Genomic DNA, 56645 nt, shown 5'->3' on the forward strand with positions numbered 1-56645 from the left:
CGGGCGGGGGGGGGGGGGGGGGGGGGGGGGGGGGGGGGGGGGGGGGGGGGGGGGGGGCGCGCCCCGGGGGGGGGGGGCCCCCCGGGGGGGGGGGGGGGGCCCCCCCCCCGGCCGGGAGCCGCGCCGGAGCGGACTACTTCTCGGTGACTCCCGCCGAGTCGAACGTGGCCACCTCGTGCATCGCGCGGGCCGCGCTCTGCACCAGCGGGAGGGCGAGCAGCGCGCCCGTACCCTCGCCGAGGCGCAGGTCCAGGTCGACCAGGGGGCGCAGGCCCAGCTTGTTGAGCGCGGCCACGTGGCCCGGCTCGGCGCTGCGGTGCCCGGCGATGCAGGCGGCGAGGGACTCGGGGGCGACGGCCCGCGCGACGAGCGCCGCCGCACCGGTGGACACGCCGTCGAGGATGACCGGGGTACGGAGCGAGGCCCCGCCCAGGATCAGGCCGACGAGGGCCGCGTGCTCCAGGCCGCCGACCGCCGCGAGGACGCCGATCGGGTCCTCCGGGTCCGGCTTGTGCAGGTCGAGGGCGCGCCGGACGACGTCCACCTTGCGGGCGTGCGTGTCGTCGTTGATGCCGGTGCCCCGGCCGGTGACCTCGGCCGGGTCCACACCGGTGTAGACCGAGATGAGGGCGGCGGACGCGGTGGTGTTCGCGATGCCCATCTCACCGGTCAGGAGTGCCTTGTTGCCCGCGGCGACCAGGTCGCGGGCGGTCTCGATGCCGACCTCGATCGCGGCGAGCACCTCCTCGCGGGTCATGGCCGTGCCGATGGTGAAGTCGGCGGTGCCCGGCCGGACCTTGCGGGGCAGGAGGCCCGGGGTGGCGGGCAGTTCGGAGGCGACGCCCACGTCGATGACACAGACCTCGGCGCCCACCTGGTGGGCGAAGGCGTTGCAGACCGCTCCCCCGCCGAGGAAGTTGGCGACCATCTGGCCGGTGACCTCCTGCGGCCAGGGGGTCACGCCCTGGGCGTGCACCCCGTGGTCACCGGCGAAGATCGCGACGGCGGCGGGCTCCGGGATCGGCGGGGGGCAGACCCGGGAGAGCCCGGAGAGCTGGGCGGAGATGATCTCCAGCATCCCGAGCGCACCGGCCGGCTTGGTCATCCGCTTCTGGCGCTCCCAGGCCTCGCCGAGCGCCTTGGCGTCCAGCGGGCGGATGTCGGCGACGGTCTCCTGGAGCAGGTCGTGCGGCTCCTCGCCGGGCAGGGCCCGGCGGCCGTACGTCTCCTCGTGGACGACCCAGGCCAGCGGGCGGCGCTTGGACCAGCCCGCCTGCATCAGTTCGGGCTCCTCCGGGAACTCGTCGACGTAGCCGACGCAGAGGTACGCGACCACTTCGAGGTGCTCGGGGAGACCGAGGGCGCGGACCATCTCGCGCTCGTCGAAGAAGCTGACCCAGCCGACGCCGAGGCCCTCGGCGCGGGCGGCGAGCCAGAGGTTCTCGACGGCGAGCGCCGAGGAGTACGGGGCCATCTGCGGCTGGGTGTAGCGGCCGAGGGTGTGACGGCCGCCCCGCGTGGGGTCGGCGGTCACCACGATGTTGACCGGGGTGTCGAGGATGGCCTCGATCTTCAGTTCCTTGAACTGCTTCGCCCGCGCCTTGGGCAGCGACTCGGCGTAGGCCTCGCGCTGGCGGACGGCCAGTTCGTGCATCGTCTGCCGGGTCTCGGCGGAGCGGATGACGACGAAGTCCCAGGGCTGGGAGTGGCCGACGCTGGGGGCCGTGTGGGCGGCTTCCAGGACCCGGAGGAGGACCTCGTGCGGGATCGGGTCGGAGCGGAAGCCGTTGCGGATGTCACGGCGCTCGCGCATGACCCGGAGCACCGCCTCGCGCTCGGCGTCGTCGTAGCCGGGGGCGGGGGTGGACTCGGCCACGGGACCGGTCACGACCTCCGTGACGGCGTCCGGGGCGGCCTCGGGGCTCACGGGAGCCTCGGCGGCCTCGGGGATCTCCGTGGGCTCGGGGATCTCCGCAGTCTCGACAGTCTCCGCGGTCTCCGCGACGACGGCCTCGGGTGCCTCGGGAGACTCCGGGGTCTCGGCGGCCTCTTCGGCCTCGGGAGCCGCTTCCGTCACAGAAAGTGCTTCGGCCTCGGCGGCCTCACCGGTCGCGGGAATCTCTTCGGACTCGGAGGGCTCGGGGTTCGCCGCGCCCTCGGGCGCTTCGACGGCATCCGGGGTCTCCGGAGCCTCCGCGGTCTCCTGGACCTCCGCGGTCCCGGCGCTTCCCGTGTCCTCGGTGGGTACGGCGGTGGCCTCGGCGACCGGTACGGGCTCCGTCACGGGCTGCGGCAGGACGTCGGCGGGGGCCGTCTCCTCCCGTACGGGCGGGAGGTCCTCGGCGACGGCTTCCACCGGGGTCCCGGCGGGGACCGGCTCGGAGACCACGAGGGCTTCCGTCGGCTCGGCCGCCGGACTCGGCGACTCCACCGGGCCCTCGGGAGCGGGCGCGGCCACCGCCTCGGCCGCGGGCGTCCCGGCCGTCGCCGCCTCGGGCACGGGCTCCGGCTCCGGCGCGGTCTCCGGGGTCTGCTCCTGCTCCGCCGCTACGGCCTCCGGGACCTCGGCGACGGGCTCGCCCTCGCGCGGGGCGGGGACGAGGACCTCAGGGATGAGGGCCTCGGCGGCCTCGACCGGGGTGGCCGCCACGGGCTCGGCGGGCGCCTCCTGACCGGCGGCGGCCGGAGCCTCGGGGGCGGGGAGGGTCTCGGCGACGGGCTCGACGGCGCCCTCGGCGACCGGGGCCACAGCGGCCTCGGCGACGGGCTCCGGAGCCGGGGTCTCACCGGCGGCGGGCGCCGGGTGCGGGGCGAGGTGCGGGGCGGTCGGGACCGTGCCCTCGACCTGGACGAACCCCGGGGCCGGAACGACCGTTTCTGCTTCCACGGGGAACGGGCCGGCCACCGGCACCTGCGGCTGCGCGGTCCACGGCTCGGCGCCCTGCGGCGCGAGCTGCTGGTCCTGCGGGACGTCGAGGTACTCGGGGCCGGTGGTCGGCGGGCCCGGGGTGCGCACCGGCACCGGGGCGGGGCCGGTGGCCACCACCGGTTCGGGCGCGGCGGCCGGGACGGGCTGCGGGGCGGGCGCGGCAGCCGGGCCCCGGTCGGCGAGGGAGAGCACGACGCCACCGGACTCGGGGACGGGCGGGCCCATGTGGAGCGGACGGCGGGCGGCGGCCGGGGCGGGCGGGGGCACGTGGACGCCGCCGAGGTCGACGGAGCCGGTGTCGTGGCCCGCGGTCTCGTGGGCGCCGGTGTCGAGGATGCCCGGCTCGTAGCCGTGGTCGGTGACGGTCTGCTCCCGGGCGACGGGCACGCCGTGCGCGGGGGTGCCCGCGAACTGCTGGGCCGGGACGCCGTGCGCGGGAGTGCCGAACCGCTCGGCCGGGGTGCCGTGCGCGGGGGTGCCCACGGCAGGGGCGACCGGCACGCCCTGGGGCGGGGTCTGCTGCTGAGGGGCGGTGAGCACGTCGCCGAGGGCGACGGCGTCCAGCGGGGCCGTCAGCGGGTCGATGGGCGGGGCCTGCGCCTCCGGGTGCGGCAGGCCCTGGTGGGGAGCCGTCTGGTTCGGGAGCGACAGCGGGGGCGGCACGGCGACGGGGGGCGCGGGCACGACGCCGGGCGGGTGCTCGCTCCAGGCGCCCTGGGCGCCCGGCATCAGCAGTACGTCGTCGTCCTCTGCGGGGTGCTCGGAGGGGTCCAGGAAGGCGTACGCGCCCGGTGCGGGGATGCCCGGCTGCTCGACCATGCCTGCGTTCTCCGGCAGTCCCTCGCCCGGGACCTGGCCGGTGTCCGTCATGCGTACCCCTCGCCCATCGCTTGTGTTCCTTCAGACCCGCGCCCGTCGACAAGAACGAGCACGCGTGCCGCGCGGCACGAAAGGACGCGCGGACACCCATACATTGTCGCGGCCCCCGGCCCCGGAGGCAGGGAGATTCGCCACGGTGCGCTGTGGACTGCGCCACGTCGCACGGTCCCCCCGGGTGGCGTACCACGTCACTGGCGTGAACCAGCCATCCATTCAGGACATTGACGAACGAATCACCGAACGTCCGGACGCGGTACAACAATCCGCCAGCCTACCCCGCCGCACGGAGCTCCCTCGTCAGGGGGAGCGCTCGATCCTGCGTCCGGACAGCAGGAACACGACACAACGCTCCCGTTCCGACCAGTCGCCGGGATCGAGTCCGACGGTCTGGAGGAGGAGGCTCTCGACCGCGTAGCCGCCGTCGGAGAGGGCGGCGCCGATCGCCTCGGCCTCGTCCCGGGTGGAGGCGTGGGCGACGATGCGCTCCGGCCGCCGGTCCGTACAGGCGCTGACGACGGGGACCCCGCCCGCCGCGATCCGTACGACATCGGGTTCGGGCAGGTTCTCCAGGACGTGCGGGGCGCGGCCCGGGACGGTCTGGAGGGGTACGCCGTGGCCACGGGCGGCCCGTTCGGTGCGGGCGCAGGCGGCCGGGTCGGCGTCCACGGCGATGACGGCGGCGCCGAAGCGGGCCGCCTCGACGGCGAAGGCGCCGCCCGCGCAGCCGATGTCCCAGACGAGGTCCCCGGGGCGGGGGCCGAGCCGGGCGAGCTGGGCGGCGCGCAGGGAGGGGTCCTCGCCGGTGCCGGGCCGGGGCGCGCCGGGCTCGGCGGGACCGTACTCCCCCGCGGGCAGGCCCCAGCCCCGTACCGGGCGGGCGGCGGGGTCCTGGCCGGACAGCCAGGGGGCGGCGGGGGTGGTGCCGGTGGCTCCGCCGCCGATGACGAGGACGACGTTGGGGTCGCGCCAGGCGTGGTCGGCGGCCTTGTCGGAGGTGAGGACGGACACGCGTTCCTGCGCGGTGCCGAGTTGTTCGCAGACGACGAAGGTGCGGTGGACGCCGTCGAGGAGGAGGGCGAGTTCGGCGGGTCCCGCGCCGGGCGAGGTGAGGACGGCGACCTTGGGGTGGGCGCGGCAGACGTTGACCGCGCGGCGCAGGGTGCGCTGGTGGGCGACGACGGTCCGGGCGTCCTCCCAGGGCATTCCGGCGCGGGCGAAGGCGGCGGCCACGGCGGACACCGCCGGGACGACCTCGACCTCCAGGCCGTGCTCGGGGGCGCGCAGGGTGCGGACGACGCCGAAGAAACCGGGGTCCCCGTCGGCGAGGACGACGGCGGTGCCGCGGTGGCCCGCGATGCGGCGGGCGGCGAGGTCGACGCTGCCGAGGCGGACGCGTTCGGCGGCGGGCGGTACCTCGGGCAGCGCCAGGTGGTGCGCCGCGCCCGCTACGAGGGTGGCGGCCGACAGCGCGGACCTGGCCGCCGCGGTGAGGGGCGAACCGTCCCAGCCGATCACCGTGACGCGGTCGGCCATCGTCGTCTGTCTCCTGAGGTCGGTCTGAGGTCGTCGCAGGTCGGAAGCGTGCCGAGCGTACCCCGCGCCGGGCGCCGGGGCTCAGCTCCAGTCGGTGGAGGAGGAGTATCCGGCCTCGGCCATCTGGTCGGCGACCCCGTCGAGGTCCTCGGGGAGGAGACCCCAGACGATGAAGTCGGTGCGCAGTTCGGTCCAGCCGCCGTCCTCGGTGCGGGCCCGGGCTATACAGGCGTCGCGCAGGACGCCCTCGCTGATGCAGCCGATCTTCTGGGCGACCTGCTGGGAGGCGGTGTTGTCGGCCGCCGTGCGCAGTTCCAGGCGCTGGAACCCCTGGGCGCCGAAGAGCCACTGGGCGGTGGCGAGGGCGGCCTCGGAGGCGTATCCCTCACCGCGCGCCCAGGGGGCGACGATGTAGGAGAGTTCGGTGGAGCGGACCCGCCAGTCGGTCCCGGCCAGCCGGACGACGCCGACCAGGCGCTGGGTGAGGAACTCGGTGACGGCGAGGTCGATGCCCCGGCCGGAGGCCCGTTCGGCGGGCGCCTGCTCGGCGATCCAGGCGCGGGCGGTGGCCTCGGTGAAGGGCTGCGGCACCGGGATCCAGGCGACGACGAGCTCGTCGTTCATCATCTCGGTGAGGGCGGGGACGTCCGCCTCTTCGAGCGCGCGCAGCACCAGCCGGTCCGTGTTGATGGAGATGTCCGGAAAGGTGGTAGTCATGCGCAACTCCATGCCGAGGACCGTCCGAATCGAGCGTGAACGCACAGCATGCAGTATGCGGACGCCGCCGCGCATGGCCGGGTGGGGTGTCGGACGGGGGCACGGCGAAGGCCCCGCGCACCGGACGGGATGCGGGGGCCTTCGGCACAAGGGCGGTACGGGGGAACCGGTCTGACGGCCCCTCGGGTTCCGCTTCGCTGTTTCCTACTTGGCGGCACCGAAGGCCGGGATGACCGAGCCCTTGTAGGTGTCCTCGATGAACTTCTTCACCTCGGGCGAGTTGAGGAGCTCCGCGAGCTTCTGCACGCGCGCGTCCTTCTCGTTGCCCTCCTTGACGGCAAGGAAGTTGGCGTACGGGTTGCCCTCGGACTTCTCCAGGGCGAGGGAGTCCTTCGCGGGCTCCAGCTTGGCCTCGATGGCGTAGTTGCCGTTGATGACGGCGGCGTCGACCTCGTTCAGGGCGCGGGGCACGGTGGCGGCCTCCAGCTCCTTGAACTCCAGGCCCTTCTTGTCGGTGATGTCGGAGAGCTTGGCGTTGGTGCCGACGCCCGGCTTGACGGTGATCAGGCCGTTCTCGGCGAGCAGCTGGAGGGCGCGGCCGCCGTTGGTGGTGTCGTTGGGGACGGCGATGGTCTGGCCCGCCTTGATGTCCTTCAGCGACGTGAGCTTCTTGGAGTAGAGGCCCAGCGGCTCCAGGTGGACGTCGACCACCGGGACGATGTGGGTGCCGTTCTTCTTGTTGAAGTCGTCGAGGTACGGCTTGTGCTGGAAGAAGTTGGCGTCGACCTGGCCGGACTCGGTGGCGGTGTTCGGCAGGACGTAGTCCGTGAACTCCTTCACCTCCAGCTTCAGACCGGCCTTCTCGGCCAGGTTGTCCTTGACGAACTTCAGGATGTCGGCGTGCGGCGTCGGGGACGCGGCGACGACGAGCGGCTTGTCGGACCCGGCTCCCTTGGCGGACGCCGGGTCCGAGGAGGTGCCGCAGGCGGTGAGGCCGAGGGCGAGGGCGGCGGTGGTGGCGATGCCTGCGGTGAGCTTGATGTTCTTGCGCACGAAGAGTGCCTCTTTCCGGTGGAGCGGTGGAGCCTGGACAACAAGTCCGGGCCTGTTCTTCGAAGGAAGAAGTCTGAGGGGGCCGGGGGCCTCAGGCGGTACGGCCCCGGCGGGCGAGGAGCCGTACGACCCCGTCGCCGATGAGCTGGACGATGGTCACGATGACGACCAGGACGACCACGGTGACCAGCATGAACGTGGTGTCGAAGCGCTGGTAGCCGTAGGTGACGGCCTTGGAGCCGAGGCCCTCGCCGCCGACCGCGCCGGCCATCGCGGAGTAGCCGATGAGCACGATGACCGTGGTGGTGACGGCGGAGACCAGCGAGGGCAGGGACTGCGGGAGCAGCACCTTGCGGACGATGGTGGGGATGCCGCCGCCCATGGACTGGACGGCTTCGACGAGCCCGTGGTCGACCTCGCGGACGGCCGTCTCGACGAGCCGGGCGAAGAAGGGGATGGCGCCGATGGCGAGGGGCACGATCATCGCGGTCGGGCCGATGAAGGTGCCCACGACGAGGGTGGTGAAGGGGATCAGGGCGATCAGCAGGATGATGAAGGGGAGCGAACGCCCCACGTTCACGATCGCACCGACGACCTTGTTCACCGGCAGGTTCTGCAGCAGTCCGCCCTTGTCCGTGAGGACGAGGAGGATGCCGAGCGGGAGGCCGCCGAGGACGGTGACCACGGTGGCCCACAGGACCATGTAGAGCGTGTCGACGGTGCCCTGCTCCAGCAGGGGCTGCATCTCGGACCAGGTCACTTCGCACCTTCCTTCACCAGTACGTGCGCCGGGGCGGGCACGGTGGCCGGAGCGTCCGGCTCCTCGACGAGTTCGACCTGGAGGCCCTGCTCGCGCAGGAACCCGACCGGGACGACGTTGTCCTCGTACCGTCCGGGCAGTTCGATCCGCATCCGGCCGATCTGGCGGTCGCCGACGGTGTCCATCGCCGCCCCGAGGATCGAGATGTCGATGTTGTACGTGCGGGACAGCTGGGAGATGACCGGCTGGGTCGCGGCCTCGCCGTGGAAGGTGACGTCGACGACCGTGCGGTCGGCGCCGGTGTGGCCGCCGCTGACCGGGAAGAGTTCGGCCGCCAGCTGGGAGCCGGGGGTGGCGAGCAGTCCGCTCACGGTGCCGGACTCGACGACCCGTCCGTGCCGCATCAGCGCGGCGGAGTCGCAGATCGTCTTCACGACGTCCATCTCGTGCGTGATGAGCAGGACGGTGAGGCCGAGCTGCTGGTTGAGGTCGCGGACCAGCTGGAGGATGGAGCGGGTGGTCTCCGGGTCGAGGGCGCTGGTGGCCTCGTCGGAGAGCAGGACCTTGGGCCTGCCCGCGAGGGCGCGGGCGATGCCGACGCGCTGCTTCTGGCCGCCGGAGAGCTGGCCGGGGTAGGACCTGGCCTTGTCGGCGAGTCCCACCAGGTCGAGGAGTTCGAGGGCCCGCCGGGAGCGCTCGGCACCGGAGACGCCGAGGATCTCCAGGGGGAGCTCGATGTTGTCCTTCACCGTGCGGGAGGACAGCAGGTTGAAGTGCTGGAAGACCATGCCGATGCCGCTGCGCGCCCTGCGCAGGTCCTTGCCCGCGCGGCGGCCCCTCCCCGCGAGGGCGGTCAGGTCGACGCCGTCGACGGTCACCGTGCCGGAGGTGGGGCGCTCCAGGAGGTTGACGCAGCGGATGAGCGAGGACTTGCCGGCGCCGCTCTGGCCGATCACGCCGAAGACCTCGCCCTCACGGACGTGCAGGTCGACACCGTCCAGAGCGGTGACCTGGCGGCCGCGCGACTCGTAGACCTTGGTCAGGCCCGAAGTGGTGATCACAGGAATTTCCGTCACTGTCGAGTGCGCGACGCGGAGTCCGTCACGCACGGGGCATTCGTCAATTCGGACAGTCGGGCGCACGGAGGCCGCCCCGGCGTGGGCCGGGAGTCGGCGGGGTGCGCGGGACGGGCACGGTTCCACTGCCGGATGGCGGGCGGAACGGCACGGCCGTCGGTCTCGCTTCGGGGCGCGAAACTCAGGCGGGGGCCCTCAGAAGGAGCGCATTCGACACATACAACGAGCACCGGGCGTCGTGATCGCCTCGGTCGCAAGGGTGCGGCTGCTCGTCGTGGTCATAGCTGAAGTAAACCATGCGCAGGTGCGAACGAAAGAGGGGTGTCCGGATACCGGACAAGCGTGAGATGCCCGGCGGTCGGTACGGAACCCTCCGCTCCGCCCCGTTTTCCCCGTGTGGCCTGCGGGAACGGGGCTCCTGGACCACCCCCGCCCGGGGAGTACGGAGGAGGGGCGCGGACCCCGGCTGTGGCCAAGGCCACCTCGGCGCCCGTCCACGCCTCTCCCTGCCCGTCCGTCCCCGCGGGCCCCTCGGTTCCCCTCCGTCGTGCGCCGACGCGCCCCGCCGGGTGGTCCGCGACGCGGACGGAGCGGTGGGGGCCGAGCGCATCGGGCCTTTCGGACCGTAATACCCTCGGGCGCATGCTTGACGCCCTGACGGTCGCGGTCTCCGTGGCCGCGCTCGCCCTCGCCGCCTGGTGCGGCTTCGCCGCCCTCCGGGACCAGCCGACCAAGGACTGGCACTTCATCGGCATGGCCGTGGTGACCTTCCTCGTCGTGGTCCAGCTGATCGTCGGGATCGTGCAGCTGGCGCGCGGCGAGAAGGCGGAGGAGGGGGCGACGATCTTCGTCGCCTATCTGCTGGGGGCACTGTGCGCGGTGCCCATCGCCGGTTTCATGTCGCTCGCGGAGCGGAGCCGGTGGGGTTCGGCCACGGTGGCCGCCGGTGCGGTCGTCCTGGCCGTGCTCGAAGTGCGTCTCTACGACATCTGGACGGTGGGCTGACCATGACCGGGACGCGGGAGCGGGATCAGTACACGGCGGGTACGAGGAACCGGCTCGTCACGGGCCCCGGCATCCTCCTCGTATGGCTGTACGGCGTGATGTCGGTCGGCGCGGTCTCGCGCTCGATCTACCAGATCGCCACCGAGTTCGACCGTGCGCCGCTCGCGTACGGCCTGTCGGCGGTGGCCGCCGTGGTCTACGCCTTCATCACCTACACGCTGGTGCGCGGCGGGGAGAAGGCCCGCAGGGCGGCGCTGGTGTGCTGCGCCGCCGAGCTCGCGGGCGTGCTGGTGGTCGGGACGTGGACGCTGGTCGAGCCGTCCGCCTTCCCGGACGCCACGGTCTGGTCGGACTACGGCTACGGCTACCTCTTCATCCCGGTGCTGCTGCCGCTGACCGGCATGTGGTGGCTGCGGAGGTCGCGCGGCACGGAGTCCTGAGGCCCCGGCGGCCCGGCCCGGACACCTGGCCGGGCCGGACGCGGGAGTCCGGGGCTCGGGGTCAGGCCGCCGCCTTCTCCAGGGTCACCAGGGTCACCCGGGGGCCGACCTCGTGGACGCCGACCTGCGCGTATCCCCGGCTGCGGTAGAGACGCAGGTTGCCCTCGCTGCGGTGGCCGGTGAAGAGCCGGAAGCGCTTGGCGGACGGGGCGGGCAACTGTTCGACACCGCCCGCGAAGTGGCCCTCGATGGCGTCGAGGAGCCTGCCGCCGAGGCCGTGCCGCCGCATCCGGGGGTGGACGATGAGCTTGGCGATCCGTACCGTGCCGTCCTCGTCGAGGCGGGCCCGTACGGAGGCGACGACCTCGTCGCCGAGCCGGGCCACGAGCCCGTGCCCCTCGTCGAGTTCGGCGCTCAGGGCGTCGAGCGACTGGGTGAGCGGCTCGATGGACCAGTCCCCGTACAGCTCCGCCTCGCTCTGGTAGCAGAGGTACTGCAGCTTCAGGATGTGCTCCGCGTCCCGCGCGGCCGCAGCTGAGATGGTCACGCTCAGGCCCATGTGTGCACGCCTCCCGCTCTGGTCGATCATCGGTTTACCGCACACTTCCCCGTCGAGCGGGAGCGGGAACCTCTGCCGCCAGCATTCTGCGCAGGCATCCCAGGCATCGGGAACGCATCGGTCCCAGACTGCCCTGTGAGATACCCAACTCTCCTGCGATTTCCCGGTAGGTGTGGTCCTCCGGGTCGAGCATCGCGGTCAGCACCCGGGGACAGCGGCCGGGCGTCCGGGTGACGGCGGCGCGCAGGGTGCGGCGGCCCTCGGCGGCCATCAGGGAGTGCTCGGGAGAGCCGTGGGGTGCGGCGCCGTCGGCCCGGTGGACGGGCTCCTCGCGGTACGGGGTCTCGCGGTGACTGGTCCTGCGGGCGCGGCGGGCCTCCGCCCGGACGGCCCTGCGGAGCCATTCGGCGGGGCGCTCGGGGGCGGCGCCGGTCTCCTGGAGCCGCTCCAGGAGACGGAGCCAGACGGCCTGTTCGAGGTCGCCCGGATCGACCCCCGCGGCGGGTGCCTCGGCGTCCGACTCTGCGGCGAGCAGGGGCGCGAGGGCGGCGAGGAGGCCGGGGGCGTCGGCGGGGACCGGTCCGGGTCCGGGTGCGGCTTCGGGTGCGGCTTCGGGTGCGGATTCCGCTTCCGCTTCCGCTTCCGCCTCACGAGTCGGAGCGGGAGCGGTGGTCTGGGGGGTGGTCATGAGGGGCACGATGCCGGGGCACGCGCGCGTGGTTGCGGTCCGTGGCGCAAACCACCCGGGCGGGGGGTGTGCGGGCCGGTCCGTCCGCCCGTGCACCCCCCTCCGCTCCCCCGGGCGGCTCCCGGGGCGGACGGGCCGCCGGGCTCAGCGCCGGGTGGTGAGGTCCGCCGCGGCGAGCAGGGCCGTGTCGGGGTTGTCGGCGAAGATGCCGTCGATGCCGGTCTCCAGATACCGCTTCAGGGAGCCGAACGCGTCCCCGTACGCCGTCGGGTCCGTGCCCCGGCGGAAGTCCGCGGGCAGGAAGGCGTTCTCGTTGCGGTGGGTGTACGGGTGGAGGACCAGGCCCGCCGCGTGGGCGTCCCGCACCAGGGTCGTCGGCTCGCCGAGCCGTCCGCCCGCGTCCTTGGGGATCACCAGGTCCAGGGTGGGGCCGATGCCCTTGGCGTACGAGGCGATCTGGCGCAGGCCCCCGGGGGTGACGAGGTCGGCGACCGTACGGGGGTCCCCGCTCACGACGAAGTCCCAGGGGCGGGTGCCGGGTCCGGAGAGCAGGACGACGCCGGGCGCGTCGACGAGCTTCGAGAGCCGCTGGACGCTGCTGGGCTCGAAGGACTGCAGGAAGACCGGGGAGTTCGCGCGGTGGCGTCCGTACCGGCGGAGCAGTCTGGCGAGCCGCTCCTCAAGACCGAGGCCGAGGGCGCGGAAGTAGCTGGGGTGCTTGGTCTCGACGTGCAGCCAGACCTCGCGGCCCCGGCGGCGGCCCTCCTCGTCGGCCCAGCGCAGGACCTCCTCGAAGGTGGGGACGGTCCATCGGCCGTCGTACAGGGTGTTCTCCTGACGGATGGCCGGAATCCGCTCCTTGGCGCGCAGGGTCCTGAGTTCGGCGAGCGTGAAGTCCTCGGTGAACCAGCCGGTGAGGGAGACCCCGTCGACGCTCTTGGTGGCCTTCCGGGAGGCGAACTCGGGGTGGTCGGCGACATCGGTGGTGCCGGTGATGTCGTTCTCGTGCCGGCAGACCAGGTGTCCGTCCTTGGTGGGGACGAGGTCCTGTTCGATGACGTGGGCGCCGAGGTCCAGGGCCAGCTGGTAGGAGCCGAGGGTGTGTTCGGGCCGGTGGCCGCTGGCGCCCCGGTGGGCGATGACGGTGGGGACGGGGAGCGAGCGGTAGCCGCCCCGCCCGTGCGTCCGGGCCGCCGGGGCCGGGGCGTCGGCCGCCGACGCCGGGCCCGCACCGGCCGTGAGGGCCGTGGAGGCGCCGAGGACCGTGGCGCCCGCCGCTCCGAGAACCGTCCGCCGTGCCGGGGTCCGGCCTTCGCCCTGGGTCATGAGGTGTCCTCCTGTGTGATGCCCGCGCCTGTCGGCGGGTTCCCCCGACGCTAGGCATCCGGGCCCTACGGACGGCAGACCCCGGCGGAACATGGCGGAAACACACGTCAACACCGCGTATCCACTCGGTGAACCCGATGTGCGTACGGACCGGACGCGCGAGTATCGTCGCGTGCTGCACCGTGGCCCGACCCACCCGCGTCCCACCGGAGGAACCGTTGTCCCGTCTCGCGATCATCAAGGCAGTGCTCGGGCCGCCCATGCGCCTGATGTTCCGCCCCCGCGTGGAGGGCGCCGAGAACATCCCGGGGACCGGTCCCGTCATCCTCGCGGGCAACCACCTGACCTTCATCGACTCGATGATCATGCCGATCTGTCTGGACCGCCCGGTCTACTTCATCGGCAAGGACGAGTACGTGACGGGCAAGGGCCTCAAGGGCCGGGCGATGGCGTGGTTCTTCACCAGCGTCGGCATGATCCCGGTGGACCGGGACGGTGGGCGCGGCGGGGTGGCGGCGCTGATGACCGGCCGCCGGATCCTGGAGGAGGGCAAGATCTTCTCGATCTACCCGGAGGGCACCCGCTCCCCCGACGGCCGGCTGTACCGGGGCCGTACGGGCATCGCGCGGCTCACCCTGATGACCGGGGCGCCGGTGGTGCCGTTCGCGATGATCGGCACCGACAAGATCCAGCCGGGCGGCTCGGGCTTCCCGCGCCCGGGGCGGGTGACGGTCCGGTTCGGCGAGGCGATGGAGTTCTCGCGGTACGACGGGATGGACCGCGACCGTTATGTGCTGCGGGCGGTGACGGACTCGGTGATGGCGGAGGTCATGCGGCTGTCCGGACAGGAGTACGTGGACATGTACGCCACCAAGGCGAAGGCGGCCTGACCGCCGGAACGCCGGGTGCCCCGTACGGCCAGCCGTACGGGGCACCCGCGCGTTCACCGGAGAAAGCGTCGGCACCTCTCCGGTGAGGGGCGTCGGTCTGTCGCCGTGGAAAGGCGTCAGGACGTCTCCGCCGAGGGGCGTCAGTGCTCGACGCCGTCCTCCAGCTTCTGGCCCTTGAGCAGGAACCAGGCGACGACCGCCGTCACCAGGAGGACCACCGCGCCGACCCCGGCCGCTATCCGCAGGCCCTCCACGAAGGCCTGCTGGGCGGCCGACACCAGGGCCGTCGCCGTCTCCGGGGCCAGGACTCCGGAGGCCTCGACCGCGCCGCCGAGCGACTCGTGGGCCGCCGAGGCGACGTCGGACGGGATGCCCACCGGGGTGGCGAAGCCCCGGTAGACGCCGGTCACGATCGATCCGAGGACGGCGATGCCGAGCGCGGCGCCCAGTTCGTACGCGGTCTCGGAGACCGCCGAGGCCGAACCGGCCTGGTCCTTCGGGACGCTGGACAGGATCACGTCGGCGGTGACCGTGAAGGCGAAGCCCGCGCCCACACCCACGACCAGCAGGGCGGCGCCGAGCAGCGGGTAGCCGGTGCTCTGGTCGAGCGTCGTCAGGACGGCCAGCGAGAGGCCGACCGCCGCGAGTCCACCGGCCACCACCGCCCGTACGGAGAAGCGCCGGGCGACCAGGCCCGCGATCAGACCGGCCGTGACCGCGCCGACTGCGGCGGGCAGTTCGGCGAGACCAGCCTCCAGCGGCTGGCGGCCCTGGACCAGCTGGAAGAACTGGGACAGGAAGAACACCAGGCCGGAGAGGCCGAGGATGGTCAGCAGATCGGCGAGGACGGCGCCCGAGAAGCCCCGGTTGCGGAAGAGCCGCATGTCCAGGAGCGGCGCGGGCAGGGTCAGCTGCCTGCGGACGAACCAGGTCAGGGCGCCGACACCGGCGAGAGCGGCGAGACCCGCGTCGAGGGACGGGCCGTGCGAGGCCAGTTCCTTGATCGCGTAGACGATGCCGATCATGCCGACGAGGGAGAGCAGGACGCTCGGCAGGTCCCAGGGGCCCGGGTTCGGGTTCTTGGACTCGGGGATCAGCTTGATGCCGACGAAGACCAGGACGGCCATCACGGGCAGGTTGATGAGGAAGACCGAGCCCCACCAGAAGTGTTCGAGCAGGAATCCGCCGACGACCGGTCCGACGGCGGCACCGGCCGAGGCCATGGCGCCCCAGACGCCGATGGCGAGGCTGCGCTCGCGCGGGTCGTGGAAGAGGTTGCGGATGAGCGCCAGGGTGGACGGCATCAGGGTGGCGCCCGCGACACCGAGGAGCGCGCGGGCCACGATCATCATCTCGGGGGTCGTGGCGTAGGCGTTCAGGACGGAGACGGCACCGAAGGCCGTGGCACCGATCAGGAGCAGCTTCTTGCGCCCGATGCGGTCGCCGAGGCTGCCCATGGAGACCAGGAGTCCGGCGATGACGAAGGAGTAGACGTCACCGATCCAGAGCAGCTGGTTGCCGGTGGGCTTCAGGTCCTCGGAGAGGAAGGGGGTGGCGAGTCCCAGGACCGTCGCGTCGACCGCCACGAGGAGGACGGCCAGGACGAGGACGGCAAGGGCGAGCCACCGGCCGGGGCGGCGCACGCCCTCGGTATGGCCCTTGCTCGTGAGGATGCTGCTGGTCACTTCTCCACGCTCCTGCGTGCTCCGCCGAGCAGCAGCTCGACGATCATGTACTGGAAGTCCTTGGCGGCGACCCGGCCGTCCGCGACGGCCCAGGCGCCGGAGCCGATGAGCCCGTAGAGGGCCTCGGCGAGCCAGGCGGGTGTCAGGTCGATCCGGAAGACGCCGTGCTCCTGGCCGCGCCGGAAGAAGGCCGCGATCTCCTCGTCGAGGCGTTCCCAGCCCTCGTTCTGCTGGTCGCCCTCGAAGAGCTGGTTCTCGGTGACGAGGAACGACAGCAGGGGCGCGACGGGCTGCACTTCGGCGACGAGCCTGCGCAGGGCCTCGTCCTCGGGCTCCTGGCCGAGCCGGGCCCGGTCGAGGGCCTGCTCCATCTCCCGGATGCCGAGGTCTTCGAGCGCCCGCACGAGCACGTCCCGCCCGGCGAACTGCCGGTGCAGGGTGGCCCGCCCGATGCCCGCCGCGCGGGCGACCTCGTCCATGGTGGCGGTCGCCTTGCGGCTGAGCAGGGCCGCGGCGGCGCGGAGCACCTGAGTGCGATCGACTGACATGAGACGACCATACACCGAATGAGACATCGATGTCTCATTCGATATTCGAATGCCTCACCAAGGGGTGAGGGGGAAAGGTGTGCGCATGACCAAGCCACTGCTGCTCATCGATGTCGACGGGCCGCTCAATCCGTACGCGGCGCAGCGCGAGCGGCGTCCCGCCGGGTACGGCACCCACCGGATGAGCCCCACCGGCTGGACGGGGGCGAAGCCGCTGCGGGTCTGGCTCCACCCCGGCCACGGGGAGGAGCTGCTCGCGCTGGCCGGGGCGTACGAGCTGGTCTGGGCGACGACCTGGAAGGACGAGGCCAACCGCTGGATAGGGCCCCCGCTCGGGCTGCCCGAGCTGCCGTTCGTCGACTGGCCCGAGATGCACGGGAGGGCGCCCGCCGGGACCTTCTGGAAGACGCAGTACGTGCTGGAGTACGCGGCGGGACGCCCGTTCGCCTGGATCGACGACGACATCACCCCGTACGACCGCGAGTACGTGGAGCGGAACCACCTCGCCGCCGCCCTGTTGCTGCGCGTCGACGAACGGATCGGGCTGACCCGGCCGGACTTCGACGCGCTCGCGGAGTGGGCGGCGGCGCTGTGACGTGGGGTTTCCCGGCGGCTACTTCAGCTTGGCGGCGGCCCAGGCGTGCTGGATCACCAGGTCCGCCTTGACCTCGACCAGCTGGACGGCGACGGCGGAGGGGGCGGTGCCGCCCCGCCCGTCACGGGAGGCGAGGGAGCCGGGGACGTCGAGCACGGTGCGGACCTGGGGGGTGAGGTGCTCGGAGATCTTCGCGAACTGCTCGTCCGTCAGCTCGTCCAGCTCCTTGCCCTCGGCCTCGGCCGCCTTCACGCACTCGCCCGCGACCTCGTGCGCCACCCGGAACGGGACGCCCTGCCTGACCAGCCACTCCGCGATGTCCGTCGCCAGCGAGAATCCGGCCGGGGCCAGCTCCTCCATGCGCTCGCGGTTGACGGTGAGCGTGGCCATCATGCCGGTGAAGGCGGGCAGCAGGACCTCCAGCTGGTCGCAGGAGTCGAAGACCGGCTCCTTGTCCTCCTGGAGGTCCCGGTTGTAGGCCAGCGGGAGGGCCTTCAGGGTGGCGAGCAGCCCCGAGAGGTTGCCGATGAGGCGGCCGGACTTGCCCCTGGCCAGTTCCGCGATGTCGGGGTTCTTCTTCTGCGGCATGATCGAGGAGCCGGTGGAGAAGGCGTCGTGCAGGGTCACGAAGGAGAACTCCTTCGTGTTCCAGATGATGATCTCCTCCGCGATCCGCGAGAGGTTGACGCCGATCATCGCGGTGATGAAGGCGAACTCGGCGACGAAGTCCCGGGAGGCCGTGCCGTCGATCGAGTTGCCGACCGAGCCGCGCTCGAAGCCGAGGTCCTTGGCGACCGCCTCCGGGTCGAGCCCGAGGGAGGAACCGGCGAGGGCGCCGGAGCCGTACGGGGAGACCGCCGTACGGGTGTCCCACTGCCGCAGCCGCTCGGCGTCCCGGGAGAGGGCCTGGGCATGGGCCAGGACGTGGTGCGCGAAGAGCACGGGCTGGGCGTGCTGGAGGTGCGTGCGGCCGGGCATGGCGACGCCCGGGTGGGCCTCGGCGAGGCCGACGAGGGCGTCCTGGAGGTCGGCGACGAGGCCGCCGATGATCCGGGCGTGGTCCCGCAGGTACATCCTGAAGAGGGTGGCGACCTGGTCGTTCCGCGACCGGCCCGCGCGCAGCTTGCCGCCGAGGTCCGGGCCGAGGCGCTCCAGGAGGCCCCGCTCCAGGGCGGTGTGGACGTCCTCGTCGGCGACGGTGCCCACGAAGGAGCCGTCGGCGACGGCCGCCTCCAGCAGGTCCAGCCCGGCGATCATGCGGGTCAGCTCGTCCTCGGTGAGCAGCCCGGCCTTGTGCAGCACGCGCGCGTGGGCGCGGGAACCGGCGATGTCGTACGGCGCGAGACGCCAGTCGAAGTGGACCGATGCGGACAGCTTCGCCAGGGCCTCGGCGGGCCCGTCCGCGAACCGTCCGCCCCAGAGCCGGACGTCACCGTTGTTGCTGCTCACAGCTGCTGCTCCTCGGGAGGGTGGGTGGTGCCGCCGCCCTCGCGGGGGCGAGGGCGTCGACGACAGCATAACTATGCAATCCTCCGTATGTTTTGTCAATGTGGGGTGGATGGCGGGTCAGGGGCCAGGGCGTCCGATATTCGGCGGCGGTCCCGGGGTCCGGCCGCCTAGGCTCCGCCCATGCCCGACCCCGACCCCGTCCCCGCTTCCGCGTCCGCGTCCGCGCTTGTGCCCGGTCGCCGGTCCACGCCCAGATCCGTCGACCCGGCCTTTCCGGGTGACGACCACGAGGACTTCGCCGCCCTCCTCGCTCGGGCGCTCGACGGGGCCGACCCGGGCGCGTGGAACGCCTTCGACCGACATGTCAGGGACGCGCTCCGGTACCGCCGCGTGCCACCCGCCCACACGTGGTTCCCCTCGTTCCACGGCGGGCGGCCGGAACGTCCGGTCGGCCTCCTCGAACTGGCCGTCGCCCTGTGCGGACCCGACGGCCGGGTCAGGGAGGCCGCGCTCCGGTACGTCCCCCGCTTCCCCTCCCTGCTCCCGCTCGTCGTGGTCCGCTGCTCGGACTGGGCCGGGCCGGTGCGGGAGCGGGCCCGCGCGGTGCTGCGCGAGGAACTGCCCGGAGCCGGCCCCGAGCCGCTGGGCACCCTGGTGGCGGTCGCCCTGGGCGCGGGGAGCCGACTGCGCGGGGACGCGGCGCGGGAGCTGCTGACCGGGACCCTGCGGGACGCCCCCGCCGCCCGGCTGACCGCCCTCCTCCCGAGCGGACACCGGACGGTCCGCCGCCTGGCCCACCGGATCGCCGTCGACCGGGGCCTCCTCTCCCCCTCCGTACTGGCGGCCACCGCCGCCACCGGCTCCGACGTGGTCGTCCAGGACCTGTGCGCCGACGCCCTGCTCGCCACGGTCACGGGCCCGTCCGACCGGACCCTGCTCGTTCCCCTGCTGCGCGCCCGCTACCACCGGGTGCGGGCGGCCGGGGTCACGGCGCTGTACAGGAGCGGTGCGGCGGCCGACGCCGGGGCGTTCCTGTCCGACCGGTCCCCGCTGGTGCGTGCCTGTGCGCGGTGGGTGCTGCGGGAGGCGGGCGCCGGTCCACTACCCGCCTCCGGCGGGTGACCGCCTCCGGGCGGAATCGGCGTTTTCCGGTGGACGGACCTCACGCAGGATGAGGGCATGGGAAAGACATACGAACGCATCGACGGACGGCTTCGGGCCTTCATCGAGGAACAGCCGGTCTTCTTCACCGCGACCGCGCCGCTCTCCGGCGACGGGCACGTCAACCTCTCCCCCAAGGGCCGCAGGGGCACCCTCGTCGTGCTCGACGAACTGACCCTCGCCTACATCGACTTCGGCGGCAGCAGCGCCGAGACCGTCGCCCACCTCCGGGAGCCCGGCAACGGGCGCATCACCCTCATGTGGACCGCGTTCTCCGGGCCGCCGACCGTCGTAAGGGTGCACGGGACCGGGGAGGCCGTCCTGCGGGACGATCCGCGCTGGGACGGGCTGTTCGCCCGCTTCCCGGCCGAGGCGGTCGAGGGGCAGGGCAGCGCACGGGCCGTCGTGGTGGTGCGCGCCCGGCGGATCAGCGACGCCTGCGGGTTCGCCGTCCCGCTGATGGAGTACCGGGAGGACCGGTCGATGCACGCCGAGTACTTCAACCGGAAGACGGACGACGAGTTCAACGCGTACTGCGAGCGCAAGGAGCACATCGCCACCAGTCTCGACGGGCTGCCCGCGATCCCGCTCCCCCTGCCTCCGCTGCCCTCCGGCCGCGCCACGGACGCGGCCCCGGACGCCGGAGCCGTCGTGGACGGTCGGGCGCACGGGGCCGGGGAGGGCTGACGGAGAGGGTCAGCGGTCCTTCTGCGCGAGGCGGAGCAGATGGTCGGCGAGGGCCTGGCCGCCGGTGGCGTCGCGGCTGATGAGCAGGAGGGTGTCGTCACCCGCGATGGTGCCGAGGATCGCGTGGAGCTCGGCCTGGTCGATGGCCGACGCGAGGAACTGGGCGGCGCCCGGCGGGGTCCGCAGGACCACCAGGTTCGCGGACGCCTCGGCGGAGATGAGCAGTTCACCGGAGAGGCGCCGCATCCGCTCCTCCTTGGCGGACTCGCCCAGCGGCGCCTGCGGGGTGCGGAAGCCGCCCTCGCTGGGGACCGCGTAGATCAGCTCGCCGCCGGTGTTGCGGATCTTCACCGCGCCCAGCTCGTCGAGGTCGCGGGAGAGCGTCGCCTGGGTGACGCTCAGTCCGTCGTCCGCGAGGAGCTTGGCGAGCTGGCTCTGCGAGCGCACCGGCTGCCGGTTGAGGATGTCGACGATCCTCCGGTGACGGGCGGTCCGGGTCTGCGGAACCGACGGCCCTCCGTGCTCGTTCTCCTGCGCGTCGGTCATCGTCGTCTCATTCTCCGGTTCGTGCTTTCCCGTTCGCCACGTCGAGGACCCCGGGCAGGGCCTGGAGGAACGTGTCCGCCTCGGCGTCGGTGAGGACCAGCGGAGGCATGATCCGTACGACGTCGGGAGCGGGCGCGTTCACCAGGAGGCCGGCGTCCTGAGCCGCCTGCTGCACCTGGGGTGCGAGGGGCTCCGTGAGCACGATACCCAGCAGGAGGCCCGCGCCACGGACGTGGGAGACCAGCGGGTGGTCCAGCGCCTCGATTCCCTGCCGCAGCCGCTCCCCCACGGCCTTGACGTGGTCGAGGGCCGCGTCGGCGCCGAGGGTGTCCAGGACGGCGAGGCCCGCGGCGCAGGCGATGGGGTTGCCGCCGAAGGTGGTGCCGTGGTGGCCGGGCGCGAAGAGGTCCGCGGCCGGGCCGAACGCGACGGTCGCGCCGAGCGGGAGTCCGCCGCCGAGCCCCTTGGCGAGGGTGACGACATCGGGCTCGACGCCTTCGTGGGCCTGGTGCTCGAACCAGTGGCCGCAGCGGCCGACGCCGGTCTGCACCTCGTCGAGGACGAGGAGGGTGCCGGTGGCGCGGGTGATCTCCCGGGCGGCCCCGAGGTAGCCGGGGGGCGGGACGACGACGCCGTTCTCGCCCTGGATCGGCTCGATGATCACCAGTGCGGTGTCCTCGGTGACCGCGGCCCGCAGCGCTTCGGTGTCGCCGTACGGGACATGGGTCACGTCGCCGGGGAGCGGCAGGAACGGGGTCCGCTTGCCGGGCTGGCCGGTGAGCGCGAGGGAGCCCATGGTCCGGCCGTGGAAGCCGCCCTCGGTGGCGACCATGTGGGTGCGGCCGGTGAGCCGTCCGATCTTGAACGCGGCTTCGTTGGCCTCGGCGCCCGAGTTGCAGAAGAAGACCTTGCCGGGGCGGCCGAAGAGGCCGAGGAGCCGTTCGGCGAGGGCGACGGGCGGCTCGGCGACGAAGAGGTTGGAGACATGGCCGAGGGTCTGGACCTGCCGGGTGACGGCCTCGACGACCGCCGGGTGGCCGTGGCCGAGGGCGTTGACCGCGATGCCGCCGACGAAGTCCAGGTACGCCGTGCCCTCGGCGTCCCAGACGGTGGCGCCCGCACCGCGGACGAGGGGCAGCCGGGGGGTGCCGTAGTTGTCCATCAGCGAGCCCTGCCACCGCTGGGTCAGTTCGTCGTTGCTCATGCTTCCCCCTGTCCGTCCGGCACGACCATCGTGCCGATGCCCTCGTCGGTGAAGATCTCCAGCAGGATGGAGTGCGGGACGCGGCCGTCGATGACACGGGCCGTGGTGACCCCGTTGCGCACGGCGTGCAGACAGCCCTCCATCTTGGGGACCATGCCGCTGGAGAGCTCGGGCAGCAGCTTCTCCAGCTGGCTCGCGGTGAGCCTGCTGATGACCTCGTCGCTGTGGGGCCAGTCCTCGTAGAGGCCCTCGACGTCGGTCAGGACCATCAGGGTCTCGGCACCCAGCGCCGCAGCGAGTGCCGCAGCCGCCGTATCAGCATTGACGTTGTAGACATGTCCGTCGTCCTGGGAGCGGGCGATGGAGGAGACGACCGGGACGCGGCCGTCCTCCAGGAGCGCCCGGATGGCACCGGTGTCGATGGCGGTGATCTCGCCGACCCGGCCGATGTCGATCTGTTCGCCGCCGACGAACGGGCGGTGCCGGGTGGCGGTGATGGTGTGGGCGTCCTCGCCGGTGAGGCCGACGGCGAGCGGGCCGTGCTGGTTGAGGAGCCCGACCAGCTCGCGCTGCACCTGTCCGGCGAGGACCATCCGTACGACGTCCATGGCGTCCTCGGTGGTGACCCGCAGGCCCGCCTTGAACTCGCTGACGATGCCGTGGCGGTCGAGCGCGGCGCTGATCTGGGGGCCGCCGCCGTGTACGACGACCGGCTTGAGGCCGGCGTGGCGCAGGAAGACGACGTCCTGCGCGAAGGCGGCCTTGAGGTCCTCGTCGATCATGGCGTTGCCGCCGAACTTGATGACGACCGTTCTGCCGTGGTGCCGGGTCAGCCAGGGCAGCGCCTCGATGAGGATCTGCGCCTTGGGGAGCGCGGTGTGCCGCCGCGTCCGGTTCGTGGGGTCGTCGGCCGCGTCGTCGGACAGGTCCTCGGCCGCGTCTTCGACCGCGCCGCCGTCGCTCGTGTCGCGGCTCGTGTCGCCGGTCGTTTCCTGGGCCATGGCCTCGGTCTCGTCCTCGGTCTCGGTCTCGGTTTCGGCCGTGTTCTCGGCCGTGCCCCTGGTCGTGCCCTCGGTCGTGTTCTCGGTCATGACGAGTACGCGCTGTTCTCGTGGACGTAGTCGGCGGTGAGGTCGTTCGCCCAGATGACGGCGGACTCGGTGCCCGCGGCGAGGTCGGCGGTGATGGTGACCTCCCGGTAGCGCATGTCGACGAGGTCGCGGTCCTCGCCCACGGAGCCGTTCCGGCAGACCCAGACGCCGTTGATGGCGACGCTCAGCTCGTCGGGCTCGAAGGCGGCGGCCGTGGTGCCGATGGCGGAGAGCACCCGGCCCCAGTTGGGGTCCTCCCCGTGGACGGCGCACTTGAGGAGGTTGTTGCGGGCGATGGAACGGCCGACCTCGACGGCGTCGTCCTCGGTGGCCGCGTTGACGACCTCGATCCGGATGTCCTTGCTGGCGCCCTCGGCGTCGCCGATGAGCTGGCGGGCGAGGTCGTCGCAGACGGTCCGGACGGCCTCGGCGAAGTCGTCCTGCTCCGGGGTGACGCCGGAGGCGCCGGAGGCGAGGAGGAGGACGGTGTCGTTGGTGGACATGCAGCCGTCGGAGTCGACCCGGTCGAAGGTGACGCGGGTGGCGCTCCGGAGGGCGCCGTCGAGACCGGGGGCGTCGACGTCGGCGTCGGTGGTGAGGACGACGAGCATGGTGGCGAGGCCGGGGGCGAGCATCCCCGCACCCTTGGCCATGCCACCGACGGTCCAGCCGTCCCGTGTCACGACGGAGGTCTTGTGGACGGTGTCGGTGGTCTTGATGGCGATGGCGGCCTTCTCGCCGCCGTGCTCGGAGAGTCCGGCCGCGGCCTTCTCGACGCCGGGGAGGAGCTTGTCCATGGGGAGCAGGAGGCCGATGAGGCCGGTGGAGGCGACGGCGACCTCGCCCGCCCCGGTCTCGGTGCCCCGGGCGGTGAGGACCTCGGCGACCTTCTCGGCGGTGGCGTGGGTGTCCTGGAAGCCCTGGGGGCCGGTGCAGGCGTTGGCTCCGCCGGAGTTGAGGACGACGGCGGTCAGTTCGCCGTCGGCAAGGACCTGCTGGGACCAGACGACGGGGGCGGCCTTGACGCGGTTGGAGGTGAAGACGCCCGCGGCGGCGCGGCGCGGCCCGGTGTTGACCACGAGGGCCAGGTCCGGGTTGCCGTTCTGCTTGATCCCGGCGGCGATGCCCGCCGCCGTGAATCCCTTCGCTGCGGTGACGCTCACTCTTCTTCTCCGTTCGCTTCTCCGCCCGCGCGGTGCGCGGGGGCTGGCTTCGTCGTCGTCCGTGCGCCGGTGGCCCGGCGGAGGTCGCTCACGGGGCGATGCCCGTCATGGGAAGTCCGGTGTCCTCGGGGAGCCCGAGGGCGATGTTCATGCTCTGTACGGCGCCGCCCGCGGTGCCCTTGGTCAGGTTGTCGATGGCGCTGATCGCGATGATCCGGTTCGCCGCCGGGTCGTGCGCGACCTGGATCTGGACGGCGTTGGAACCGAGGACGGACGCCGTCGCGGGCCACTGGCCCTCGGGCAGCAGGTGCACGAAGGGCTCGTCCGCGTAGGCCTTCTCGTACGCGGCGCGCACGGTCTCGGCGGTGACGCCCGGCTTCGCGGTGGCGGTGCAGGTGGCGAGGATGCCCCGGGACATCGGGGCCAGGGTGGGCGTGAAGGAGACGGTGACCCGCTCCCCGGCCGGACCGCTGAGGTTCTGGATCATCTCGGGGGTGTGCCGGTGGCCGCCGCCGACGCCGTACGGGGACATGCTGCCCATGACCTCGCTGCCGAGCAGGTGCGGCTTGGCGGCCTTGCCCGCGCCGGAGGTGCCGGAGGCGGCGACGATCACGGCTTCGGGTTCGGCGAGCCCGTTCTCGTACGCGGGGAAGAGGGCGAGCGAGACGGCGGTGGGGTAGCAACCGGGCACCGCGACCCGCTTGGACCCCTCCAGCGCGGCGCGGGCACCCGGCAGCTCGGGGAGGCCGTACGGCCAGGTCCCGGCGTGCGGGGAGCCGTAGTACGTCTCCCAGTCGGCGGGGTTCCGCAACCGGAAGTCGGCACCCATGTCGACGACGAGGACGTCCGGGCCGAGCCGTTCGGCGACGGCGGCGGACTGTCCGTGCGGCAGGGCGAGGAAGACGACGTCGTGCCCGGCGAGCTCGTCGGCGGTGGTGGGCACGAGGACGCGGTCGGCGAGCGGCAGCAGATGGGGCTGGAGGGCCCCGAGTCGCTGACCCGCGTTGGAGTGGCCGGTCAGCGCGCCGATCTCCACCTGGGGATGGACGAGCAGAAGACGCAGGAGCTCTCCGCCCGCGTATCCGCTCGCACCCGCCACTGCCACTCGTACCGTCATCGAAGTACCCTCCTCATGGATGGCATGACTATACGTGCGCTTGCAGATTTATGCAATCAGTGGGGAGGGGGCCGCCCTCGTCCGACGTGGCTGATCGCTTGAATGGTCGGCGGGGGGCGTTTCGGTTGGCGGACACGGGCGAGGGGAGGCCCGGCAGCGGCACCGCATCCGCGCGCTCCGCCAGTCGGCGCCTTTGGGGTGGCGGTGCGTGACCAATGGGGCCGGTGCCTGGTTGACCGTGCATGTATCTCATCCGCAGGCCGCGCTGCGCGGCGGTCGTCACCCTGCTGCTGACCGCGCTGGCCGTCCCGGCCGCCTCGTCCGCGACGGCGGGAACACCCGCCCGGACTCCGGCCGTCCGGGCCGCTGACGTCATCGACCCACCACTGCCCGTGGAGATGTTCCCCGGGCAGGTGAAGGAAGCCTGCGGGATCTGGAAAGAACTCGACTGGCCACAGGCGAAGCGCCCCACGGACTACCCCGTGGTGAACACTCGGTTCGTCATCCGGGGCAGCAACGTCTACGGCAACCGCTCCGGTGACCTTCCCCCGGAAGGCCACTACCGCGAGTACGACGTCAACCCCCGCACACCCGGCACCCACCGCGACGCGGAACGCCTCGTCCGCGACGCCGACACCCACACCGTCTGGTACACCGGCGACCACTACAGCAACTTCCAGGAGATCGCCTCCGGCTGCTCCTGACCGCCGACGAGCGCGAACGGGGCCCAGGGGATCGGCCACGTCCCCGGCCCCGCGAGCTCCCGGGAGAAGCCGGGGTCGCATCCCGCCGGACCGTTCCCTTGCGTCCCGTGCCCGTCAACGCATCCCGCGTCCGCCGACCGAAACGCACACCCGCCGACTCAAGCACCCGGTCACATCCGATGAGGTCGGGCAGCCGGATCACGTTGCCGTGACCCGGCCCCCTCAGAACCGGACGTGCGAGGCTCCGGCCGCATGGGACCGGGCCTTCACCTGGCGCCCCCGCACGCCCCATGCGCTCCGTGCGCTCCGCGTTCCGTGTTCATCCGGCATCCGATCGGATCGGGCACGGAATGTCGGGTCGGGCCCGGGGCCCGGCTCCTAGCGTGGTGATCACGGAGAAGGAAGGGAACGGACGTGCTGGAGCGCCTCAACCAGAGCCTGGACCACATCGAGCGCCATCTCGACCAGCGGATCGACCCGGCGGAACTGGCGCACATCGCGGCCACTTCGGAGTACCACCTGCGCCGGATGTTCTCCGCGCTCGCGGGCATACCGCTGTCGGAGTACGTACGACGGCGTCGGCTCACCGTCGCGGGGGCCGACGTGCTCGCGGGCCGCGACTCCCTGCTGGACGTCGCGGTGCGCTACGGCTACGGGTCGGGCGAGGCGTTCGCGCGGGCGTTCCGGGCCGTTCACGGAGTGGGTCCCGGCGAGGCCCGGCGCACCGGCGCCGCGCTCGTCTCCCAGCCCCGGCTGACCTTCCGCCTCACCGTCGAAGGGAGCAGCAGTATGCGTTATCGCGTCGTGGAGAGGTCCGGCTTCACCGTCGTGGGCCTCAGGGCCCGGGTGCCCCTGGTGCACAGGGGGCCCAACCAGGCGATCATCGACTTCGTCCGCGGGATCGCCCCCGGAACCCTGGAACGCCTGGAGGAACTGCCGGACCAGGAGCCCCCGGGCATCGTCGCGGTCTGCGACGACCTCGACCCGAGTCGCGCCGAGGGCACCGAACTCGACTACTACCAGGGGGTGGTCACCTCGGCGACGGCCCCCGAGGGGACCGACTCCCTCGCCGTCCCGGCCGGGACCTGGGCGGTCTTCACCACGTCCGGACCCGCCCCGGAGGCCGTCCAGGAGCTGTGGCGGGACGTGTTCACGGAGTGGTTCCCGTCCAATCCGTACCGGAGCCGTCCCGGCCCGGAGATCCTGAGCGTGCGTCCGTCCACCCATCCATCCGCTCACCCGTCCATCCACCCGCCCACCGGTACGCCCCCGGGTCGGACCGGTGGTGACGTCCCTCCCGAGGTCGACGCCGAGCTGTGGCTCCCGGTGGAGCGGGAACGGGGGTGACCGGGGGCGGACCCTTCATACGGGGTCCGCCCCCGGCTCACCCCTGGGCCCTGCCCCCGGTTCACCCCCGGGGGCCGTCCGGTCGGCCCGGCCCCGACCCACCCTCGGGCCCGGCCTCGCCCAACCCTCGGGCCCGGTCCCGGACCACCCTCGGGTTCGCCCCCAAGTCCGCCCGCCCAGGCCCACTTCGCCCGGCCTCGACGGCCCCGCCTGACAGGGCCTTCCGGCAAGGCCGGAACCCCGGGCCAGGCCGTGCCGTTCGCGGTGTTCGAGCACCGCACGCGAAATCGGCCTTTGCATGACCATGCGAGATGATGCATACTCTTCCCATGTCCAAGGTCCTCACTTCCCTGCCCGCCGGCGAGCGCGTCGGCATCGCCTTCTCCGGCGGCCTCGACACCTCCGTCGCCGTCGCATGGATGCGCGACAAGGGCGCCGTCCCGTGCACCTACACCGCCGACATCGGCCAGTACGACGAGCCCGACATCGCCTCCGTGCCCGGCCGCGCCCAGGCCTACGGCGCCGAGATCGCGCGCCTGGTCGACTGCCGCGCGGCGCTGGTCGAGGAGGGCCTTGCCGCACTCACCTGCGGGGCGTTCCACATCCGCTCCGGCGGCCGCGCCTACTTCAACACCACGCCCCTCGGCCGGGCCGTCACCGGCACGCTCCTCGTCCGGGCGATGCTGGAGGACGACGTCCAGATCTGGGGCGACGGCTCCACCTACAAGGGCAACGACATCGAGCGGTTCTACCGCTACGGTCTCCTCGCCAACCCGCACCTGCGGATCTACAAGCCCTGGCTGGACACGGACTTCGTGACCGAGCTGGGCGGCCGCAAGGAGATGTCGGAGTGGCTGGTCGCCCACGGCCTGCCGTACCGCGACAGCACCGAGAAGGCGTACTCCACCGACGCCAACATCTGGGGCGCCACCCACGAGGCCAAGACCCTGGAGCACCTCGACACCGGTGTGGAGACCGTCGAGCCGATCATGGGCGTCCGCTTCTGGGACCCGTCGGTCGAGATCCCCGCCGAGGACGTCACGATCGGCTTCGACCAGGGCCGCCCGGTGACGATCGACGGCAAGGAGTTCGGCTCCGCCGTCGACCTCGTCATGGAGGCCAACGCCATCGGCGGCCGTCACGGCCTGGGCATGTCGGACCAGATCGAGAACCGGATCATCGAGGCCAAGAGCCGGGGCATCTACGAGGCCCCCGGCCTGGCCCTGCTGCACGCCGCCTACGAGCGCCTCGTCAACGCGATCCACAACGAGGACACCCTCGCCCAGTACCACAACGAGGGACGGCGTCTCGGCCGCCTCATGTACGAGGGCCGGTGGCTGGACCCGCAGGCGCTCATGGTCCGCGAGTCCCTCCAGCGCTGGGTCGGCGCGGCCGTCACCGGCGAGGTGACGCTGCGGCTGCGGCGCGGCGAGGACTACTCGATCCTCGACACCCGGGGCCCGGCGTTCAGCTACCACCCGGACAAGCTGTCCATGGAGCGGACCGAGGACTCGGCCTTCGGCCCGGCCGACCGGATCGGCCAGCTCACCATGCGGAACCTGGACATCGCCGACTCCCGCGCCAAGCTGGAGCAGTACGCGAACCTCGGCCTGATCGGGGCCTCCAACCCGGCCATCGGCGCCGCCCAGGCCGCCGCGACCGGTCTGATCGGCAACATGCCCGAGGGCGGCGCGGAGGCCATCGCCTCCCGCGGCGAGGTCTCCGACGACGACGAGCTGCTCGACCGCGCCGCGATGGAACTCGGCAACGACTGACCCGACGGGCCCGGACCCGCGAAACCGGAAGCCGAAGGCCGGCTCGACACTCCCCGTGTCGAGCCGGTCTTCGGCTTTTCCGGGGCCGGACGGCGGGCGGGCGAAGGCAGCCGGAAGGGCTCCGCGCCGAGACCGAGGGGGCGGTGCGCCGGACGGACCGGGCCGTCGTCCACAATGCGCGAGCGTTCCCGCCGATGTCAGCGGGAGCGTGTGGATCGGGTGGGACGGAGCCGAGGAAGCCTGCTCCGCCCGCCAGGGAGGGAGTACGGAAATGACGGAGACGACACAGCCGACACGGACGGCACGGACGGTGCCCGTCGCGGGGCGGAGCTGCCCCGACTGCGGCACCGCGGTGGTGGGCGGCGGGCAGTACGTCTCGTGGTGCGCCGCCTGCGACTGGAACGTGGACCCCGGGGCGCGGGACGAGGAGCCGCCGGGGCGGATCGAACGCCTGCGGCGGCGGATCGCGCGCCACGCGGGGGAGCAGCTGTTCACGGAACTCACCGCGGGTACGGGACCCGTGGCGGGTGCGGAGCCTGCGACTGGTGCGGCGACCGGCGGCGGAGCCGTATCGCAGCGGGGCGGACGGGACAGACGGGGAGGACGGGGCGGCAGACGGTCCGGGGCGGCCAGGCAGCTGGCCCTCGGGCTCGCGTCCCTGGTGCACGGCGTGACCCTCGCCCTGTTCGCGGGCGGCCTGTGGCTGCTCGTCGCCTGCTGGGGCCGGGGCGCCCTGCCCGTGTTCGGAGCCCTGGCGATCGGCGCCGCCGTCCTTCTCCGGCCCCGGTTCGGGAGCCTCTCGAAGGCGGCGGAACACAAGGTCGTACTGCGTCGGACGGACGCGCCCCGGCTGTTCGCCCTGCTCGACGAGGTCGCGGGGAGCGTCGGCACCACGGGGGTGTTCGCCGTGGTCGTGGACGCCGACACCAACGCCGGGGTGACCACGTACGGCCCGCGCGGGCACCGCGTCCTCCACCTCGGGCTCGGACTGTGGGAGATCCTGTCCCCGCAGGAACGCCTCGCGCTCCTCGGCCACGAGTTCGGGCACTACAGCCACGGCGACACCCGCCGCTCGTTCGTCGTCGGCAACGCGCTGCACTCGCTCGACACCTGGCGCCACACGCTGGCCCCGCAGCGGCCCAACGGGCTGATGGACCTGTTCGTGAACCTGGTGACCGCGCCGCCCCGGCTCCTCGTCGACGGCACGCTCGCCCTCCTGGAGCACTTGACCCTGCGCGACGCGCAGCGCGCCGAGTACCGGGCGGACGCGGCCGCGGCCCGGGTGGCGGGCACCGAGGCGGCGGCCGGTCTGATGGACCGGCTCCTCGTCTCGGACGGCGTCACGGGCGAGCTGCGCCGGGAGTCCGTGGCGGCGCGGACCCGGCTCGGCGGGGCGCGCCGCGAGGACCCGGCCGAGGGCCTGTGGGAGCGACTCGCCGCCCATGCGGCGGCGGTCCCCGGGCACGAGTACGAGCGGCTCCGCCGGGCGGCGGAGCGGCGCGGGCACCAGGTGGACTCCACCCATCCGCCCACGCACCTGCGGCACCGGAGACTGATGTGCGACGAGCGGGCGGAGGCCCTGATCGTCCTCACCCCGCAGCGCGCGGCAGAGGTCGACGCGGAACTGTCCGGAGCCCGCCGGACCGTCGCCCACGAGCTGGTACGGGGCTGACCTCCGCGCCGCACCCGGGCCGTACGCGCGCCCGCCCGGCCCTTCCGGAGCCCGGCGGACCCTCGCCCACGAGCCGGTACGGGGCTGGTCCCCGCCCGTCGGCGTCACCTCCCGGTGGCCCGCCCCGCACGGCTGACGAAGCTCGCGGGGCGGAAGCCCGTACAGGATCTCCGGACGGCCGTACGTGTGCTCCGACCTGGCCCTTCTCACGGGCGAGGACCGGTTCCGCCTCCAGAGGGGCCGGAAATCAGGTGCGCCGGGGTGACCGGCCGCGTTAGCGTCGGTGACATGGCTACGCCCCGTCTTTCCTAGCTGAGGACCCACTCCCACGCCACCCGTGTGTCCTCAAGCCCTTTCGGAGCGTTACCCATGATCACCGTTCGTGGTGCCGACGTGCGCGTCGGCGCCCGGCTCCTGCTGTCCGGCGTCTCCTTCCATGTCTCCCCCGGCGACCGCATCGGCCTCGTCGGCCGGAACGGCGCGGGCAAGACCACCCTTCTCGACACCCTTGCCGGGCTCCGCGCCCCGGCGGCCGGGACCGTCACCCGTACCGGCTCGGTCGGGTACCTCGCCCAGGACTCGCGGGCCGCCGACCCCACCGCGACGGTCATGGACCGGGTCCTCTCCGCGCGGGGCCTCGACCGGGCGGTCCGGGCGCTCGCCGAGGCCGCCCGCCGGCTGGACGCGACCCCGGACGCACGGGCGCTCGCCGCGTACGGCCGGGCCGAGTCCGTGTTCGAGGCGGGCGGTGGATACGCGGCGGAGGCGGAGGCCGCCCGGGTCGCCGCCGGTCTCGGCCTGCCCGCCGAGGTCATGGACCGGCCCCTCGGACGACTGTCGGGCGGCCAGCGGCGCCGGGTGGAGCTGGCCAGGATCCTCTTCGCGGGGCACGGCCGGGAGGACGCGCTCCTCCTCGACGAGCCGACCAACCACCTGGACGCCGATTCGGTCGGCTGGCTGCGCGGCCACCTCGCCGGGCACCGGGGCGGTCTCGTCCTGATCAGCCATGACGTACGGCTGCTCGGCGACATCGTCAACCGGGTCTTCCACCTCGATCCGGCACGTGCCGCGCTCGACGTCCACAACACCGGCTGGGACACCTACCTCGCCCAGCGCGCGGCCGACGAGCGGCGCCGGGTGCGCGAGCGCGCCAACGCCGAACGGAAGGCCGCCGCGCTGCACGCGCGGGCGGACCGCGTGAAGTCACGGGTGGCGACGGCGACGACGGCCCGCAGCATGGCGCGCCGCGCTGACCGGCTGCTCGCCGGGCTCGACCCGGCGCGTCGGGCCGAACGGGTCGCCCGCATCCGGCTGCCCCAGCCCGAACCCTGCGGCAGGACGCCCCTGGGGGCGGTCTCGCTCACCAAGGCGTACGGGGGACGGCCGGTGCTCGACGGGGTGGATCTCGCCGTGGACCGGGGCGGCAGGCTCGTCGTCCTGGGCCTCAACGGGGCCGGGAAGACGACCCTGCTGCGGCTGCTGGCCGGGGCGGAGACCCCGGACGCCGGACGGGTGGTGCGCGGACACGGCCTGCGGCTCGGCTACTTCGCGCAGGAGCACGACACGCTCGACCCGGCGCGCACGGTACGGGAGAACCTGGCCGCCGCCGCACCGCATCTGACGGACGGTGAGGTACGGACGGTCCTGGGCGCGTTCCTGTTCCGGGGCGACGATGCGGACAAGCCCGCCGGGGTGCTCTCCGGCGGTGAGAAGACCCGGCTCGCGCTGGCCGCCCTGGTCCACTCGGGAGCGAACGTGCTGCTCCTGGACGAGCCCACGAACAATCTGGACCCCGCCTCCCGCGACGAGGTGCTGGCGGCCGTGGGCACGTATCCCGGCGCGATCGTGATGGTCACGCACGACGAGGGCGCGATCGACGCCCTGCGCCCCGAGCGGGTCCTGCTCCTCCCGGACGCGGACGAGGACCTGTGGTCCGACGAGTACCGGGGGCTGGTCGGGCTGGCCTGAGGGTCCCCTCGGGGGAGGAAGAGGGAAAGCGCGGAGGAGCGGAAGGGGCGGGAAGGGGCGGGGCGTACGGGTGCCGGGGCCCGGCGGTGAGGGCTCGGGCGGATCGGGCGGTGAGGGCTCGGGCGGTCGGGACCCTGAGTCCGACCCTGACCCGCTTCTCAGGGTCGAGTCCGTGCTGAGGGAGGGAGATCCCGGAGGCCGACCCACCCGGTCGGCTCCTAGCCTCGAGGCATGAACATCGATGCGCCGGCCCGGGTACGGGTCACCCGCCCCTCGCGGGGCCGGACCGCCACCGAGCGGTCGTACGCCGTCGGGCGCGGGCCCGTGACGCCGTGGCCGGGCACCACGGGTGGGCCCGAGCCGCACGACCCGCCCGGCGTGGCCTCCGTCTGCCTCGACGGGGACCGACCTGTCCGGTGCTCCCGCGTCCGGAACATATGAGTGCGGGGCGCGCACGGGGTCGGACCCCGCGCGCGCCCCGCTCCCGGGCGACGGGACTATCGGTTGCGCACGGCGCGGAGGACGACGAACTTGGCGTCGCTCGCGACGAGTTCGCTGTTGCCGAAGATCCGCCGCAGGGTGACGTGGTAGCCGAGGTGCCGGTTGCCGATGACCCACAGTTCGCCGCCCGGCCGCAGGGCGCGCCGCGCGTCCGCGAACATACGGCGGGCCGTGCGGTCGGTGGTGGCCTGGTGGGTGTGGAACGGCGGGTTGTTGAGCACGAGGTCCACGGAACCGCTGGGGACGTCGGCGAGGCCGTCGCCGACGAGGAACTCCGCCTTGCGGCCCTCACCGATGTGGGTGCGGAAGTTCTCCTCGGCGGAGGCGACCGCCTGGTACGACTCGTCGGTGAAGACCAGTTCCGCATCGGGTTCGTGGAGGGCGACGGCCAGGCCGACGACGCCGTTGCCGCAGCCCAGGTCGGCGACCTTGGCGGCGCCGACGTTCCCGGGCAGGTTCGCGAGGAGGAAGCGGGTGCCGACGTCGAGGCGGTCGGCGCAGAAGACACCGGCGTGGTTGGTGACCGTGAGACCGGGGAGGCCGGGCGCGGGGGTGTCGGCCGGGAGGTCGTACCGGTGCGGCCAGGGATTGGGGCGGGGGGTGAGCGCGGGGTCCGGGGTGGTGTGGATCAGCCGGGCCTTCTTCACCGCGAGGGAGGTGCGGGTGGGACCGAGGATCCGCTCGAAGAGCCGGAGGGTGGAGGTGTGGATCTCCTTGACCATGCCGGTGCCGATGATCACGGTGCCCTCGTGCACGGCGGGTGCGAGCCGGTGCAGCTGGTCCTCCAGGAGAGCGAGGCTCTTGGGGACGCGGACGAGGAGGACGTCGATCCGCTCGGGCGGTGGGTCCTGGGTGGTGAGCAGCCGGACGGAGTCCCGGGTGGCTCCGGCGCGCGCCAGATTGGTCCGGGTGGCGCGGCGGCCGAGGTAGGAGTCGGAGATCTGGACGAGTTCGCCGGGACCGGCGGCCTGGAGGGCGGTGACGAGGGCTCCCCAGCGGTCGCCGAGGACGGCGACGGAGCCGGACAGGTCGGTGCCGCTCTCGGCCAGATGGTCGAGGAGGTACTCGTCGGACGCGTCCCAGGCTCGGAGCTGGTCGCGCGGGTCCTCGGGGTGACGGGTGAGCGTGAAGGCTCCCCATGGCGTGGTCAGACGGTTCATCGTGCTCTCAGGCTAGCCGGTCGCGGCGTTCCGTCAGCGCAGGGCGGCGTCGAGCTGGAGGTGCCAGAGGCCGGGCCTGCCGACGAGGGTGACGGTGGAGAGGGGGTGCACGTCGACGTTCCAGTAGGCGGCGGGAGGTGCTTTCAGGGCGTAGACGAGGGCGGCGCGTACGACGGAGGGCTCGGCGACGGCGACGACGGCGCAGTCGTCGGCGGGGCGGGTGTCGAGCCAGTTCCCTATCCGGGTGATGAAGGCGAGGAGGGGTTCGCCGCCGTGCGGGGCGGTACGGGCGTCGGTGAGCCAGGCGTCGACGGCACCCGGTTCGAGGGCGGCGACCTCGGCGAGGGTCAGTCCGCGCCAGCGGCCCATGTCGCAGTCGCGCAGGGCGGGCTGGGCGAGGGGGGCGTAGCCGAGGGCGGTGCCGGTGGCGCGGCTGCGCGGGGTCGGCGAGCAGTAGCGCAGTTCGGCCGCGCCGAGCGGGATGAGCGCGGGCGCGGCGAGCTGGACGTCGTACCAGCCGGCCTGGTCGAGAGGCCGGTCGTCGTCGAAGCGTTCGGCGAGCAGGGAGGAGCTGCGTGCCGCCGTGACGAGCGTCACCCTGAGACCCATGGGCGCGATCGTGAGGCCGGGGGCATCACAGGTCAAGGGGTCGTCACCCGGGGACGGCGGGGCTTCGGGTCACTGCTGCCCGAGAGCCATCCACTTGTCCGGATTCTGGAGTGGCGTGAAACCGATCTTCTCGTACACGCCGTGGGCGTCGGCCGTGGCGAGCATGATCCGGCGCAGCCCGTACGGTGCGAGGTGGTCGCGGACCGCGCTGACGAGCGCGGTGCCCAGACCGGTGCCACGGGCGGCCCGGTCCACATAGACGTCACAGAGCCAGGCGAAGGTGGCGTAGTCGGTGACGATCCGGGCGTAGGCCGCCATCTCGCCGGTCCCGTGGTGGTAGGCGCCGAGGTTGACCGAGCCCGCGATGGCCCGGTCCTGTGTCTCCCTCGGCCGCCCGAGGGCCCAGTAGGCGTCCGTCGACAGCCAGCGGTGGACCCGCTCGGCGTCGATCCTCCCGGCGTCGGCCGAGATCTCGTACACCCCGTGCATGACGGGGAAACCCTTGATCGCGCAGTCACTCATGGCCGAAGGCTTCCAGCACCGACGCGACTTGTCAGGTGAATTCGCGGGAGAGGCGGGAGAGGGGAGGAGGGAGAGGGACGGGAGAGGACCGAGGAAGGGGGACGGGACGCTCCCGGAGCATCGGTGGTCAAGGGGTGAGTTCCTCGATCGCCGCGCGCAGACGGCGGACGCCTTCGGCGATCTCGGTGGGGCCCGCGACACCCGCGAAACTCAGCCGGATGTGACCGGCGGGTGGTTCGGCGCAGAAGTAGGGGCGGCCAGGGGCTGCGGAGACGCCGGTCCGCAGGGCGGCGGCGAGCAGCGCGGGCTCGGACAGGGTGTCGGGGAGGCGGAGCCAGATGTGCTGGCCGCCGTGGGGCACCTGGGGCAGGGAGAGGGCGGGCAGGCTCCGGGCGACCTCGGCGGTGAGCACGTCCCGGCGGCTCCTGAGCTCCTGGGAGACGGCCCGCAGGTGCCGGTGCCAGGCGGGTGCGCCGACGAGTTCGAGCGCGGTCTCCTGAAGGGGCCGGGGCACGAAGAAGCTGTCGACGACCTGGATGGCGCGCAGGCGTTCCAGGACGGGTCCCCGGGCGGCGAGGGCGCCGACCCGGAGGCTGGGCGAGGTGATCTTCGTCAGGGAGCAGACGTGGACGACGACGCCGTCCGGGTCGTCGGCGGCGAGCGGGGCGGGCAGCGGGGGCGCGTCCGCGTGGACGAGGCGGCGGGCGAAGTCGTCCTCGACGACGAAGGCTCCGGCGGCGCGGGCGATGCGGACGACCTCGTGGCGCCGTTCCGGGGCGAGGACCACGCCGGTGGGGTTCTGGAAGAGGGGCTGGCAGACGAGGACACGGGCTCCGGTGGCGCGGAACGCGGCTTCGAGGAGTTCCGGGCGGACTCCGTCGGCGTCGACGGGGACGGGGACGGGCCGGAGCCCGGCGGCGCGGGCGACGGCGAGCATCCCGGGGTAGGTCGGGGACTCGACCAGGACGGGGGTGCCGGGCGGCGCGAGGGCGCGCAGGGCGGTGGTGATGGCGGACTGGCCGCCCGCGGTGATGAGGATCTCGGCGGCGGTGACGCCGCCGCCGATCTCTCGGGCGAACCATTCGCGCAGTTCGGGCAGGCCGTCGGTCGGGGGGCGGCCCCAGGCTCCGGGGCGGCGTCCGGCGCGGGCGAGGGCGGCGGCGAGGGCGTGTTCGGGCTGGAGGGAGGGGTGGAGGTAGCCGCCGTTGAACTCGATCACGCCGGGCGGCGGGGCGGCGAGGGTGACGAGGACTCCGGAGGCGTCGACGGCCCGGGGGACGAGTTCGGTGGCGGTGTCGGCGCTGAGAGCGACCTCCTGCCAGGAGGTGTCCCCGGCGGCGGGGCTCGCGGTGCGGGGTTCGGCACGGAAGGCGCCCGCGCCGGGGCGGGTGACGACGAGCCCCTCGGCGGCGAGCTGGGCGAGGGCGCGGGTGACGGTCACCGGGGAGACCCGGTGGCGCTCGACCAGCGCGCGACTCGACGGCAGTTTTCCACCAGGAGAGTAGCGGTTGAGTTCAGAACGCAGGGACTCGGCCAATTCCGCGACACTGCTACGCTCGTTCATGAGAGCACAGAATAGCGCTACTGCCCTTTCGACGATAGCGGTCACGGTCGGCGGCGAAAGCACCACCGCTGCGGATCCGGCCGCCGCCCTCCCCACGGCCCCGGCCGCTCCCCCGGCCCCCGCGAGCGTCTCGGGCGCCCCGGCCACGGGTGCCTCGGCACTGAGCACCGTGAGCGACACGAGAACTCCCGGCACGGGCGCCCCGGCCACGATCACGACCACCGCGACCGGCGCCGAGGGCGCTTCCTCCGCGAGCGTTCCCGGAAGCGCTCCGCCGAGTGTCGACCCGGTCCGCCGGGGCACCCTGCTCGCCGTCCTGGGCGTCGTCTCCTTCTCCCTCACCTTTCCCTCGACCGTGTGGGGTCTGGAGAGTTTCGGTCCCTGGTCGCTGGTGGCGGTGCGTTCGACGCTCGCCGCCCTCATCGCGGGCGTGTTCCTCCTGGTGGGCCGGGTGCCGCTGCCGGACCGGCGGCACTGGGCGGGCCTCGCCGTGGTGGCCGGGGGCGTCGTCATCGGCTTCCCGCTCCTGACGACCCTGGCCCTGCGGACGTCCACCACCTCGCACGCCGCCGTGGTCGTGGGCCTGTTGCCGCTGACCACCGCGACCTTCGCCGCGCTGCGGACGGGGCGCCGCCCGTCCCGTACGTTCTGGTGCGCCGCCGTGGCCGGTGCGGTGGTGGTGATCGTCTTCACGCTCCAGCAGAGCGGCGGGGCCGTGTCGCAGGGGGACCTGTATCTGTTCGGGGCGCTGCTCGTGTGCGCCGCCGGTTACACGGAGGGCGGACGGCTCGCGCGGCTGATGCCCGGCTGGCAGGTCATCGGGTGGGCGCTGATCCTGTGCCTGCCGCTGATGGTGGCCGGTTCGGCCGTCGCCCTCACCGTGGAGCCGGTACGGCTGAGCGTCCACGGGGTCGTGGGGCTGGTGTGGGTGGCCGTGGGCTCCACCTTCTTCGGCCTGTACGTCTGGTACCGGGGCATGGCGTCGATCGGGATTCCCAAGGCGAGCCAGTTGCAGCTGGCGCAGCCGCTGCTGACGCTCCTCTGGTCGGTGTCCCTCCTCGGCGAGGAGCTGCCGCTGGCCGCCCCGCTCGCGGCGGGAGCCGTCCTGGTCTGCATCGCGGTGACCCAGCGGGCCAAGAGCTAGAGCCCGGACGCCGGGGCCCGAGCGCCCCTGACCCGAGTACCGCCGGGCCCCGGGACGTCGGTCCGCCCGCCGCTTCGGGGCGCGACGCGGGCGCCGGGACAGGCGTAGGCTCTGATGAGGAAAGGCCCGCTCACGAGGGAGGTTTCCCGATGCAGGCGAACGTGGGCGACACACTGCTGGTGCACGGCCGGACCGTCGGCCACCACGACCGTACGGCCGCGGTCCTCCAGGTACTGGGCGAGAACGGACTGCCCCCGTACCGCGTGAAGTTCGAGGACGACGGTCACGAGGCACTGATGTCGCCGGGCCCCGACACCGTCGTACGCCATCGGCCCGGGGCGGGATCCGGTCCGGTCTTCTGATCCGGCACGGGCCCGCCGCCGACCCGCGCGCCCGACGGCGTCCCGCCCCTCGACAGACACACCCCTACGCCCCCGCTCCGGCGAGGGGTGGCCGCCCGTCCCGCGCCCCCGTCATCTCGGCGGGCGGCTCCTGGTCGGGTAGTGGTCGGCCACCACGGTGGCCATCGCCCCGATCGGGTCCGCCGTGACCTCCTTGGCCGCGAACCAGCAGTGGCCGGAGACCGTCGGGTACCGGGCGGCGAGGTCCAGGTGCCGGGAGAGCTCCCCCGGGTCCTGCCAGGCCGCGGGCTGGGCGGGGTCGCCCGCCTTGTAGAGCGCCTCGCCGATGTGGAGGCGGACGCCGGTGCCCCGGACGACCGCGTCCCACCAGGGCAGCAGCTTGGCGTAGTCGGCGGCGGGCAGGCCGATGTTCCAGTACAGCTGGGGGACGACGTAGTCGATCCAGCCCTCCCGGATCCACTTGCGGGTGTCGGCGTACAGGTCGTCGTAGGTCTGGACGCCCGCGCGGGTGTCCGAGCCCTCCGGGTCGGTGGCGATGTTCCGCCAGACCCCGAAGGGACTGATGCCGAAGTCCACGCGCCGGTCGATCTCCTTGATCCGGGCAGCGGTCGAGGAGACCAGCAGGTCGGTGTTGTGGCGCCGCCAGGACGCCCTGTCGGGGAAGTCGCCGCCGTACCGCGCGTACGCCTCGTCGTCGGCGAAGACCTGTCCGGCCACCGGGTACGGGTAGAAGTAGTCGTCCCAGTGGACGGCGTCGATGTCGTAGCGCCGTACCGCGTCCAGCATCGCGTCCTGGGTGAACCGCCGGACCTCGGGCAGCCCGGGGTTGTAGTAGAGCTTGCCGCCGTAGGGCAGCACCCACTCGGGATGCAGCCGGGCCGGGTGGTTCGCCACGAGCCGGGTGGGGTCGGTGTGGTTGGCCACCCGGTACGGGTTGAACCAGGCGTGGAGTTGGAGTCCCCGGGCGTGGGCCTCCTCGACGGCCGTGCCGAGGGGGTCCCAGCCGGGGTCACGGCCCTGGGTCCCGGTGAGGCACTGCGCCCACGGCTCGTACGGCGAGGGCCAGAGGGCGTCGGCGGTGGGCCTGACCTGGAGGACGACCGCGTTCAGTCTGCGCTCGACGGCGGTGTCCAGGTGGGCGAGGAGCTGGGCGCGCTGTTCACCGGCGCTCAGGCCCGCGCGGGACGGCCAGTCGCGGTTGGTGACGGTGGCGATCCACACACCCCGGAACTGGCGGCGGCGCCCCGGTCTCGGAGCGCGGCCGGTGCGCTTCCCCGGCGCGGTCCCGTCCGCCGACCCGGCTCCGGTGCCGCTCCCCGCAGCGGCTCCGGTCCCGCTCCCCGGCCCGGTTCCGGCGGCGGACGCCGCCCCGGCCCCCGCGCTCGCGGGCGTTCCCGCGCCGGTGGCCGCCAGCGCCGCCCCGGCCGCTCCGGTCACGAATCCTCTTCTGCCGATAGGCCTCACTTGTACCCCTTCCGTGTCGGATACGTCACACGCACCCGGACAGCATGACCGCCCAGGGCGATCGATCATCGGTTAATGAGCGGTAACGTCGTGGGGTCGAGGCGGACGCACCGGAATCACACGGGCCCCGCCGCCAGAGAAGAGCGAAAGGCACGAGGTGACGGACTCCATGGCCGACATTGAGCGCGTCGGAGTGGTGGGCTGCGGCCAGATGGGCGCGGGCATCGCAGAGGTGTGTGCCCGGAGCGGCCTTGAGGTGAAGGTCGCCGAGACCACCGGCGAGGCGCTGGAGATCGGGCGCACGCGGCTCACCAACTCGCTGGCGAAGGCCGCCGAACGCGGCAAGATCACCGAGGACGAGCGGGACGCGGCGCTCGCGCGGCTCAGCTTCACCACCGACCTGGGCGAGTTCGCCGACCGCGATCTCGTCATCGAGGCGGTCGTGGAGAACGAGCAGGTCAAGACCGAGATCTTCCAGATCCTCGACCAGGTGATGACCCGCCCGGACGCCATCCTCGCCTCGAACACCTCCTCCATCCCGCTGGTACGGCTGGCCGTGGCGACCTCCCGTCCCGACCAGGTCATCGGCATCCACTTCTTCAACCCCGCCCCGGTGCAGAAGCTCGTCGAGCTGATCCCGGCCCTCACCACCTCCGAGGGCACCATCAGCCGGGCGCAGGCCTTCGCGGAGAAGGCCCTCGGCAAGCACGCGATCCGGGCGCAGGACCGCTCCGGTTTCGTGGTGAACGCGCTGCTCGTGCCGTATCTGCTGTCCGCGATCCGGATGTTCGAGTCGGGCATCGCGAGCCGTGACGACATCGACAACGGCATGGAGTTCGGCTGCGCCCACCCGATGGGTCCGCTGAAGCTGTCGGACCTCATCGGTCTGGACACGATCGCGTCGATCGCCGACTCGATGTACGCCGAGTTCAAGGAGCCGCTGTACGCCGCTCCCCCACTGCTCCAGCGCATGGTGGACGCGGGCAGGCTCGGCCGGAAGTCGGGCTCGGGCTTCTACCCGTACCCCTGACCCTCCCGGCGGCCCCGCCCGCCCGATGACGGACGGCCCGTACACCCGCACAGGTACGGGCCGTCCGTCATGTCCGCCACCCCTGTCCCGTCCGTCGCCTCCGTAGCCTCTGCCCCGTCCGCCATCTCCGTCCCGACCGGGCCCGGGTGCCGGTCGTCACCCGGGCCGGTCGTCGCGCGAGATCCGGTCGTCACTCGCGGCGCGGGGGGAGACACGCGCGGGCCGAGGCCCCGGTGTACGGCCCACCCGTGCTCGGCCCAGGCCCCGTGCTCGGCCCAGGCGCGGACGGTGGAGCGGGAGCAGTCCGGTGGCCCGCGCTACTTCGAGGTCACAGGGGAACGCGCAGCGTCCCTTCGATCAGCTCCGCCGCCTCCCTCGCCTCACTCCCGCCGCTCGCGAGCAGCTGACACCGGACCTGCCGCAGCCGGTCCCGCAGCCGCCGCGACTCCATCCCCCGTACCCGCTCCGTCATCTCCACGGCCGTCCGCGCCGCCGCGTCCGGCTCCCCGAGGCTCAGCTCGACCTGGCACAGCGTCGCCAGCCGGTGCACCCTGCCCCGGTCGTGCGAGGGCGTGCGCACCGCCACCGAGGCGTGCTCGTGGGCGGCGGCGAAGTCCCCCAGACCGAGCAGCGCCCCGGAGACCTGGACGTTGACCAACCCCGGCTGGACATAGCCCGTCTCGGCCGGTTCCAGCCCCGGGCTGATCCGCTCCGCCGCCGCCTCGGCCCGCCGGATGCACGCGAGGGCCGCCGTGCCGTCGCCGAGCCGCGCGTACGCCTTCGCCTGCATGGCCGTCAGGTCCGCGGCGAGCGCCGGAGTGATCCGGGGCCCCGCCGCCCGCAGCGCCGCCTCCGCGAACGCCACCGCCTGCCGGTGCTCCCCCATGAACAGCGACTGGTTGACGAGCAGCGCGATCACATACGCGCCGAGCCCCCGGTCGCCGCTCGCCTTCGCGAGCCGCAGCGCCTGGTGGAAGTAACGCTGGGCGAGCCCGTGCGCGTCCGCGTCGTACGCGCAGATCCCCGCCACCGCGACCAGACCGCAGGTGGCCCGGTGCAGCCGCCGCCCGAGCGCGTCGCCGTACGAGCCCCTCAGCAGCGGCGCGGTCTCGGCGGTGAGGAAGCCGACGATCCGGGCCCGGGTCGCGACGCCCCCGGTCCTCCGGTACATCTGCTCGTAGTGGGTACGGGCGGCCGTGAGCACGGCGATGTCGGCCGGTGACACCGCCGTCCGTCCGCTCCGCGACACGTCGATGTCCTCCGGCGGGTTCTCCCACTCCCACACCGGCATCACCGCGGGGGTCCCCGTCACGGCGGGCGCGCCCACTATGTGCGGCCGCTGCTGCTCGTCCGAACGCCACAGCGCCGCCGCCCGCTCCACGAACCCGGACAGCGGCGAACCGGTGGCGTCCGAAGGCCCGCCCGGCACCCCGAAGCCGATGTCGTCCAGGGTCACCGGACGGCCCAGCCGCGCGGCCAGCACCTCACAGATCAGGTCCGGCACCTGCCCGCGCGGACGCTGGCCCTTCAGCCAGCGCGCCACGGCGGTGTGTTCGTAGCGCAGGGCCAGGCCCCTGGCCCGGCCGGCCCGGTTCACCCGGGCGGCGAGTCCGGCGTGGGAGACGCCCGCCTCGTCCAGCAGGGCGTCGAGCAAGGTGTTGGGCTGCATGACCGCTCCGGTCGCTCGGTGAACTCAGCGTAGCGGTGACCGATTTCGTACGGGACGGACCGGTGGGACGGGCTCCGGCGGATCGGCCCGCGCGCCGGACGGTTTCGCACGGGGTGTGAACCGAGTACCCGTTCTTCCGGTCCGTGCGCTCTGCCGCCCCGGTCGCCGCACCGGTTGACTGTGCTTCTCGCCGAGAGGCGACGACCGGGCCGCCGTTTCCCCCTTGTACAGACGGCAGCCCGGCCCGCGCCGCCCGCCCGCCGACCTGCCCGACGCTCCGTGGCGGAGTGGGCGGCGGCGGCCCCGGTCCCCTCCGCTCAGCAATGGGAGGAGGGGGCGGGCCGGGAGCGGCGCAGCCCGGGTTCGGCGGGCTGCGCCGGTACCCGGACGCGGTCGTTCCGTACGACGAGCAGGGCGACGTCGTCACCGAGCCTGCCGCCCGTGTGGTGCAGCAGCTCCGTGTGGACGCGCCGGACGAGAGCGGCGGGTGCCTCGCCCGGCGGCCCCGCCAGGGCCGTGTCGAGCCGGAAGAACCGGCCGCGCGTGTCCCGGGCCTCCTCGGCTCCGTCGGTGTGCAGCACCAGCGTCTCGCCGGGCAGCAGCCGGGCCCCGGTGTACGGGGTGAGGACGGCCGGGAGCGGCAGGACCCCGAGCGGGGGCAGCGGTTCGCCGACCGGGAGCCGCTCCACGTCCGCGCCGAGGCGGTACGGGCCCGGGTGACCGCAGTTGAACACCGCGAGCCGCCCGTCGGACCGCACCTCCAGGAGCAGCAGCGTCACGAACTCCTCCGCGACCGGATGCTCCGGCGGCGCCCCGGCGCGCGCCGGGTGCTCGTCCCGCGCCCGCTCCCGCAGATGCCGTTCGAGCGCCCGTTCCAGGCGGCGCAGCACCCCGCCGAGTTCGGGTTCGTCGTGGGCGGCCTCCCGGAAGCTGCCGAGTACGGCGACGACCGCGCCGAGCGCGGCGAGGCCGTGGCCCCGGACGTCCCCGATGACCATCCGCACCCCGTGAGGGGTGGCGACCGCCTCGTACAGGTCGCCGCCGACGGTGGCTCCCCGGGAGGCGGACAGCTGTCCGGCGGCCAGCACGAGTCCGTGGAGCCGTGCGGGCGGCGGGCGCAGCAGCACCTGCTGGGTGGCGGCCGCGACGGCGCGGGCCCGCGCCAGTTTCCGGACGAGACGGCGGCGGGCGGCGACGAGCAGGCCGATTCCGACGGTGAGGAAGACGACGCTGGTGGTGATCCTCATGGGCAGCCCCTGCTGCCGGGCCAGCGGGCAGCCGAACTTCCAGGCCACGGCGATCACGCCCCACCCTGCGGGAAGCCCGAAGGGGGCCAGCCGGCGGAGCCGGGAGCGACCGGAGACCAACGACCTCGTACGGATCATGCACGGCCCTTCCCGAGCCCCGACACCGCCCGGAGGTCCCTCGACCCACAGGTCCGCCCCTGCGGCCGCGTCGATTCTGCCGACCGCGCGCCCCACCACGGAACCTCCCCCGACGATCTCACCCGAAGGAGTGATCGTCCTTCTCCCCGTCCCCGCCCGGCGGGGCTTCGCCACGGGCACGTACGCACGACCCTGCCGTGTGCGTGCGGTCCCGGTCGGGGAGACGGCGAAGGGCCGCCCCGGAGTGTCGGGGCGGCCCTTCGGCGTGGTGGCGGGGTGGTCAGACGCCGCGGAGGGTGGCTCCGGTGCGTTCCGTCGCCAGGGCCACGGCCGCGTCGCGGGCGGCGGTGGCCTCCTCGACCGTGAGGGTGCGGTCCGGGGCGCGGAACCTCAGGGCGTACGCCAGGGACTTGGTGCCCTCGTCGAGCTGGTCGCCGGTGTAGACGTCGAACAGCCGGACGGACTCCAGGAGTTCGCCCGCGCCCTCGTGGAGGGCGGCCTCGACGGAGGCGGCCGGGACGTCGGCGGCGACGACCAGGGCGACGTCCTGGGTGGCGACCGGGAAGAGGGAGATCCGGGGGGCCTTCACGGGCCCTCCGTCCGCCTGCTCCAGGAGGTCCAGGTCGATCTCCATCGCGCAGCTGCGGGCCGGCAGGCCGAAGGCCTTGACCACGCGCGGGTGGAGTTCGCCCGCGTGGCCGACGAGGACCTTCTCGCCGTCGGTCTCGACGTGCAGCGCGGCGCAGCGGCCCGGGTGCCAGGGGGCGTGCTGGTCGGCGCTGATGATCAGCTCGACCCCGGCCTCGGCGGCCACGGTGCGGGCGGCCTCGACCGCGTCCGCCCAGTCGGACGGACGGCCCTTGCCCCACCAGCCGGCCTGCTCGCGCGCCCCGGTGAGGACGACGGCGGCGCGGCGCGGCTGCGCGGGCAGCGCGGCGTTGATCCCGGCGATCTCCTCGTCGCTGGGGCGACGGTCGACGGGCAGCCGGACGGCGACGCCGGGCGTGCCCTCGGGGCGGAAGACCAGGCCGGTCTCGAAGAGCGCCAGGTCGTGGCTGCCCCTGCTGTCGTTGCGGCGGAGCGCGGTGAAGAGGCCCGGGAGGAGCGTGGTGCGGAGCGCGGGCTCCTCGTCGGAGAGCGGGTTGACCAGGGTGACGACCTGACGGCGGGGGTCGTCCGCGTCGAGGCCGAGGTGGTCGAGGGCCCCGGCGCCGATGAACGGGTAGTTCAGCGCCTCGACGTAGCCCGCGCCCGCCAGGGCGCGGCCCACCCGGCGGTGGAAGCGCTGGCGCTCGGTGAGGCCGCGGCCGGCCGGGGGCTTCGGCAGCGTGGAGGGCAGGTTCTCGTAGCCCTCCAGCCGGATGACCTCTTCGGCGAGGTCGTTCGGCTCGTTGAGGTCGGGGCGCCACGAGGGCACGGTGACGACGAGCTGGTCCTGGCCGTAGACGTCGCAGCCGACCTCCTGGAGGCGGCGGACGACGGTCTCGCGGCCGTAGTCGACGCCCGCGACCTTGTCGGGGTGGTCGGCCGGAAGCGCGATGGTGCGCGGCGCGGACGGGGCGCTGATCTCGGTGACGCCCGCTTCCGCGGTGCCGCCCGCGAGCAGCACGAGCAGGTCGACGGTGCGCTGTGCGGCGGCGGCCGCGGCCTGCGGGTCGACACCGCGCTCGAAGCGCTTGGACGCCTCGGAGGACAGCCGGTGGCGGCGGGCCGTGCGGGCGATGGAGATCGCGTCGAAGTGCGCGGCCTCGACGACGACCTCGGAGGTGCCGGTGACGGCGCCGGTGACGGGGTCGGTCACCGGGTCGGCGATCTCGGTGTCGGCGCCGCCCATGACGCCCGCGATGCCGATGGGGCCGCGGTTGTCGGTGATGACCAGGTCGGCGGCGTCCAGGACGCGCACGGTGCCGTCGAGGGTGGTGATCTTCTCACCGGCCTCGGCGCGGCGGACCCCGATGGGGCCGTCGAGCCTGCCGCGGTCGTAGGCGTGCAGTGGCTGCCCGAGCTCCAGCATCACGTAGTTGGTGACGTCCACGGCCAGCGAGATCGGGCGCATCCCGGCCTTCTGGAGGCGGCGCTGGAGCCAGATCGGGGAGCGGGCCTCGGGCGCCAGGCCGACGACGGTGCGCGCGGTGAAGCGGTCGCAGCCGAAGGGGTCGGTGATCTGGACCGGGTAGCCGTACGAGTTGGGCGCGGGCACGTCGATGAGGGCCGGGTCGCGCAGCGGGAGCCCGTAGGCGGTGGCCGTCTCGCGGGCGACGCCGCGCATCGAGAGGCAGTAGCCGCGGTCCGGGGTGACGGCGATGTCGAGGACCTCGTCGAAGAGTTCCAGGAGGACCGTGGCGTCGGTGCCGATCTCGTGCTCCGGCGGCAGCACGATGATGCCGTGCGTGCCGTCGTCGCCCATGCCGAGCTCGTCGCCGGAGCAGATCATGCCCCGGGAGACCCGGCCGTAGGTCTTGCGCTCGGCGATGCGGAAGTCACCGGGGAGGACGGCGCCGGGGAGGGCCACGACGACCTTGTCGCCGACGGCGAAGTTCCGGGCGCCGCAGATGATCTCCTGGGGCTCGCCGGTGCCGTTGGCCCGGCCGACGTCGACGGTGCAGAAGCGGATGGGCTTCTTGAACTCCGTCAGTTCCTCGACGGTGAGGACCTTGCCGACCACCAGCGGGCCGCTGAGGCCCGCGCCGAGCTGCTCGACGGACTCGACCTCGAGGCCCGCCGAAATGAGTTTGGCCTGTACGTCGCGGCCGGTCTCGGTCGCCGGCAGGTCGACGTACTCCCGCAGCCAAGAAAGCGGGACCCGCATCAGATCTCCATCCCGAACGGCCGGGTGAACCGGACGTCACCCTCGACCATGTCTCGCATGTCTTCGACGTTGTGGCGGAACATCAGCATCCGCTCGATGCCGAACCCGAAGGCGAATCCGCTGTACTTCTCGGGGTCCACTCCGCAGGCGACGAGCACCTTCGGGTTGACCATGCCGCAGCCGCCCAGCTCGATCCAGCCCTCGCTGCCGCAGGTGCGGCAGGGGCGGTCGGGGTTGCCGACGGACTCGCCGCGGCAGACATAGCAGAGCATGTCCATCTCGGCGGACGGCTCGGTGAACGGGAAGTAGTTCGGGCGGAGCCGGGTCTTCATGTCCGGGCCGAAGAGCGCCTGGACCATGTGGTCGAGGGTGCCCTTGAGGTCGGCCATGGTGAGGCCCTCGTCGACGGCGAGCAGCTCGATCTGGTGGAAGACCGGGGTGTGCGTGGCGTCGAGCTCGTCGGTGCGGTAGACGCGGCCGGGACACACGACGTAGAGCGGGGGCTCCCGGTCGATGAGCGTGCGGGCCTGCACCGGCGAGGTGTGGGTGCGGAGCACGACACCGGACTCGTCGCCCTTGGCGCCTTCGGGGCCCTGGACGAAGAAGGTGTCCTGCATCTGGCGCGCCGGGTGGTCCGGTACGAAGTTGAGGGCGTCGAAGTTGAACCACTCCGCCTCGACCTCGGGACCCTCGGCGACCTCGTACCCCATGGAGACGAAGACGTCGGAGACGCGCTCCATGAGCGTGGTCAGCGGGTGGCGGGCACCGGCCGGGACGCGGTCGTACGGCAGGGTGACGTCGACGGCCTCCTCGACGAGGACCCGGGCGTCGCGCTCGGCCTCCAGCTCGGTCTGCCGGGCGGCGAGCGCCTTGGAGACCATGCCGCGGGCCTGGCCCACGATCTTTCCTGCGGCGGCCTTGGCCTGCGGGGGCAGGGCGCCGATCTCCCGGTTGGCGAGCGCCAGCGGCGAGGTGCCGCCGGTGTGCGCGGTCTTCGCCTGCGCGAGCGCGTCGAGGTCGCCCGCGGCGGCGAAGGCGGCGAGCGCCTCGTCCCGGATGCGCTCGATCTCTTCGGGTTTCAGCGCCTCGACCTCGACCGGGTCGTACGACTTATTGGGTGCGGACATCTCTTCCCGTGCTTCCGTTGGCTTGGCTGGGCGGCCCCGCTTCGACGTCAAGGGCGCAAACGTGCCAAAGGACGAGTCTAACGGGGCGGGGGGACACGCATGAGCCCGTGGGCGGCCGGGCGGCTCCGTGATCTCGTCCGTTCGCGTCAGACGAGGTGGGCCGGGAGGCCGACGGGCAGGATAAATCGGAACTCGGCCCCGCCCCGGGGGGCCCTTCCGACGGTGATGGTGCCGCCGTGGGCCTCGACGACGCCTTTGACGATGTAGAGCCCGAGTCCGGTGCCGCCGCGCTTGCTGCCCCGCCAGAAGCGGGTGAAGACGCGGCTCATCGACTCCTCGGGGATGCCGGGGCCCTCGTCGCTCACGGTGACCTCCGTCGCTTCTTCTCCGTCGTCGCAGCGGGTGGCGGGTGCCACCTCGATGGTGACGGTTCCCTCGCCGTGGCGCACCGCGTTTTCCAGCAGGTTGCCGAGGATCTGGTCGATCTTGTCGGGGTCGGCCCAGAGCGGGGGCAGCTCGGGCCTGATCCGTACGAAGAAGCGGTCCGGGGACTGGCCCGCCGTGGTGTGGACCTGGACGTGGCGGCCGACGGCGGCGGCGATGTCGACGGGCTGGCGGCGCACTTCGAGGCGGCCGGAGTCGATCCGGGAGATGTCGAGGAGCTCGGCGATGAGCCGTTTGATGCGGCCCGCGTCGGCGTCGACGGTCTCCAGCATCAGGCGCTTCTGGTCGTCGCTGAACCGTTCCCACTTGCCGAGGAGGGTCGCGGTGAAGCCCTTGACGGAGGTGAGGGGGGAGCGCAGTTCGTGGGCGACGGTGGCGATGAGCTCGGCGTGGCTGAGTTCGGTGCGGCGGCGGGCCTCGGTGCCCCGCAGACAGACCACGACCCGGCGGACGGGGCCGGTGGGGTGCTCGCGGACGTACCGGGCGGAGACGAGGACCTCACGGCCGCCGGGCAGCAGCAGGTTGCGCTCGGGCTGGCCGCTGCGGGTGGCGAGCCCGCCGTAGGGGTCGGTCAGGGTCCACCAGCGGCGGCCCTTGAGGTCTTCGAGGGGCAGCGCCCGGTCGAGGGGGAGGCCGAGGGCCTCATGGGCGGGGACGGCGGTGATGCGGCCCGCGGCGGCGTTGAAGCAGACGACGCGGCCGGTCTCGTCGGCGACGACGAGACCGTCGGGCAGGTCGTCGGGGTGGATGCCGGGGAAGCCGGTGTCGCCGGGTGGCCGCCGGTCCGGGTGGCCGGGCGGTTCCGGGGCGCGGCGGGCGGCGCTCCGTGTCTGTGCGGGACCGTCCGTGCCGACCGTCATTCCCGTTTCCCACCCCTCCGCGCGGCCGTTGTGGGCCCCGAGTCGGTCACTCTACTGGGCGCGGGAGGCGGAGCGGAGCCCTCAGGGAGAGGTTCGGGGGCGCTGGGCGCGGGCGGAGGCGTAGAGGCAGACGGCGGCGGCGGTGGCGAGGTTGAGGCTCTCGGCCTTGCCGTGGATCGGGACGCGGACGACGGCGTCGGCGAGGGCGCGGGTCTCCTCGGGGAGTCCCCAGGCCTCGTTCCCGAAGATCCAGGCGGTGGGGCCGCCCATGGTGCCCGCGTCGAGTTCGTCGTCGAGGTCGTGCTGTCCCGCTCCGTCGGCGGCGAGGACGCGGACGCCCGCGGCCCGGAGTCCGGCGACGGCCTGCTCGACGGGGACGCCGACGGCGACCGGCAGGTGGAAGAGCGAGCCGACTGAGGCCCGTACGGACTTGGGGTTGTAGAGGTCCACGGAGGCGTCGGTGAGGACGACGGCGTCGGCTCCGGCGGCGTCGGCGCAGCGCAGCACCGTGCCCGCGTTCCCGGGGTCGCGCACATGGGCGAGGACGGCGACCAGCTTGGGGCGGGCCGCGACGATCTCCTCGAAGGGCGAGTCGAGGAAGCGGCAGACGCCGACGAGTCCCTGCGGGGTGACGGTCTGGGAGACCTCGGCGAGGACGGCGTCGGAGGCGTGGTGGACGCGGGCGCCCGCCGCGTGGGCGGCGTCGACGATGGCGGCGTACCGTTCGGCGGCCTCGACGGTGGTGAAGAGTTCGACGAGCGTGGGCTCTCCGCCGGGACCCCGGTGCTCGACGGCCTCGCGGACGGCCTGCGGGCCCTCGGCGATGAAGAGGCGGTCCTTGCCCCGGAAGTTGCGCTTGGCGAGCCGCCGGGCGGCGACGACGCGCGGGGAACGCGGGGAGATCAGCTCGGGGGTGACCATGGGGTGCGGCGGTTCTCTCTTCGGGGCCGGACGGCTGCGGGGCCGGGCGGGCGGTACGGGCGTCGGACCCGCTGGTACGGGGCTCGGCGCCCGGCGGGGAGATCTCCCGGTGGGCCGGGGCCTCAGGGGGCGTCTCACAGGGCGGAAGCACCCGGACCCGCAGGCGCTGGAGCGCCTGCGGGTCCGGGCAGAAGTGCTGCGGCCTGGAAGATCAGGCAGCGGCCTTCGGGGCGTTGACGTCGGCCGGGAGGGCCTTCTGCGCGACCTCGACCAGCGCGGCGAACGCGTTGCTGTCGTTGACGGCCAGCTCGGCGAGGATCTTGCGGTCCACCTCGATGTTGGCGGCGTTCAGACCCTGGATGAGGCGGTTGTACGTCATGCCGTTCTGGCGGGCAGCGGCGTTGATGCGCTGGATCCACAGCCGACGGAAGTCGCCCTTGCGCTTCTTGCGGTCGTTGTAGTTGTAGACCAGCGAGTGGGTGACCTGCTCCTTGGCCTTGCGGTACAGGCGCGAGCGCTGACCGCGGTAGCCGGAGGCCGCCTCGAGGATCGCCCTGCGCTTCTTGTGGGCGTTGACTGCCCGCTTGACGCGTGCCACTTGTTTAACTCCTTGTAGCGGGGTCGTGGGTGTCCTCACACGACCCGGAAAACGGATGGAACCCGGTCTCGGCCGGATGCCCTCGTCGCCGAGGGCGGGAGATCAACTCAGATGCCCAGCATCTTCTTGATCTTGGCGGCGTCACCCGGGGCCATCTCGGCGTTGCCGGAGAGGCGACGCGTCAGCTTGGACGACTTGTGCTCGAGCAGGTGGCGCTTGCCGGCGCGCTCGCGCAGGATCTTGCCGGAGCCGGTGACCTTGAAGCGCTTCTTGGCACCGGAGTGCGTCTTGTTCTTCGGCATCGCGCCGTATCTCCTCGTCAGTGGCGCTCCCCCCGGTGCGGGCACCTTTGCCGGGGAGCGTCAATTCTTCGTGTGGTGGGTCCGGGCGGGGCCCGGGGCTGCCTGGCTGGCAGCCCCTCGGGTCACGCCTCGGGGGTCTCGGCCGGAGTCTCGACAGAGGTCTCGGCCGGGGCTTCGGCGACAACCGGGGCTTCGGCGGCGGGGGCCGTCTCCTCGGTGGAGGCCGTCTCGTCGGCGGTGACGCCCTGGCGCTCGGCCTTGCGTGCGGCCTGGGCCTCACGCGCCTCGGCCATGGCCTCGGTCTTCTTCTTGTGCGGACCGAGAACCATGATCATGTTCCGGCCGTCCTGCTTCGGGTTGGACTCGATGAAGCCAAGCTCCTCGACGTCCGACGCCAGCCGCTGAAGCAGCCGGAATCCAAGCTCGGGGCGGGACTGCTCACGACCACGGAACATGATCGTGATCTTGACCTTGTCGCCCTGCTTGAGGAACCGGACGACGTGACCCTTCTTGGTGTCGTAGTCGTGCGGGTCGATCTTCGGCCGGAGCTTCATCTCCTTGATGACCGTGTGCGCCTGGTTCTTGCGCGCCTCACGGGCCTTCATGGCCGACTCGTACTTGAACTTCCCGTAGTCCATGAGCTTGCACACGGGCGGACGGGCGGTCGCCGCTACCTCGACCAGGTCGAGGTCGTACTCCTGTGCGAGCTCCAGGGCCTTGGCAAGCGGAACAATCCCGACCTGCTCGCCGCTGGGTCCGACAAGTCGCACCTCGGGAACGCGAATCCTGTCGTTGATGCGGGGCTCGGCGCTGATGGATCCTCCTCGGTAGCACCACGCGACCGCCTGGCGGACGGACACGCAACGTCTGTTTTCTGAGACCAACCGAGCCGGAACATGAAAAAGGCCCCGGACGGGACACAAGCGGGGCTCCATGGAAAACCGGAGCACCGCCGCGATCAACCGCGGGGCGCACATCGGGCAGTTCCATCGTCCGTACGGAACGATGGGCACCACCTGACCGGTGACCCGCCACCCGCGAGGGTGGTCAGGTGGGAGAGCGGAGCCTCCACTTGTGGGCCGGGCACACACGTGTCCGGCCGGTCGTTACACAAGGTTAGCAGGACCCGGGGGTCAGCGCTAACCGAGGACCCGCATATCGTATGAGGCATGAGCGAGACGCCCCAGAACGAGTCCTCGGACTCCCCGGACTCCCCCGATTTCGAAGCCATGACCCGTGACATCGCGGAGGTACCCGCGGTCGAGGTCATCGTGACCGTCGCCGTCAACCTGATGAGCGCCGCCGCGGTGAAGCTCGGGCTCACCGAGGAGGGCGACAAGTACAAGGACCTCGACGAGGCCCGCAAGCTGGTGCACGCCCTCGCCGGTCTGCTCGACGCGGGTGCGACGGAGGTCTCCTCCTTCCACGCCGCTCCCCTGCGGGACGGTCTGAAGTCGCTCCAGCTCGCCTTCCGCGAGGCCTCCCTGGTCCCGGACGAGCCGGGCCAGGGACCGGGCGAGAAGTACACCGGGCCGGTGTACGGCTAGGCCGTCCTTCGTCCTCTTTCCGGTCGGGGCCGGAGGCGTCCCGCTCAGGGCGTCTCCGGCCCCTTGACGTGGAGGGGCTCGCCCGGCGGGGTGGCCGAGGCGGGCAGCAGCGCCAGATCGAGGCCCCGCACCAGGCGTGCCCGCAGGGTGTCGTCGGCGGCCAGGGCGCGGGCCACCCGCTGGGCGGCCTCGGCGGGCGGGCCGTCCCCGGCCAGGACCAGGGCGAGCGTCCCGTCGGCGGCGCCCGGCCCCAGGTGCGCGCGGAGCACGGCGGGCTCGGCGGCGACCACGGCCCGGACCGCCTCCCGTACGGCGGGGTCGGCGAGCGGGTCGGCGCTGGAGCGCCCTTCGGCGAGCGCGAGCAGCGCCGGGCCCGTCACCTGGTAGGGCACGGGTCCGGCGAGGTCCAGGACGAGCGTGTCCGCCTTCTCGTGGGCGAGCGCCTGGAGCGCCTGGTGGAGCGGGACGGCCACGGGCCGGGCCGCCGGGTCCCACAGGGCGAGCGAGGCGGTGGAGGTGAAGGCGGGGAGCGCGCGCCGGTCGCCCGCCGTGAGGGTGGGGACGGCCATGTCGCTGGTCTTCTCGCGGCGCAGACCGTTCTCGTCGGTCTCGACATCACCGAGGACGGCGACGACCGGGACGAGGAGCCGGGCGCCCGCGAGTGCTTCCAGGACCGGGCCGTGGGCGGTCCTGTCCTGGGCCCAGGCCGCGAGGGCCTCGGTGAGCCTCGGGTCGGCGGTGCCGTCGTCGTCGGAGAAACCGGGGTCCGGAATGTTCTTGAGCGCCACGGAACGAGCCTAACGGGCGGGGCGGGGCACCCCGCCCGCCGGGGTGCGGACGCCGGGATCCGCCCGCGGGCGGCCGTCCTCGGTCCGCCGTCCTCCGGTGGTCGGCCTCAGGCGGTCGTGCGGCCGGTGCGGCGCAGCACCACGGCGGTCAGGAGCAGGAGGACGCCGAGGCCCCCGGCCAGCGGGGCGAGCGGACCGACCGGGTCGCCCTCCTCGGCGGCGGGCAGCGGTCCCGGGCCGAAGTGGCGGCCCGGGTAGCCGGCGGTCACGGCCTTGGGGTCGCCGCCCTCGATCTTCGCGCCCGCGGTGATGGCGGCGGCCGGGTCGACGGTCCCGTACCCCTTGGAGTCGCTCCGGCCGCCCTTCGGGCGGTCCCGGGCGGTGTCGACGAGCAGCCGTTTGATCTGCGCCGGGGTGAGGTCGGGATGGGCGGCGCGGACGAGGGCGACGGCGCCGGAGACGAACGCGGCGGCGGCGCTGGTGCCCCAGCCCTCGTAGTAGCGCTGGTCGGGGTCGGCGATGGCGATGTCCACGCCGGGGGCGCTGACGGTGGCGTACCAGCGGCGGGTGGAGAAGGAGGCGCGGGTGCCGTAGCGGTCGACGGCGGTGACGGCGATGACGCCGGGGTAGGCGGCCGGATAGGAGATGTGGTCGCCCTTCTCGCCGCCGTTGCCCGCCGAGGCGACCACGGAGACGCCCTTGGCCAGGGCGTACTGGACGGCGGCGTCCTCGCCCGCGTCGGCGTGGGCGGACTCGGAGTCGTCGCCGAGGGAGAGGTTGATGACGTCGGCGCCGTGGTCGGCGGCCCAGCGGATGCCTTCCGCGAGGGCGGTGCCCCGGGTCTTGCGGGCCTTGTCGCGGGCCTTGTCGGTGCCTTCGAGGATGACCCGTACGGGGAGGATCCTGGCCTCGGGCGCGATGCCGAGGACCCCGTCCCCGCCGCCGGGGCCGTGTCCGTGACCGGCGATGATGCCCGCCATGGCGGTGCCGTGCCGGGCCCAGGCGCGGTCGCCCCGGGAGGCGCCGAAGCCGACGAGGTCGTGGCCGGGCAGTACCGAGCCGGTCAGGTCGGGGTGTTCGGCGTCGACCCCGGTGTCGAGGACGGCGACGGTGACGCCCTCGCCCTTGGTGGTGCGCCAGGCCTCCTCGGTGTGGAGGGCTTCGAGCCCCCACTGGCGGGCCCGGATGGAGTCGGCGTACGCGGGTGTGGTCAGGGCGGGCAGGACGCAGAAGGCGGCGGCGAGCAGGACGGCGGGGGCGCGGAGGCGGGCGGCGCGGGTCACCGGGCGTTCTCCTTCGCCGCGGCGGTGGCGGTGGTGCGCAGCAGCTTCCCGAGGCGGAGGGTGATGCCCTTGGCCTCGTGGCCGAGGCCGGACTGGGCGGTGGCGTCGGTGCGGCCGGGGGCCATGGCCCCGGCGGCGGACTGGGGGCGGGCGACGGGGCGGCCGTCGGCGAAGCCGGAGACGGCGGTGACGACGACGGGGAGGTCGGCGGGGGCGTTCAGCCACCAGCTGGCGCGCTGGGCGGCGCCGAAGCGGGCCGCGACGGTGCCGGGGCCGGAGAGGGCGGGCGGGACGTCCTGGCCGAGGCGGGCGGTGAGGCCGGGACCGAGGGCGCGCTGGGCGGCGGGCTCCGCGCGGGTGAAGACGAGGCCGACGGTGATGACACCGCTGGCGGTGGCGTCGGTGTAGGTGGCGCGCAGCACCCGCTCGCAGCCGAGCGGCTGGAGGGTGGCGAGCAGGCCCCGGGCGAGGACGGTGGGCGAGCAGGGGGCGTCCGGGGCGACGACGATCCTGGTCCAGGTGCGGGCGGAGCCGCCGGGTCCCGCGCCGGGGCCGGTGAGGGTGCGGGGGAAGAGGGTGTCCACCGGGGCGTTGTGCCACAGCTCCTTGGCCTCGGCGTACCCGGCCGGTTCGGCGGGGGCCCCGGGCTCGGCTGCGGCGAGCCAGGTTCCGGCGAGGGCCCCGCCGACGAGCCCGACACCGAGCACGGCGCAGGCGACGACCGCGACGGTCCGCCCGGCCTTCCGCTCCCGCAGGGGGGTGGGGGCGAGGTAGGTGGGGGCGCTGGGGGACGCGTGGTTGCTGGGGACTACGGGGGTGCTGTGAGCTGTGTGAGCGTCGTGACTGCTGTGGCTGGCATGGGCTTGGGGACTGGTGGGACCGGTGGGACCGGTGGGTGTTCCGTGGCTGGTGGGTGTTCCGTGGCTGGTGCGGCCCGGGTGTTCTGTGTGGGGCTCGTGGCCGATGTGAGTCCCCGGAGAAGCGTCCTGACCGTGTCCGTACGGGAGGGGGGACGGGCGCCCGGGAAGGACGGGACCGGGCACGGGCAGGGGCCGGGGAACGGAGGGGGCCGGGGCCGCACCGGACGAGGACAGGGAGGGCCGCGCGGCCCGGGGCTCGGAGGGCGCGGGACCGGAAGGCCTTGAGGCCCGGGAGAGCGCGGTGCCCGAGGTCCCAGCGGTGGGCGGGACAGGAGGTGCGGTGTCGGGCCGGGGCGGGACCACGGGCCGTACGGGCGCGGGGGCGCGCCCCCGGTCGCCGCCCTCGATGGCCGCGTCGGTGCCGGGCCGTACGGGCCCGGAGGCGCCGTCGCCAGGAGCGGGGCGACCGGCGGCGGGGGGCCGCGCCGGGGCGGGGCCGACCGGTGCCCACGGGGGTACGGGCGGCTGAGGCGGCTGTCCCGGGGGCGGGCCGGTCGGGGGCTTGGCGGTCCCGGCGCCGACGGGAGCCGGTGCCGGAGGCAGGGCCGGGGAGGACTGAGCCGGGACGGAACCGGTGAGGGCCCGCGTCGGGGCGGTGCCGGGAGGAGTCTGTGTCGCGGCGGAGCCGGGAGAGGCCGGGGCGGAGCCGGGGGAGGTCCGTGTCGGGGAGGGGCTCGGGGCCGGCTGCGCCGGGGGCTTCGTCGGGGTGGGGCGGGCGGGTCCCGGGGCCGGGCGGGTGGGGCCGGGGGGCTTCGTCCGGGCGTCCGGTGCCGTCGGGCGTTCGGCGGGGCGGATCGCGCGGAGCCGGGCGGTCGTCTCCGTGTCGGCCGGTTCCGGGGCGGGGAGCAGCGCGTCCGTGATGCGGGAGGGCGTGGGGCGGTGCTCGCCGGTCATGCCCGTCCCCCCGCTGGTGTCGACAATGCCCGTCACTCTACGGGCTGTTCCCCTCGGTGCGGGAACCCAGGGGCTACCCACCCGTAAACCTGTCTGGCAAGCTCGGGCCATGACTCCCCGTGCCGCCGACCGGGCCCGCTACGACCGGGCCACCGCTCATCTCGACGCGCCCGTG

Annotated in this window: 50 protein-coding genes (1 of these 50 running past the window's edge); 16 read left to right on the forward strand and 34 right to left on the reverse strand. The window is 73.4% G+C overall.

Annotated features, from left to right (window positions below; genetic code table 11):
• Positions 1-133 precede the first annotated feature (133 nt).
• From cobT to ACIO92_RS23115, 6 genes are all read right to left on the reverse strand, one after another.
• Positions 134-3799 (reverse strand): nicotinate-nucleotide--dimethylbenzimidazole phosphoribosyltransferase, encoded by a 3666-nt coding sequence (gene cobT / locus ACIO92_RS23090; protein ID WP_402282417.1) that lies wholly within the window; start codon positions 3797-3799, stop codon positions 134-136.
• A gap of 306 nt (positions 3800-4105) precedes the next feature.
• Positions 4106-5341, reverse strand: coding sequence for a precorrin-6y C5,15-methyltransferase (decarboxylating) subunit CbiE (cbiE, locus tag ACIO92_RS23095; RefSeq protein WP_401237755.1), 1236 nt, complete (start codon positions 5339-5341; stop codon positions 4106-4108).
• 81 nt (positions 5342-5422) lie between these two features.
• A complete protein-coding gene (locus ACIO92_RS23100) occupies positions 5423-6058 on the reverse strand; it encodes a GNAT family N-acetyltransferase (RefSeq protein WP_366442436.1) in 636 nt (211 codons plus the stop codon).
• A gap of 204 nt (positions 6059-6262) precedes the next feature.
• The gene (locus tag ACIO92_RS23105) at positions 6263-7111 is read right to left on the reverse strand and encodes a MetQ/NlpA family ABC transporter substrate-binding protein (protein ID WP_366442435.1); all 849 of its coding nucleotides are present in this window, start codon (positions 7109-7111) and stop codon (positions 6263-6265) included.
• Positions 7112-7202: 91 nt separating this feature from the next.
• Positions 7203-7871 (reverse strand): methionine ABC transporter permease, encoded by a 669-nt coding sequence (locus ACIO92_RS23110; RefSeq protein WP_366442434.1) that lies wholly within the window; start codon positions 7869-7871, stop codon positions 7203-7205.
• Positions 7868-8932, reverse strand: a complete 1065-nt coding sequence (locus ACIO92_RS23115) for an ATP-binding cassette domain-containing protein (protein ID WP_366442433.1) — start codon at positions 8930-8932, stop codon at positions 7868-7870. The genes ACIO92_RS23110 and ACIO92_RS23115 overlap by 4 nt, the downstream gene beginning before the upstream one ends.
• 657 nt (positions 8933-9589) lie before the next feature.
• On the opposite strand from ACIO92_RS23115, the gene ACIO92_RS23120 reads away from it, so the two are divergent.
• Both ACIO92_RS23120 and ACIO92_RS23125 read left to right on the forward strand, forming a co-directional pair.
• Complete coding sequence (locus ACIO92_RS23120; protein ID WP_401237752.1) at positions 9590-9952, forward strand: hypothetical protein; 363 nt, start codon at positions 9590-9592, stop codon at positions 9950-9952.
• 2 nt (positions 9953-9954) lie between these two features.
• Entirely contained in the window at positions 9955-10392 is a 438-nt protein-coding gene (locus tag ACIO92_RS23125; RefSeq protein WP_402282421.1) for a hypothetical protein, read from the forward strand.
• 61 nt (positions 10393-10453) lie between these two features.
• On the opposite strand, the gene ACIO92_RS23130 is transcribed toward ACIO92_RS23125, so the two are convergent.
• From ACIO92_RS23130 to ACIO92_RS23140, 3 genes are all read right to left on the reverse strand, one after another.
• Positions 10454-10951: a GNAT family N-acetyltransferase gene (locus ACIO92_RS23130; protein WP_366442430.1), complete on the reverse strand. Its 498-nt coding sequence runs from the start codon at positions 10949-10951 to the stop codon at positions 10454-10456.
• Positions 10952-10985: 34 nt separating this feature from the next.
• On the reverse strand, positions 10986-11639 hold the full coding sequence (locus ACIO92_RS23135) for an RNA polymerase sigma factor (RefSeq protein ID WP_402282423.1): 654 nt from the start codon (positions 11637-11639) through the stop codon (positions 10986-10988).
• Positions 11640-11783: 144 nt separating this feature from the next.
• Positions 11784-12965, reverse strand: coding sequence for a glycerophosphodiester phosphodiesterase (locus ACIO92_RS23140; RefSeq protein WP_366442428.1), 1182 nt, complete (start codon positions 12963-12965; stop codon positions 11784-11786).
• A 218-nt stretch (positions 12966-13183) separates the two neighbouring features.
• Here ACIO92_RS23140 and ACIO92_RS23145 point away from each other — a divergent pair, with 218 nt between their 5' ends.
• Positions 13184-13855 carry a lysophospholipid acyltransferase family protein gene (locus ACIO92_RS23145; protein ID WP_366442536.1) on the forward strand — a complete coding sequence of 224 codons (672 nt, stop codon included), beginning with the start codon at positions 13184-13186 and terminating at the stop codon, positions 13853-13855.
• A 140-nt stretch (positions 13856-13995) separates the two neighbouring features.
• Here ACIO92_RS23145 and ACIO92_RS23150 read toward each other — a convergent pair whose 3' ends face one another.
• Positions 13996-15540, reverse strand: a complete 1545-nt coding sequence (locus tag ACIO92_RS23150; RefSeq protein WP_401237747.1) for an MFS transporter — start codon at positions 15538-15540, stop codon at positions 13996-13998.
• Positions 15537-16088, reverse strand: a complete 552-nt coding sequence (locus ACIO92_RS23155; RefSeq protein WP_402282425.1) for a TetR/AcrR family transcriptional regulator — start codon at positions 16086-16088, stop codon at positions 15537-15539. The genes ACIO92_RS23150 and ACIO92_RS23155 overlap by 4 nt, the downstream gene beginning before the upstream one ends.
• Before the next feature lie 85 nt (positions 16089-16173).
• On the opposite strand from ACIO92_RS23155, the gene ACIO92_RS23160 reads away from it, so the two are divergent.
• Positions 16174-16683 carry an HAD domain-containing protein gene (locus tag ACIO92_RS23160; protein ID WP_366442425.1) on the forward strand — a complete coding sequence of 170 codons (510 nt, stop codon included), beginning with the start codon at positions 16174-16176 and terminating at the stop codon, positions 16681-16683.
• Positions 16684-16701: 18 nt separating this feature from the next.
• Here ACIO92_RS23160 and argH read toward each other — a convergent pair whose 3' ends face one another.
• Complete coding sequence (gene argH, locus ACIO92_RS23165; RefSeq protein WP_366442424.1) at positions 16702-18132, reverse strand: argininosuccinate lyase; 1431 nt, start codon at positions 18130-18132, stop codon at positions 16702-16704.
• 180 nt (positions 18133-18312) lie between these two features.
• Here argH and ACIO92_RS23170 point away from each other — a divergent pair, with 180 nt between their 5' ends.
• Positions 18313-19254, forward strand: a complete 942-nt coding sequence (locus ACIO92_RS23170) for a hypothetical protein (protein WP_402282428.1) — start codon at positions 18313-18315, stop codon at positions 19252-19254.
• A gap of 57 nt (positions 19255-19311) precedes the next feature.
• Entirely contained in the window at positions 19312-19980 is a 669-nt protein-coding gene (locus tag ACIO92_RS23175) for a pyridoxamine 5'-phosphate oxidase family protein (protein WP_401237743.1), read from the forward strand.
• Between the two features lie 9 nt (positions 19981-19989).
• Here the strand turns inward: ACIO92_RS23175 and ACIO92_RS23180 are convergent, their stop codons facing one another.
• From ACIO92_RS23180 to argC, 5 genes are all read right to left on the reverse strand, one after another.
• Positions 19990-20526 (reverse strand): arginine repressor, encoded by a 537-nt coding sequence (locus tag ACIO92_RS23180; RefSeq protein ID WP_351792096.1) that lies wholly within the window; start codon positions 20524-20526, stop codon positions 19990-19992.
• 7 nt (positions 20527-20533) lie between these two features.
• A complete protein-coding gene (locus ACIO92_RS23185) occupies positions 20534-21730 on the reverse strand; it encodes an acetylornithine transaminase (protein WP_366442420.1) in 1197 nt (398 codons plus the stop codon).
• Positions 21727-22821 carry an acetylglutamate kinase gene (argB, locus tag ACIO92_RS23190; protein ID WP_402282430.1) on the reverse strand — a complete coding sequence of 365 codons (1095 nt, stop codon included), beginning with the start codon at positions 22819-22821 and terminating at the stop codon, positions 21727-21729. The genes ACIO92_RS23185 and argB overlap by 4 nt, the downstream gene beginning before the upstream one ends.
• Complete coding sequence (gene argJ / locus ACIO92_RS23195; protein ID WP_366442419.1) at positions 22818-23984, reverse strand: bifunctional glutamate N-acetyltransferase/amino-acid acetyltransferase ArgJ; 1167 nt, start codon at positions 23982-23984, stop codon at positions 22818-22820. Before argJ ends, argB begins: the two co-directional genes overlap by 4 nt.
• 88 nt (positions 23985-24072) lie before the next feature.
• Entirely contained in the window at positions 24073-25101 is a 1029-nt protein-coding gene (gene argC / locus ACIO92_RS23200) for an N-acetyl-gamma-glutamyl-phosphate reductase (protein WP_366442418.1), read from the reverse strand.
• A gap of 242 nt (positions 25102-25343) precedes the next feature.
• Between argC and ACIO92_RS23205 the strand changes: the two genes are divergently transcribed.
• The 5 genes from ACIO92_RS23205 (at position 25344) to ACIO92_RS23225 (ending at position 32567) form a co-directional block, all read left to right on the forward strand.
• Complete coding sequence (locus ACIO92_RS23205) at positions 25344-25805, forward strand: ribonuclease domain-containing protein (protein ID WP_402282433.1); 462 nt, start codon at positions 25344-25346, stop codon at positions 25803-25805.
• A 414-nt stretch (positions 25806-26219) separates the two neighbouring features.
• A complete protein-coding gene (locus ACIO92_RS23210; RefSeq protein ID WP_402282435.1) occupies positions 26220-27152 on the forward strand; it encodes a GyrI-like domain-containing protein in 933 nt (310 codons plus the stop codon).
• A 329-nt stretch (positions 27153-27481) separates the two neighbouring features.
• The gene (argG, locus tag ACIO92_RS23215; RefSeq protein ID WP_366442415.1) at positions 27482-28927 is read left to right on the forward strand and encodes an argininosuccinate synthase; all 1446 of its coding nucleotides are present in this window, start codon (positions 27482-27484) and stop codon (positions 28925-28927) included.
• Between the two features lie 271 nt (positions 28928-29198).
• Positions 29199-30599 carry a M48 family metallopeptidase gene (locus ACIO92_RS23220; protein ID WP_402282437.1) on the forward strand — a complete coding sequence of 467 codons (1401 nt, stop codon included), beginning with the start codon at positions 29199-29201 and terminating at the stop codon, positions 30597-30599.
• Between the two features lie 369 nt (positions 30600-30968).
• Positions 30969-32567 carry an ABC-F family ATP-binding cassette domain-containing protein gene (locus tag ACIO92_RS23225; protein WP_401237733.1) on the forward strand — a complete coding sequence of 533 codons (1599 nt, stop codon included), beginning with the start codon at positions 30969-30971 and terminating at the stop codon, positions 32565-32567.
• Between the two features lie 497 nt (positions 32568-33064).
• Here the strand turns inward: ACIO92_RS23225 and ACIO92_RS23230 are convergent, their stop codons facing one another.
• From ACIO92_RS23230 to ACIO92_RS23245, 4 genes are all read right to left on the reverse strand, one after another.
• A complete protein-coding gene (locus ACIO92_RS23230; RefSeq protein WP_366442411.1) occupies positions 33065-34228 on the reverse strand; it encodes a methyltransferase in 1164 nt (387 codons plus the stop codon).
• A gap of 33 nt (positions 34229-34261) precedes the next feature.
• Positions 34262-34837: a histidine phosphatase family protein gene (locus tag ACIO92_RS23235; protein ID WP_401237731.1), complete on the reverse strand. Its 576-nt coding sequence runs from the start codon at positions 34835-34837 to the stop codon at positions 34262-34264.
• Positions 34838-34906: 69 nt separating this feature from the next.
• Complete coding sequence (locus tag ACIO92_RS23240; RefSeq protein ID WP_402282440.1) at positions 34907-35359, reverse strand: GNAT family N-acetyltransferase; 453 nt, start codon at positions 35357-35359, stop codon at positions 34907-34909.
• Between the two features lie 127 nt (positions 35360-35486).
• The gene (locus ACIO92_RS23245; RefSeq protein ID WP_402282442.1) at positions 35487-36923 is read right to left on the reverse strand and encodes a PLP-dependent aminotransferase family protein; all 1437 of its coding nucleotides are present in this window, start codon (positions 36921-36923) and stop codon (positions 35487-35489) included.
• 304 nt (positions 36924-37227) lie between these two features.
• Between ACIO92_RS23245 and ACIO92_RS23250 the strand changes: the two genes are divergently transcribed.
• Both ACIO92_RS23250 and ACIO92_RS23255 read left to right on the forward strand, forming a co-directional pair.
• Positions 37228-38067 carry a DMT family transporter gene (locus ACIO92_RS23250; protein ID WP_366442534.1) on the forward strand — a complete coding sequence of 280 codons (840 nt, stop codon included), beginning with the start codon at positions 37228-37230 and terminating at the stop codon, positions 38065-38067.
• A gap of 149 nt (positions 38068-38216) precedes the next feature.
• The gene (locus ACIO92_RS23255; RefSeq protein WP_366442407.1) at positions 38217-38429 is read left to right on the forward strand and encodes a DUF1918 domain-containing protein; all 213 of its coding nucleotides are present in this window, start codon (positions 38217-38219) and stop codon (positions 38427-38429) included.
• Between the two features lie 111 nt (positions 38430-38540).
• Here ACIO92_RS23255 and ACIO92_RS23260 read toward each other — a convergent pair whose 3' ends face one another.
• Positions 38541-39866, reverse strand: coding sequence for a family 10 glycosylhydrolase (locus tag ACIO92_RS23260; RefSeq protein WP_366442406.1), 1326 nt, complete (start codon positions 39864-39866; stop codon positions 38541-38543).
• Positions 39867-40062: 196 nt separating this feature from the next.
• On the opposite strand from ACIO92_RS23260, the gene ACIO92_RS23265 reads away from it, so the two are divergent.
• Positions 40063-40923, forward strand: coding sequence for a 3-hydroxybutyryl-CoA dehydrogenase (locus ACIO92_RS23265; RefSeq protein ID WP_366442405.1), 861 nt, complete (start codon positions 40063-40065; stop codon positions 40921-40923).
• Between the two features lie 328 nt (positions 40924-41251).
• Here the strand turns inward: ACIO92_RS23265 and ACIO92_RS23270 are convergent, their stop codons facing one another.
• From ACIO92_RS23270 to infC, 9 genes are all read right to left on the reverse strand, one after another.
• Complete coding sequence (locus ACIO92_RS23270; RefSeq protein ID WP_366442404.1) at positions 41252-42592, reverse strand: transcriptional regulator; 1341 nt, start codon at positions 42590-42592, stop codon at positions 41252-41254.
• Positions 42593-42909: 317 nt separating this feature from the next.
• Positions 42910-43977 carry a PP2C family protein-serine/threonine phosphatase gene (locus ACIO92_RS23275; protein ID WP_402282445.1) on the reverse strand — a complete coding sequence of 356 codons (1068 nt, stop codon included), beginning with the start codon at positions 43975-43977 and terminating at the stop codon, positions 42910-42912.
• A 280-nt stretch (positions 43978-44257) separates the two neighbouring features.
• Entirely contained in the window at positions 44258-46786 is a 2529-nt protein-coding gene (gene pheT, locus ACIO92_RS23280; RefSeq protein ID WP_402282447.1) for a phenylalanine--tRNA ligase subunit beta, read from the reverse strand.
• Complete coding sequence (gene pheS / locus ACIO92_RS23285; RefSeq protein WP_366442401.1) at positions 46786-47913, reverse strand: phenylalanine--tRNA ligase subunit alpha; 1128 nt, start codon at positions 47911-47913, stop codon at positions 46786-46788. Before pheS ends, pheT begins: the two co-directional genes overlap by 1 nt.
• 146 nt (positions 47914-48059) lie before the next feature.
• On the reverse strand, positions 48060-49217 hold the full coding sequence (locus tag ACIO92_RS23290) for an ATP-binding protein (RefSeq protein WP_366442400.1): 1158 nt from the start codon (positions 49215-49217) through the stop codon (positions 48060-48062).
• Between the two features lie 81 nt (positions 49218-49298).
• Entirely contained in the window at positions 49299-50138 is an 840-nt protein-coding gene (locus tag ACIO92_RS23295) for an RNA methyltransferase (RefSeq protein ID WP_366442399.1), read from the reverse strand.
• Positions 50139-50349: 211 nt separating this feature from the next.
• Entirely contained in the window at positions 50350-50736 is a 387-nt protein-coding gene (gene rplT, locus ACIO92_RS23300; RefSeq protein WP_187622715.1) for a 50S ribosomal protein L20, read from the reverse strand.
• 107 nt (positions 50737-50843) lie between these two features.
• Positions 50844-51038 carry a 50S ribosomal protein L35 gene (gene rpmI / locus ACIO92_RS23305; RefSeq protein WP_366442398.1) on the reverse strand — a complete coding sequence of 65 codons (195 nt, stop codon included), beginning with the start codon at positions 51036-51038 and terminating at the stop codon, positions 50844-50846.
• 122 nt (positions 51039-51160) lie between these two features.
• Entirely contained in the window at positions 51161-51898 is a 738-nt protein-coding gene (infC, locus tag ACIO92_RS23310; RefSeq protein WP_366442397.1) for a translation initiation factor IF-3, read from the reverse strand.
• 309 nt (positions 51899-52207) lie between these two features.
• Here infC and ACIO92_RS23315 point away from each other — a divergent pair, with 309 nt between their 5' ends.
• On the forward strand, positions 52208-52585 hold the full coding sequence (locus ACIO92_RS23315; protein ID WP_366442396.1) for a DUF1844 domain-containing protein: 378 nt from the start codon (positions 52208-52210) through the stop codon (positions 52583-52585).
• 44 nt (positions 52586-52629) lie between these two features.
• Here the strand turns inward: ACIO92_RS23315 and ACIO92_RS23320 are convergent, their stop codons facing one another.
• The 3 genes from ACIO92_RS23320 to ACIO92_RS23330 all read right to left on the reverse strand — a co-directional run bounded on the left by ACIO92_RS23320 (position 52630) and on the right by ACIO92_RS23330 (position 55363).
• Positions 52630-53373 carry an SseB family protein gene (locus ACIO92_RS23320; protein ID WP_402282451.1) on the reverse strand — a complete coding sequence of 248 codons (744 nt, stop codon included), beginning with the start codon at positions 53371-53373 and terminating at the stop codon, positions 52630-52632.
• Between the two features lie 107 nt (positions 53374-53480).
• Positions 53481-54656, reverse strand: a complete 1176-nt coding sequence (gene mycP, locus ACIO92_RS23325) for a type VII secretion-associated serine protease mycosin (RefSeq protein ID WP_366442394.1) — start codon at positions 54654-54656, stop codon at positions 53481-53483.
• Complete coding sequence (locus ACIO92_RS23330; protein ID WP_366442393.1) at positions 54653-55363, reverse strand: hypothetical protein; 711 nt, start codon at positions 55361-55363, stop codon at positions 54653-54655. The genes mycP and ACIO92_RS23330 overlap by 4 nt, the downstream gene beginning before the upstream one ends.
• A gap of 1216 nt (positions 55364-56579) precedes the next feature.
• Here ACIO92_RS23330 and ACIO92_RS23335 point away from each other — a divergent pair.
• Positions 56580-56645, forward strand: partial view of an amino acid deaminase/aldolase gene (locus ACIO92_RS23335; protein ID WP_366442392.1) — the 5' portion only. 1137 nt of this gene lie beyond the right edge of the window; only the first 66 of its 1203 coding nucleotides appear in the window; it begins with the start codon at positions 56580-56582; its stop codon lies off the right edge, out of view.

Origin of the sequence: Streptomyces sp. NPDC087215, assembly GCF_044744885.1 — a bacterium.
Taxonomy (GTDB): domain Bacteria; phylum Actinomycetota; class Actinomycetes; order Streptomycetales; family Streptomycetaceae; genus Streptomyces.

Coding starts and splice junctions, on each gene's coding strand:
- ACIO92_RS23155 (WP_402282425.1), bottom strand. CDS start 16,088: ATGTCAGTCGATCGCACTCAGGTGCTCCGCGCCGCCGCGGCCCTGCTC.
- ACIO92_RS23120 (WP_401237752.1), top strand. CDS start 9,590: ATGCTTGACGCCCTGACGGTCGCGGTCTCCGTGGCCGCGCTCGCCCTC.
- ACIO92_RS23170 (WP_402282428.1), top strand. CDS start 18,313: ATGCCCGACCCCGACCCCGTCCCCGCTTCCGCGTCCGCGTCCGCGCTT.
- ACIO92_RS23140 (WP_366442428.1), bottom strand. CDS start 12,965: ATGACCCAGGGCGAAGGCCGGACCCCGGCACGGCGGACGGTTCTCGGA.
- ACIO92_RS23235 (WP_401237731.1), bottom strand. CDS start 34,837: ATGGGTCTCAGGGTGACGCTCGTCACGGCGGCACGCAGCTCCTCCCTG.
- ACIO92_RS23230 (WP_366442411.1), bottom strand. CDS start 34,228: ATGAACCGTCTGACCACGCCATGGGGAGCCTTCACGCTCACCCGTCAC.
- ACIO92_RS23185 (WP_366442420.1), bottom strand. CDS start 21,730: ATGAGCAACGACGAACTGACCCAGCGGTGGCAGGGCTCGCTGATGGAC.
- rpmI (WP_366442398.1), bottom strand. CDS start 51,038: ATGCCGAAGAACAAGACGCACTCCGGTGCCAAGAAGCGCTTCAAGGTC.
- ACIO92_RS23130 (WP_366442430.1), bottom strand. CDS start 10,951: ATGGGCCTGAGCGTGACCATCTCAGCTGCGGCCGCGCGGGACGCGGAG.
- pheT (WP_402282447.1), bottom strand. CDS start 46,786: ATGCGGGTCCCGCTTTCTTGGCTGCGGGAGTACGTCGACCTGCCGGCG.
- pheS (WP_366442401.1), bottom strand. CDS start 47,913: ATGTCCGCACCCAATAAGTCGTACGACCCGGTCGAGGTCGAGGCGCTG.
- ACIO92_RS23275 (WP_402282445.1), bottom strand. CDS start 43,977: ATGATCCGTACGAGGTCGTTGGTCTCCGGTCGCTCCCGGCTCCGCCGG.
- ACIO92_RS23240 (WP_402282440.1), bottom strand. CDS start 35,359: ATGAGTGACTGCGCGATCAAGGGTTTCCCCGTCATGCACGGGGTGTAC.
- ACIO92_RS23255 (WP_366442407.1), top strand. CDS start 38,217: ATGCAGGCGAACGTGGGCGACACACTGCTGGTGCACGGCCGGACCGTC.
- ACIO92_RS23125 (WP_402282421.1), top strand. CDS start 9,955: ATGACCGGGACGCGGGAGCGGGATCAGTACACGGCGGGTACGAGGAAC.
- ACIO92_RS23315 (WP_366442396.1), top strand. CDS start 52,208: ATGAGCGAGACGCCCCAGAACGAGTCCTCGGACTCCCCGGACTCCCCC.
- ACIO92_RS23180 (WP_351792096.1), bottom strand. CDS start 20,526: ATGACCGACGCGCAGGAGAACGAGCACGGAGGGCCGTCGGTTCCGCAG.
- ACIO92_RS23205 (WP_402282433.1), top strand. CDS start 25,344: ATGTATCTCATCCGCAGGCCGCGCTGCGCGGCGGTCGTCACCCTGCTG.
- argB (WP_402282430.1), bottom strand. CDS start 22,821: ATGACCGAGAACACGACCGAGGGCACGACCAGGGGCACGGCCGAGAAC.
- ACIO92_RS23100 (WP_366442436.1), bottom strand. CDS start 6,058: ATGACTACCACCTTTCCGGACATCTCCATCAACACGGACCGGCTGGTG.
- ACIO92_RS23270 (WP_366442404.1), bottom strand. CDS start 42,592: ATGCAGCCCAACACCTTGCTCGACGCCCTGCTGGACGAGGCGGGCGTC.
- cbiE (WP_401237755.1), bottom strand. CDS start 5,341: ATGGCCGACCGCGTCACGGTGATCGGCTGGGACGGTTCGCCCCTCACC.
- ACIO92_RS23160 (WP_366442425.1), top strand. CDS start 16,174: ATGACCAAGCCACTGCTGCTCATCGATGTCGACGGGCCGCTCAATCCG.
- ACIO92_RS23265 (WP_366442405.1), top strand. CDS start 40,063: ATGGCCGACATTGAGCGCGTCGGAGTGGTGGGCTGCGGCCAGATGGGC.
- ACIO92_RS23245 (WP_402282442.1), bottom strand. CDS start 36,923: ATGAACGAGCGTAGCAGTGTCGCGGAATTGGCCGAGTCCCTGCGTTCT.
- ACIO92_RS23295 (WP_366442399.1), bottom strand. CDS start 50,138: ATGGTCACCCCCGAGCTGATCTCCCCGCGTTCCCCGCGCGTCGTCGCC.
- argC (WP_366442418.1), bottom strand. CDS start 25,101: ATGACGGTACGAGTGGCAGTGGCGGGTGCGAGCGGATACGCGGGCGGA.
- ACIO92_RS23175 (WP_401237743.1), top strand. CDS start 19,312: ATGGGAAAGACATACGAACGCATCGACGGACGGCTTCGGGCCTTCATC.
- ACIO92_RS23220 (WP_402282437.1), top strand. CDS start 29,199: ATGACGGAGACGACACAGCCGACACGGACGGCACGGACGGTGCCCGTC.
- cobT (WP_402282417.1), bottom strand. CDS start 3,799: ATGACGGACACCGGCCAGGTCCCGGGCGAGGGACTGCCGGAGAACGCA.
- argG (WP_366442415.1), top strand. CDS start 27,482: ATGTCCAAGGTCCTCACTTCCCTGCCCGCCGGCGAGCGCGTCGGCATC.
- ACIO92_RS23135 (WP_402282423.1), bottom strand. CDS start 11,639: ATGACCACCCCCCAGACCACCGCTCCCGCTCCGACTCGTGAGGCGGAA.
- ACIO92_RS23290 (WP_366442400.1), bottom strand. CDS start 49,217: ATGACGGTCGGCACGGACGGTCCCGCACAGACACGGAGCGCCGCCCGC.
- ACIO92_RS23225 (WP_401237733.1), top strand. CDS start 30,969: ATGATCACCGTTCGTGGTGCCGACGTGCGCGTCGGCGCCCGGCTCCTG.